The sequence below is a fragment of the Nostoc sp. genome (assembly GCF_036917975.1).
Taxonomy (GTDB): Bacteria; Cyanobacteriota; Cyanobacteriia; order Cyanobacteriales; family Nostocaceae; genus Nostoc.
In genome coordinates, this window is record NZ_JBALEJ010000042.1 from 1 (window position 1) to 57,671 (window position 57,671).

47 protein-coding genes, 1 tRNA gene and 1 pseudogene (1 of these 49 running past the window's edge) are annotated in these 57,671 nt (G+C 41.0%); 15 read left to right on the top strand and 34 right to left on the bottom strand.

The window, feature by feature from the left end:
- The first annotated feature begins 256 nt into the window (after positions 1–256).
- Entirely contained in the window at positions 257–388 is a 132-nt protein-coding gene (locus V7K76_RS18390; RefSeq protein WP_334952728.1) for a hypothetical protein, read from the top strand.
- 39 nt (positions 389–427) lie between these two features.
- On the opposite strand, the gene V7K76_RS18395 is transcribed toward V7K76_RS18390, so the two are convergent.
- Positions 428–754, bottom strand: a complete 327-nt coding sequence (locus V7K76_RS18395) for a CHAT domain-containing protein (protein ID WP_334779959.1) — start codon at positions 752–754, stop codon at positions 428–430.
- Between the two features lie 521 nt (positions 755–1,275).
- Between V7K76_RS18395 and V7K76_RS18400 the strand changes: the two genes are divergently transcribed.
- Genes V7K76_RS18400 through V7K76_RS18410 form a run of 3 tightly spaced genes read left to right on the top strand, consistent with a single transcriptional unit; the run spans position 1,276 to position 9,997 of the window.
- The gene (locus V7K76_RS18400; RefSeq protein ID WP_334779958.1) at positions 1,276–2,976 is read left to right on the top strand and encodes a hypothetical protein; all 1,701 of its coding nucleotides are present in this window, start codon (positions 1,276–1,278) and stop codon (positions 2,974–2,976) included.
- Positions 2,977–2,994: 18 nt separating this feature from the next.
- Positions 2,995–4,326, top strand: a complete 1,332-nt coding sequence (locus V7K76_RS18405) for a hypothetical protein (RefSeq protein WP_334779957.1) — start codon at positions 2,995–2,997, stop codon at positions 4,324–4,326.
- Complete coding sequence (locus V7K76_RS18410; RefSeq protein WP_334779956.1) at positions 4,319–9,997, top strand: DEAD/DEAH box helicase; 5,679 nt, start codon at positions 4,319–4,321, stop codon at positions 9,995–9,997. Before V7K76_RS18405 ends, V7K76_RS18410 begins: the two co-directional genes overlap by 8 nt.
- A 14-nt stretch (positions 9,998–10,011) precedes the next feature.
- Here V7K76_RS18410 and V7K76_RS18415 read toward each other — a convergent pair whose 3' ends face one another.
- From V7K76_RS18415 to V7K76_RS18440, 6 genes are all read right to left on the bottom strand, one after another.
- Complete coding sequence (locus V7K76_RS18415; protein WP_334779955.1) at positions 10,012–11,127, bottom strand: phosphoribosyltransferase-like protein; 1,116 nt, start codon at positions 11,125–11,127, stop codon at positions 10,012–10,014.
- Positions 11,128–11,139: 12 nt separating this feature from the next.
- Positions 11,140–12,408 carry an ATP-binding protein gene (locus V7K76_RS18420; protein WP_334779954.1) on the bottom strand — a complete coding sequence of 423 codons (1,269 nt, stop codon included), beginning with the start codon at positions 12,406–12,408 and terminating at the stop codon, positions 11,140–11,142.
- A 2-nt stretch (positions 12,409–12,410) separates the two neighbouring features.
- On the bottom strand, positions 12,411–13,292 hold the full coding sequence (locus tag V7K76_RS18425) for a hypothetical protein (RefSeq protein ID WP_335029921.1): 882 nt from the start codon (positions 13,290–13,292) through the stop codon (positions 12,411–12,413).
- A gap of 103 nt (positions 13,293–13,395) precedes the next feature.
- Positions 13,396–17,418 (bottom strand): hypothetical protein, encoded by a 4,023-nt coding sequence (locus V7K76_RS18430; protein WP_334779952.1) that lies wholly within the window; start codon positions 17,416–17,418, stop codon positions 13,396–13,398.
- A 42-nt stretch (positions 17,419–17,460) separates the two neighbouring features.
- On the bottom strand, positions 17,461–18,294 hold the full coding sequence (locus tag V7K76_RS18435; protein WP_334779951.1) for a hypothetical protein: 834 nt from the start codon (positions 18,292–18,294) through the stop codon (positions 17,461–17,463).
- Positions 18,291–19,679 carry a GNAT family N-acetyltransferase gene (locus V7K76_RS18440; RefSeq protein ID WP_334779950.1) on the bottom strand — a complete coding sequence of 463 codons (1,389 nt, stop codon included), beginning with the start codon at positions 19,677–19,679 and terminating at the stop codon, positions 18,291–18,293. Before V7K76_RS18440 ends, V7K76_RS18435 begins: the two co-directional genes overlap by 4 nt.
- A gap of 640 nt (positions 19,680–20,319) precedes the next feature.
- Here V7K76_RS18440 and V7K76_RS18445 point away from each other — a divergent pair.
- Together V7K76_RS18445 and V7K76_RS18450 are read left to right on the top strand one after the other, a co-directional pair.
- Positions 20,320–20,613, top strand: a complete 294-nt coding sequence (locus V7K76_RS18445) for a helix-turn-helix domain-containing protein (RefSeq protein WP_334779949.1) — start codon at positions 20,320–20,322, stop codon at positions 20,611–20,613.
- 49 nt (positions 20,614–20,662) lie between these two features.
- A complete protein-coding gene (locus V7K76_RS18450; RefSeq protein ID WP_334779948.1) occupies positions 20,663–21,046 on the top strand; it encodes a hypothetical protein in 384 nt (127 codons plus the stop codon).
- Positions 21,047–21,149: 103 nt separating this feature from the next.
- On the opposite strand, the gene V7K76_RS18455 is transcribed toward V7K76_RS18450, so the two are convergent.
- A complete protein-coding gene (locus V7K76_RS18455; RefSeq protein ID WP_334779947.1) occupies positions 21,150–23,051 on the bottom strand; it encodes a TnsD family transposase in 1,902 nt (633 codons plus the stop codon).
- Positions 23,052–23,330: 279 nt separating this feature from the next.
- On the opposite strand from V7K76_RS18455, the gene V7K76_RS18460 reads away from it, so the two are divergent.
- Both V7K76_RS18460 and V7K76_RS18465 read left to right on the top strand, forming a co-directional pair.
- Positions 23,331–23,561, top strand: a complete 231-nt coding sequence (locus tag V7K76_RS18460; RefSeq protein ID WP_334779946.1) for a hypothetical protein — start codon at positions 23,331–23,333, stop codon at positions 23,559–23,561.
- A 5-nt stretch (positions 23,562–23,566) separates the two neighbouring features.
- A complete protein-coding gene (locus V7K76_RS18465; protein WP_334779945.1) occupies positions 23,567–23,713 on the top strand; it encodes a hypothetical protein in 147 nt (48 codons plus the stop codon).
- A gap of 422 nt (positions 23,714–24,135) precedes the next feature.
- Here the strand turns inward: V7K76_RS18465 and cas5 are convergent, their stop codons facing one another.
- From cas5 to V7K76_RS18520, 11 genes are all read right to left on the bottom strand, one after another.
- On the bottom strand, positions 24,136–24,762 hold the full coding sequence (cas5, locus tag V7K76_RS18470; RefSeq protein WP_334779943.1) for a type I-MYXAN CRISPR-associated protein Cas5/Cmx5/DevS: 627 nt from the start codon (positions 24,760–24,762) through the stop codon (positions 24,136–24,138).
- Position 24,763: 1 nt separating this feature from the next.
- Complete coding sequence (locus tag V7K76_RS18475) at positions 24,764–25,738, bottom strand: DevR family CRISPR-associated autoregulator (RefSeq protein WP_334779942.1); 975 nt, start codon at positions 25,736–25,738, stop codon at positions 24,764–24,766.
- Between the two features lie 55 nt (positions 25,739–25,793).
- A complete protein-coding gene (gene cas8a1 / locus V7K76_RS18480) occupies positions 25,794–27,284 on the bottom strand; it encodes a type I-MYXAN CRISPR-associated Cas8a1/Cmx1 (protein ID WP_334779941.1) in 1,491 nt (496 codons plus the stop codon).
- 103 nt (positions 27,285–27,387) lie between these two features.
- On the bottom strand, positions 27,388–28,089 hold the full coding sequence (gene cas6, locus V7K76_RS18485) for a type I-MYXAN CRISPR-associated protein Cas6/Cmx6 (protein WP_334779940.1): 702 nt from the start codon (positions 28,087–28,089) through the stop codon (positions 27,388–27,390).
- Between the two features lie 172 nt (positions 28,090–28,261).
- Positions 28,262–29,209: a TnsD family Tn7-like transposition protein gene (locus tag V7K76_RS18490; RefSeq protein ID WP_334779939.1), complete on the bottom strand. Its 948-nt coding sequence runs from the start codon at positions 29,207–29,209 to the stop codon at positions 28,262–28,264.
- Complete coding sequence (locus tag V7K76_RS18495; RefSeq protein WP_334779938.1) at positions 29,202–30,890, bottom strand: ATP-binding protein; 1,689 nt, start codon at positions 30,888–30,890, stop codon at positions 29,202–29,204. Before V7K76_RS18495 ends, V7K76_RS18490 begins: the two co-directional genes overlap by 8 nt.
- Positions 30,877–33,114: a Mu transposase C-terminal domain-containing protein gene (locus V7K76_RS18500; protein ID WP_334779937.1), complete on the bottom strand. Its 2,238-nt coding sequence runs from the start codon at positions 33,112–33,114 to the stop codon at positions 30,877–30,879. The genes V7K76_RS18495 and V7K76_RS18500 overlap by 14 nt, the downstream gene beginning before the upstream one ends.
- Before the next feature lie 27 nt (positions 33,115–33,141).
- A complete protein-coding gene (locus V7K76_RS18505) occupies positions 33,142–33,960 on the bottom strand; it encodes a TnsA endonuclease C-terminal domain-containing protein (protein WP_334779936.1) in 819 nt (272 codons plus the stop codon).
- Between the two features lie 133 nt (positions 33,961–34,093).
- Complete coding sequence (glmS, locus tag V7K76_RS18510) at positions 34,094–35,974, bottom strand: glutamine--fructose-6-phosphate transaminase (isomerizing) (RefSeq protein ID WP_334779935.1); 1,881 nt, start codon at positions 35,972–35,974, stop codon at positions 34,094–34,096.
- 411 nt (positions 35,975–36,385) lie between these two features.
- Positions 36,386–36,631, bottom strand: coding sequence for a photosystem I iron-sulfur center protein PsaC (psaC, locus tag V7K76_RS18515; protein WP_015175986.1), 246 nt, complete (start codon positions 36,629–36,631; stop codon positions 36,386–36,388).
- 467 nt (positions 36,632–37,098) lie between these two features.
- Complete coding sequence (locus V7K76_RS18520; RefSeq protein WP_334779934.1) at positions 37,099–38,250, bottom strand: pyridoxal-phosphate-dependent aminotransferase family protein; 1,152 nt, start codon at positions 38,248–38,250, stop codon at positions 37,099–37,101.
- Positions 38,251–38,662: 412 nt separating this feature from the next.
- Between V7K76_RS18520 and V7K76_RS18525 the strand changes: the two genes are divergently transcribed.
- Together V7K76_RS18525 and V7K76_RS18530 are read left to right on the top strand one after the other, a co-directional pair.
- Positions 38,663–38,905, top strand: coding sequence for a hypothetical protein (locus tag V7K76_RS18525; RefSeq protein ID WP_335029923.1), 243 nt, complete (start codon positions 38,663–38,665; stop codon positions 38,903–38,905).
- An 811-nt stretch (positions 38,906–39,716) separates the two neighbouring features.
- Positions 39,717–40,274: a hypothetical protein gene (locus V7K76_RS18530; RefSeq protein WP_334779933.1), complete on the top strand. Its 558-nt coding sequence runs from the start codon at positions 39,717–39,719 to the stop codon at positions 40,272–40,274.
- A 41-nt stretch (positions 40,275–40,315) separates the two neighbouring features.
- Here the strand turns inward: V7K76_RS18530 and V7K76_RS18535 are convergent, their stop codons facing one another.
- Positions 40,316–40,927 carry a DedA family protein gene (locus tag V7K76_RS18535; RefSeq protein WP_334779932.1) on the bottom strand — a complete coding sequence of 204 codons (612 nt, stop codon included), beginning with the start codon at positions 40,925–40,927 and terminating at the stop codon, positions 40,316–40,318.
- A gap of 149 nt (positions 40,928–41,076) precedes the next feature.
- On the opposite strand from V7K76_RS18535, the gene V7K76_RS18540 reads away from it, so the two are divergent.
- Together V7K76_RS18540 and V7K76_RS18545 are read left to right on the top strand one after the other, a co-directional pair.
- On the top strand, positions 41,077–41,859 hold the full coding sequence (locus V7K76_RS18540; protein ID WP_334779931.1) for an ABC transporter permease: 783 nt from the start codon (positions 41,077–41,079) through the stop codon (positions 41,857–41,859).
- 326 nt (positions 41,860–42,185) lie between these two features.
- The gene (locus V7K76_RS18545; RefSeq protein WP_334779930.1) at positions 42,186–42,926 is read left to right on the top strand and encodes a hypothetical protein; all 741 of its coding nucleotides are present in this window, start codon (positions 42,186–42,188) and stop codon (positions 42,924–42,926) included.
- On the opposite strand, the pseudogene V7K76_RS18550 reads toward V7K76_RS18545, so the two are convergent.
- The 14 genes and pseudogenes from V7K76_RS18550 to V7K76_RS18615 all read right to left on the bottom strand — a co-directional run.
- Positions 42,913–43,074, bottom strand: a pseudogene (locus V7K76_RS18550) (ATP-binding cassette domain-containing protein); the annotation flags it as partial. The gene V7K76_RS18545 and the pseudogene V7K76_RS18550 sit on opposite strands and share 14 nt — an antisense overlap.
- A gap of 114 nt (positions 43,075–43,188) precedes the next feature.
- Positions 43,189–43,262, bottom strand: a tRNA-Val gene (locus tag V7K76_RS18555).
- A 437-nt stretch (positions 43,263–43,699) separates the two neighbouring features.
- On the bottom strand, positions 43,700–44,320 hold the full coding sequence (locus V7K76_RS18560; RefSeq protein WP_334779929.1) for a hypothetical protein: 621 nt from the start codon (positions 44,318–44,320) through the stop codon (positions 43,700–43,702).
- Positions 44,321–44,381: 61 nt separating this feature from the next.
- A complete protein-coding gene (locus tag V7K76_RS18565; protein ID WP_334779928.1) occupies positions 44,382–45,482 on the bottom strand; it encodes a DMT family transporter in 1,101 nt (366 codons plus the stop codon).
- 9 nt (positions 45,483–45,491) lie between these two features.
- A complete protein-coding gene (locus V7K76_RS18570) occupies positions 45,492–46,871 on the bottom strand; it encodes an LLM class flavin-dependent oxidoreductase (protein WP_334779927.1) in 1,380 nt (459 codons plus the stop codon).
- Between the two features lie 214 nt (positions 46,872–47,085).
- Positions 47,086–47,679 carry a glutathione S-transferase family protein gene (locus V7K76_RS18575; RefSeq protein WP_334779926.1) on the bottom strand — a complete coding sequence of 198 codons (594 nt, stop codon included), beginning with the start codon at positions 47,677–47,679 and terminating at the stop codon, positions 47,086–47,088.
- A gap of 54 nt (positions 47,680–47,733) precedes the next feature.
- Positions 47,734–48,429 (bottom strand): hypothetical protein, encoded by a 696-nt coding sequence (locus V7K76_RS18580; RefSeq protein ID WP_334779925.1) that lies wholly within the window; start codon positions 48,427–48,429, stop codon positions 47,734–47,736.
- A gap of 296 nt (positions 48,430–48,725) precedes the next feature.
- Positions 48,726–49,640 carry a TauD/TfdA dioxygenase family protein gene (locus V7K76_RS18585; RefSeq protein WP_334779924.1) on the bottom strand — a complete coding sequence of 305 codons (915 nt, stop codon included), beginning with the start codon at positions 49,638–49,640 and terminating at the stop codon, positions 48,726–48,728.
- 98 nt (positions 49,641–49,738) lie between these two features.
- A complete protein-coding gene (locus tag V7K76_RS18590; protein WP_334779922.1) occupies positions 49,739–50,539 on the bottom strand; it encodes an SDR family oxidoreductase in 801 nt (266 codons plus the stop codon).
- A gap of 29 nt (positions 50,540–50,568) precedes the next feature.
- Complete coding sequence (locus V7K76_RS18595) at positions 50,569–50,916, bottom strand: hypothetical protein (RefSeq protein WP_334779921.1); 348 nt, start codon at positions 50,914–50,916, stop codon at positions 50,569–50,571.
- A gap of 15 nt (positions 50,917–50,931) precedes the next feature.
- Positions 50,932–51,879 (bottom strand): zinc-binding dehydrogenase, encoded by a 948-nt coding sequence (locus tag V7K76_RS18600; protein ID WP_334779920.1) that lies wholly within the window; start codon positions 51,877–51,879, stop codon positions 50,932–50,934.
- 373 nt (positions 51,880–52,252) lie between these two features.
- The gene (locus V7K76_RS18605) at positions 52,253–53,707 is read right to left on the bottom strand and encodes a DICT sensory domain-containing protein (RefSeq protein WP_334779919.1); all 1,455 of its coding nucleotides are present in this window, start codon (positions 53,705–53,707) and stop codon (positions 52,253–52,255) included.
- A 206-nt stretch (positions 53,708–53,913) separates the two neighbouring features.
- On the bottom strand, positions 53,914–55,413 hold the full coding sequence (locus V7K76_RS18610; protein WP_334779918.1) for a UDP-N-acetylmuramoyl-L-alanyl-D-glutamate--2,6-diaminopimelate ligase: 1,500 nt from the start codon (positions 55,411–55,413) through the stop codon (positions 53,914–53,916).
- A 144-nt stretch (positions 55,414–55,557) separates the two neighbouring features.
- A complete protein-coding gene (locus V7K76_RS18615; RefSeq protein ID WP_334779917.1) occupies positions 55,558–55,839 on the bottom strand; it encodes a glutaredoxin family protein in 282 nt (93 codons plus the stop codon).
- Positions 55,840–55,911: 72 nt separating this feature from the next.
- Between V7K76_RS18615 and V7K76_RS18620 the strand changes: the two genes are divergently transcribed.
- From V7K76_RS18620 to V7K76_RS18630, 3 genes are all read left to right on the top strand, one after another.
- Positions 55,912–56,100 (top strand): DUF4089 domain-containing protein, encoded by a 189-nt coding sequence (locus V7K76_RS18620; protein WP_334779916.1) that lies wholly within the window; start codon positions 55,912–55,914, stop codon positions 56,098–56,100.
- Positions 56,097–57,482, top strand: coding sequence for an AtzE family amidohydrolase (locus V7K76_RS18625; protein ID WP_334779915.1), 1,386 nt, complete (start codon positions 56,097–56,099; stop codon positions 57,480–57,482). The genes V7K76_RS18620 and V7K76_RS18625 overlap by 4 nt, the downstream gene beginning before the upstream one ends.
- 179 nt (positions 57,483–57,661) lie before the next feature.
- Positions 57,662–57,671: the 5' end (the start) of a CDP-alcohol phosphatidyltransferase family protein gene (locus V7K76_RS18630; protein WP_334779914.1), read on the top strand. Its footprint extends 617 nt past the window's final position; the window shows 10 of its 627 coding nt (coding positions 1–10); it begins with the start codon at positions 57,662–57,664; its stop codon lies off the right edge, out of view.

Genomic DNA, 57,671 nt, shown 5'->3' on the forward strand with positions numbered 1-57,671 from the left:
CCAGTCATACTCTGCGTATTTTTCTACGTCAGCGTTTTGGTATTGATGTCCTCACTTTTGAACAACATCCTGTGGCTTAATTCACATAAGGCGTATAACTATAAAAAAGTTGTACAATTTACGCGCCTACAAGCACTATTCTATCGTTAGCTACTCAGAACTTTTGAAAAAATAAAGTTGTACAATTTCATCATGCTACCATCCAAAAACAAATAAAAAAGTTGTATAATTTTGCAAACGTCTTCCCCGTAAGGATTTGGGAATATTTGCTCCAAGATTTGGTGGCGATGCCTACGGCGGGCTGCGCCTACGCATTCCAAGTACAAAGCTGAATCAACAGCTTGAGTTTCGAGGGATGCGATCGCACTCTATTTCACTTTACCTGTAGCCACTAGCATAGAGCGATCACTTAACTCTAAAAACTGATTCATTTTGTGATTACTGTCCAATAGTAAGAATGTTGATGCTTTTCACCCTCCAACATTTCTAGTTGTGTTTGGCGCAGTACCTCACTTCGTCCCTTATTGTCTAGTAATTTTTTGTAGTAGGCTACCATCAAATATTTGCTATAAATATCTGCCGCTTTGCACAAGATAATCAGCTGACTTTCAGCGTCAGCAATTACCAAAGCGCAACATAAGCCATAAATCCCTTCACCAGCCGAGATATTTCCTAAACCTGTATAACACGTGGATAATAGCAGCAGTTTTGTGCCTACCAGATTCAGAGCAGTTGTTTCTAAAGTAGTGAACATACTGTAGTTCGGCACGGAAGTCTTCACTGCGCGATCAAACTACTCTTTTGAGCCTTTCCTCACACCAGCCTTAGCAAGTATTTGCCAAAAGTATTTCCAGTTAGGATGTATTACGTTCAGTAGACCAAAAACTTTTGCAAGGTGATGAGAGAATGAAGTTTTCAGCCGTCTTTGTTGGGACTTTCCATCATGATCACCAGCGATCACTCTGAAGTCTACCCAGAAAAAAAGTGATTGAAACGCATATTACAAGCTCATTTCGGCTCCATGTATTCCCAAGTGTAAATGAAGGACTGGTACGCTTCTGGAAAACTTGTTGGTCTATGACATTTTCTTACCGTAAATAGTGAAGTTTGGTATAAAAGCGACAACCATACCTCGCCTTTTAAGTATAATAATTGTATAATTTATTGTAACAGTGAAGGTATGAAAGATTGTACTGACCAAAGCATGAGTGTATCTAATAGATCGTCTATAAAAGCATAAATACACACAATAAGATCAAAGTACTTAGAATTGCAATGGCAAATTACAGAGAGTGGAATCAAGCGCTTATATTTTATTTTACCACTGGCTTGCCACGGGGTAAAAGAGTTTATCTAAGTGTTGACAATGAAATCTTAGAGCAAATTGGTCAGAAATTCAACCAAAAAATTGAAGATAGCAATTGGAGTGATGACTTCCGTAGAGCCGTAAGAGAAGAAGTTGTCGCACAAGGACGAGTTAATTTGGCTAAATTGCAGGGACGTAATTTAGACGGCTTACCGCAAGGAGTTGCTTTTTTAGGTGCAATGGTTCTAGCAGCCAATGAAATGGTAGATGAAGAGGAAATCTCAGAAGAGAACTATTTTAAGCGTCTAAAAGCAGTATTAGGTTTGCCAACATCAGAAAATGGTCGTCCGCCAGGTATGAAGTTTGGTAAACAAGGAGAAGAACCCTTATGGAAAGACTGGAATCTTTGGTTGATGATAAATGGATTTATGCCTTCAGCACATCGAGGTTGCGGAGGAAAAATCTATATTAATTATTCAATTTCTCAATCTCTACTTCGTCGTACAGATAAAAACCGACTTGTACAACTGTTTAATGAGAAACAATGGACAGCGCAGTGGGATGCCATGACTCTGTTTGCTGGTGTGAGACGAGAAGCGCACCGACTCTCTACACATCTCAAACAATTGCTAACTGATAACAGGGAACGCTATGAAGCAGTAGCCGAATCTATTCACGAAATTTACCAGCAGTGGCAAGCAGAAGGACGGCCAGCAGTAGTAAGACCAGAAGTACGTAATTGGAGTCGTAACATATTTGCTGGTTTATATCGCACAGAAGACCCGTTTTTTGGTGACGTTAATTACTATCCTTACCCAAAAAAAGTGCGGGGATGGGAGTTAAACACTATAAAAATTCAGTATGTTAAGAGAGATCAACGGTTAATAGATGAACGCCCTGGCTGGTATTTACCCTTAGAATTTCCTCTAAGTTTAAGTGAATTGGAACGCGGTGCTAAATACCCAATTATTCTGCAATCTGACCTTGATTCTCTGGTTTTACCTTCTCGTGATTTTTGGATGTTAATTCCCGATCCAGATGATACAGATACAGGAGTCTATGCTACTTGGGGTCAACCATCACTCGGCACTAAATTTATCCTGCTATGTAAAAAAGAACTACTTCCAGATATCAATCGCTTGCGAGATGAGCGGCTAATAGAATGGAGTGGTGAACCTCAGCCTGTATTTAATGATTCAAACTGGGTAGAGCTTCACCAGTGCATGGTTATTTCCCTAGCTTGGAATGGAGTATTTATTAGCAATCAAGAATTTAAGGATGCTTTGCAGCCCAATGTTTGTTTATCTATTAGCTTTTCAGGGGGGTTACGTGTTCCGCAGCAGAGCGCATGGTTGGAGGGTCATAGTCCTCAAGTTACCATCTTTGGTTTTTATCCCACTGTGACGTTACAAATAACTCGATTATTGGATAATTTATCAATAATTGAGCGATCGCAAAGTACAAATACGCCAATTTCGGTAAATTTCCCAAGTTCAGGAGACTATGTTGTAAAGGCAACTTGTGCAGGAGAATCCACAGAACGTTTGGTCAAAATCGTCGATTGGAGTTGGCTTGGTATAGAAAAACCACAACGTTATGAAATAATGCCTATTAGTTCTGGGAATTATATATGTGGCAGCGTCATTCAGACAGTTTCTGCAAAAGAGTAAAAGCAAATCAGGTGCATAATGCCACAAATCCAGCGCTGGTATAAAGGTTTTTCTTATAGGGGAAATCCACAAGAACTTATTGAGCAAATTTCCAAGCAAGTTCAACGTCACAATCTGGGAAATTTCGTTCCGCTTTTACGAGTGGAAAAAGGGGTAAAATCACGCAAACCGTTTTACTTTTTTCTGGCGCTTGAAAGTTTACAAAAAGGTGACATACCAACCGAAGTTCAATCAACTCTGCTTAAACTACCTTTTTTTAAATCTACTATTCCAGGTAATCCCAGCTTTAGTTATGAACAAATAAAACCTATGGTTGGGGTCGCTCATGATGTTTATGAGTATACTAACAATATTCCCTATCAGCCCGTACAGGAATTAACCTGTGATAATCCATTTGACTTAATAGAGTCAGTATCTATCAATAATTCATTCATTGATATTGATATATCCCGTCGATACGAGCAACTTCTTTACTGGCTATCCGCTCTTGGTGGTGGGACTTGGGAATCTTTTAAGAAAGGGTGTGAGGTCTTACAACTTCAAGAACCTAAACGCATCTTACGCCGACTTAGGTTGCTCGGTCATATTGAATCTTCATTAGATGGTAAACGATGGTCTGCTGCTCCTGCGACTCTTGTGAAAATTAACTCTCAGTTAAACTCACAAGAATTTATTTTATGCGGTCAGCGTTGCATCAGTTGGCTCACCCAGTTAGAAAAATATGCAGAGATAATACCTCTTTCCCAACCCACAGGAAATGCACCACCTTGTATTCGTCTGAAAGTAAACGAACGTAATAGAATTACAGAGCAGTTTCCTATTATTGACACGGGTGATATATCGAGCCGACTGGCTGACATCTTACCGGATATGACAATTTGGCAGCAGAGTCTTAGAAGCGTACCGGGTATAGTGCCATCTCTTTACGAATGGATGCGATTTGACGGCAATGATTTTGTTGAGCGCACTTTCCAGAACGAAACTGGAATGTACCAAATGTGGAATAGAGAAGGCAGCGATTTTTCCCGTATGACCCTTTTTTATGAAGCAGAAACCGATACTTGGCTACAAGGAGATTGGTATGGGTTAAGATTTCTCGCTCTGCACTACAGCGATCGCTTGCTTATCGCCCATTACGATTCTACAACCGCACGTTTAGCAATTCCGTTTTCTCAACGATGGCCTGAATTATACGAACGTGCTTTAGTGCTAGCTTCTGGATTTGTGCCAATCTATCACAAAACCGAACAGAATCTATGGCTTATTTATGAAAATATTGCTCCAAATTTAGCAGAAAAATTGACAAAAAAACTTTATATAAACTGCGACGAGGGTTTTAGCTGTGCATGACCTACTAGGAGCTTATCAAAGGCTCGACCGCCTGTATCGACTTTACATCAAAAGTGCTTTTCCTTTGCGATCGCAAGTTTTAGGCGAAGAACGCTTTCGGGTTCTCAATCAAACCGGAGTTTTAAGTCAACCGCCCTTAATTGAAACCGTACCCATCTATCCCTCTTCCGGTCTGAATCTAGCGGCTGCAACAAAGCGGCTACCATCAGAATATAGTGGTTTGTCATCATTAGGGCAAAAGCTCTTTCCCTCCAATATCGAACTGTATCGACACCAAAGGCAAAGTCTAGATGAAGTTTTAGTTAACCGTAAAGATATTGTCGTCACCACTGGCACAGGTTCGGGAAAAACTGAGTGTTTCTTGCTGCCACTTTTTGCCCAACTCGCACGAGAGTCGTTAACTTGGACTACTTCAGGCTCACCATCTGCTAACCGCCAGTGGTGGAATAATTCTAAAGATGATGATAACGATATCAGAGTTTCGCAGTGGGCGCACACAACTCGTCCCCACGCTTTGAGAGCGATTATTCTTTATCCTCTGAATGCTTTAGTAGAAGACCAACTGCGACGACTGCGAATAGCATTAGATGACAATGACGTTCACAGGTGGTTGGAACAACAGCGTCAAGGGAATTATATCACTTTTGGTCGCTATACTGGCTTAACTCCAGTTTCCGGCAGAGAAACAAAACAAAGTCGCGATCGCCTCCGTAAAATTTTGCAAAAGATACAGGAAGAACGTCAAGAGGTTTTGGATGCACTGAATAACGATCCCAACTGCGATCGCAATCTGCAATACTACTTTCCCAGACTGGATGGCGGTGAAATGTGGTCGCGGTGGGATATGCAAGAAACCCCACCAGATATCTTAATTACCAACTACTCAATGCTCAACATTATGATGATGCGGAGCATTGAGAACGATGTTTTTGAGCAGACGAAGGAATGGTTAGCAGAACCCGGACATCCAGAGCGAGAATTTTTCCTGATCGTTGACGAACTTCACTCTTACCGGGGAACTCCTGGTACAGAGGTGGCTTATATTATCCGGTTACTTTTGTATCGGCTCGGTTTAACCCCAGATTCTCCTCAACTTCGCATTCTGACGACTACAGCTAGTTTGACAGATGATAGTTCAGGGCGGAAGTTTTTGCAGGAATTTTTTGGCAGAGATAGATTTGAATTTATCAAAAGTCAGCAAACCGAACCAGAGCGAGGGGCGCGAACATTTTTATTACCTTATCAAAGTGCTTTTGCAGACTTTGCTAATAACATTCAAGGCGATCCTTTGGCTGGCGTTCCCGAAATCGGTCGGTTTGATCGGGAATTAAATCAATTAACCGAGCGTTTGGCATACCCTCGTAAAGATGGAAAGGGAGCGGAAGCTCTAGGAGAAGCTCTCGAAAACATTAAAGCTGCTGATGCCTTGCGAGATGCTTGTCAAATTGTTGCCGTTGATCGCACAGTGCGTCCGGCGCGAGTGGAAAATTTAGATCGGGTATTGTTTCCAGGGGCGACCATTTCCCCAAATGCGATCGCCTCTGATGCTATGAGGGGTTTGCTACTAGCCTTGGGAATGTCCAAACTCACAAAAACAGGACGTTCGCCACAACCGATGCGTGGGCATTTGTTCTTCCACAACTTGCAAAATCTTTGGGCGTGTTGCAATCCCGACTGCGACGATAAGGCGGTTAATCGCCAAGCTCGCGCTGCCGCTACTTCAGAACTTCCTACAGTTGGAGCTATTCACACCAAGCATCGAATTGCCTGCTCTTGCGGTTCTCGCGTTTTGGATTTAATTGTTTGTGAAGTGTGCGGTGATGTATTTCTCGGCGGTTATAAACGGCCTTTCGGTAAAGGTAATTTCATTCTTACTTCTGACAGACCCGATCTTGAAAATATGCCTGACCGTGTTAACCTCAAGCAACAACATGGGCAATATGTCGTATTTTGGCCACTTCCCTACGATCAGCCCGCATGGTCAGTAGAACCGCAAGATTTGGAATGGGATCTTGACAAAATTACTCGAAAATGGGTTAAGGCTAAGTTAGATAAAACAACAGGTTTGCTTTCCCTAACAATTAGACCGCTCGACTTAGACAAAGAAATTCCGGGATGGCTATACCATATTGTCGGACAAAAAGCAGCAACAGAACCTTCCATGCCGAGCAAATGTCCTCGGTGCGATGCTGACTACGGAAAGCGCAAAAAGTTCAGAACACCTTTAAGAAGTCATCGGACAGGGTTTCAAAAAGCCTGTCAAGTTTTGGCTGGAGCTTTATTCCGAGAAATGACCGATGAAGCGATAGGAGCATCTTCATCCCGAAAACTTGTGATTTTTTCTGACAGTCGCCAAGATGCAGCAAAACTGGCTGCGGGAATGGAACGAGATCATTACCGAGATATGGTACGCCTCGCTATGATTCAATCGTTTCGGCAATATTGGGGTGATTTGGTTTCCTACCTACGGATAATATTTACCTTTAATCGAGCTAATCTTCCGCAGTTACAAACGTTAAATTCGCTTCTTTATGCTGAAGTTACAAAACCCTCGCAACCAGAAGATGCGATCGCACAGAAAAGATTTGCTGCTGCCAATGCACATCTGATGAATGAAGCACTGATGTGGTTCATGGGAGCGCCACCTAATAATCAGCAAGCTCGTGCAGACTGGGTAAAGTTATTAGAATGTTATCCAGGGCGAATTCCCTTAGCAAATTTACGCGGCACAATTCGCGATCAATTACTAGAAATAGGCATCTGTCACGGTGGCTCGGAATTCAAAGCCAAGCGATACAAAACAGCAGATAAATTCTGGGATTTTTGGTTTAATTGTTACGACTGGAGTAATGTTGTTCCCTTGCCTTTAGTCAACGCTGATGCAGAACAAGGACAGCATATTGCTCGGTTGGACGCTCTGTTGATGGCAGAGCTAATGTATGCTTTATTCCCCCATATTGCCAGGACGCTGGAAGCCTTGGGTCAAGGTTGGGTGAGTTACCAAACTGACAAAAATGCTTCACTAGCTTTAATTAATGCCACAGAAGCCGTTATCCGTCAGTTGGGCGTTAGGAGTTTGTACAAATATTGCTCTTGGATTTATCAAGGCACAGAAAACCACTTTCGGCGTTACTCGCTCGATTATCTTGCAGGAATACGAAATTGGGGCGTGACTGACGTTGAAGTGCAACAGCAATTGTTACAGTCAGGGGCAGGAATTTCCTCGTCTAATGGACTGATTTTAAACCCAGATAAATTAACTTTAGTCCCTCCAGAACTGAGTCAGGGAGTCTACAGGTGTCCGCAAACCAATGCGTTTTATCTGCATGATGTGGTCATCGATCCTGAATCTTTGCAACCTGTTGCACCAAAAAAGTTAACATCGGATTTTGATTATTACACTGAATTAACAGATAGACCGGATGCCAAGCTGTTTCGCATGAATTGCGAAGAATTGACCGGGCAAACCGATAAAGCAGAAAGACCGAAAAGACAGCGTTGGTTTCAGGAAGTTTTCATTGCTAATGAACTTGCCAAAAAGAAGATTTACGGGGTCGATTTGTTAAGCGTGACAACCACTATGGAAGCAGGGGTTGATATCGGCGCTCTCAATGCGGTAATGATGGCAAATATGCCGCCGCGACGCTTTAATTACCAGCAGCGAGTCGGGCGGGCTGGTCGTCGCGCTAGTGGGGTTTCTCTGGCGGTGACATTTTGCCGGGGGAGAAGCCACGATGATTTTTACTACCAACGTCCTGAAAGCATGACAGGTGATCCGCCCCCGCCTCCCTATGTGGATATGAGAAGCCAAACAATCTACAAACGGGTGTTAATTAAAGAGGTATTGCGCCAAGCTTTTGCTGATACGCCAGTTTTGAGTCAAGGCAGTCAAACTGATAATGTACATGGGGAATTTGGCACGGCTGAAGAATGGGAAACTTATGAGCCGGAAATTCGAGAGTGGCTGCAAGATGCTAGGAATGAAGAGACTATCAATTCCATCATGGAATCTCTTAGTATTGAAACCCCTTGGGCGGGTGTGGCAGGTGAGAAATTTCAAGAGGAAATGCGAAGCTATTTGCGCGATCGCCTGGTTGAGGAAATCAGAGAGATTGCTAGCAATGAATCTTACTCCCAAGATGCTTTGAGCGAACGCCTCGCCAATGCCGGTTTGCTGCCAATGTTTGGTTTCCCGACTCGCACGCGAGTGCTTTACACGCGCTGGCCTCGCCAATCTTTCCCCTGGCCCCCAGAAGATGGTCTTATTGATCGTAATTTGGATATTGCCCTGAGTCAATTTGCACCGGGTTCGGAAACAGTTAAGGATAAGGCAGTCCACACGGCAGCTGGTGTGGTGGTGCTGAGGCCAGCAGGGAAGGTTGTCAGTTCAGAAAATGGTTTTTATCCGCCTTTGCCCCAAGGAAACACCAACCCCATCGGAGTGTGCGAACATTGTCAGGCAGTTGTGTCCCTGCCTGCCATGCCACAACCCGCATTAGGAAAACGGGAACCTGAAAAGCAAACCTGTCCAGTTTGTCAATACCCCGAACCCTCTCTCATACCTCTGGATGTCCGCGAACCGAAGGGCTTTTTTAGCGATCTGGAACCGCAAGATTTTGACGGACAGTTCGAGTGGCAACCGCGATCGACTCGTCCTTCTTTGAGTGTGGATGCCAGAGGAGTTGCCTCTGCCAGTGTGGGCAACTGTTCGGTGGTGGCGCTAACTGACGAAATTCTCTCAGTGAATGATGATGAAGGTAAGGGAGGATTTGATTTCCAAGCCGCCAAAATTTACGGGGAATTGAAGAATGGGGCTTATGCTGTTGGCGAGGAGGGTTATGTTTCCGTCTCTGGTGCTGCTTACCGTGTGGCGTTGATCTCGCGGCGGGTAACAGATATTTTGCTGGTGAATATTGAACGGTGGCCTTCTGGGGTGTTTGCCGATCCCACGACGGTTGAGGGGCGTGCCGGTTGGTATTCTTTTGCGTTTTGGCTGAGAATTGCGGCGGGTGCGCTGTTGGATGTGGATGCCTTGGAGTTGGAAGCGGGGTTGCGTGTTTTGCCAGATGAAGTGACGGGACAACCTATCGGTCAAGCATTTTTATGTGACAAGCTAGAAAATGGTGCAGGATATTGCCAGTTTTTTAATGATGCTACCCAGTTGAGCAGATTGATGGCGATGGCAGAACCAATGCATACCGATAGTATCGCCGCAAAGTGGATGTCTCCAGAGCATGAAAGCGAGTGCGATACCTCTTGCAATTTGTGCCTGCGAGATTTTTACAATTTGTCCTATCATGGTCTTTTAGACTGGCGGTTAGCGTTGGATATGGCGCGGATAGCGTCATCAAGTGCGAGTGCGATCGACCTTGAATCATCTTGGAATGGCTGTCCCAATCCTTGGAGGAATCTAATTCTAGGAGCAAAAGCACTAATCCCTGCTACCTTGGCACGTCTGGGGTACACTTCACATATACAGTTTGGCAGTTTACGTGGTTACGTTCGCAGTGGGCGTTTAGCAAAGGTCTTAATTTTGCGGCATCCATTGTGGACTGATGAGCATCCTGAGTGGATAGCGGCAGAGGAAATGGCAAGGCAACAATATGCGGGTTATGATATAATATCTGCCAATCCGTTTAAGGTTTTACGTCGCCCTGCGGATTATGCGTAGTTTTTTCTCGAAATTCACCTTGTTTTATAGCGAGTTGCACTGGGAGTTTGACTATTTCTAAATAGCGGCTCCCAGTTGTTATTGGGTTTATGGAAAAAAGGTAATGTATTGTTGGGACAACTATAGTGATGACAGGTTAAAGTACCAGAGTCTCGATATCCCGCATCACTCTTTCCAGAAGCACGCAGGCAATATTTTTCTATGAAATCATCATATTCTGATTCAGATATTTGGTGAATGGTGAGAATATCCATAATTTCTTTGCTTTTATAGCCAAGCATCGGTTCATAATAGATAGTCTCGCTGTTCTCAGGAGCAAATTCTATACTAGCTAAGTTGAATGATGCAGCCTGAACTACATACATAAAAATAAACAATGACTGTTTATATGCAGGATATTCTTCGAGTAATTTATTGATTTCCCGAATACATTTAGCGAGTTGATTACCAGAACCGTTAGTATAGTCCATAAACACAAAAACTGATATTTCATAGTCTCCTGTACCTCCTTGAAAATACTCGCTCAGAGGTCTGATTTTTTTGCCATCAGGAACGCTAGTTGCCGTCAAAGCCGACCTTTCATAAATTCCCCAAAGGCCGTATTGACTTTCTACTGATGTATTCGGTGGTGAAGGTAATGCAGCATATCTAATAATTTTATTTCTCAACCATTTTTTAAATTCAGATGTATCGTCTTTTAAAGCAACTTTAGGATCATCACGAAAAGCTTCCCAAAAACTCTCTTCTTTCAGAAGTAAGTCAAGTAACTTTTGCTGTAGACTTCGAGTAGCTGATTCAATCTCAGGTTTGGATAAAAACTGAAACTTACTCAGGAGTAAATAGGCTATGTTTTTCTCTAGAATTGTTTCAAACTGATTAATCCAATCGCGAACTGTTTTCTTTGACAAAGAACCTTTCCAACTAGAAAACCTATCATAGCAAGCCTCAATCTCTATATCGTCAAATAATAAAGTATTTTCTACCTGTCTTTCCTCTGGTAAAATAGAAGAAATCGGTTTTTGGTATGGTTGCACGATTTCCTGTAATTTCCTTTGTAGTTGCTTGATTTCCTCAGCAATAATCTTAGGCTTAATGGATGGAGAATTACTATCCAGGTTTTCTGCTGACATAAAGCGTTTATTTTATAGTCTTTCCCGAAATTTGAAGATATCTTTATATACTAAGTTTGTAAGAGTATACATATAAGGTCTTTGACCAAAAACTTCGATATATTGCTCAAAACCTAGCTTATTTTTGAGTTCAGAACTCGCTTTGTTTAACCTATACCTGGCTTGTTGTTCACTTAGTCTATAAAAATAAGAAATTGAACAAGAGTCATACAGAATCAAAAGGTCTTGTATTGACTGTCTTCTTCCACCACTAAAAAATAGAAGATTTAAAAATGCCTCTGTTTCTTCAGATAACTCATTACTAATTCGTAACTCTGAAAAATATGCCTCGGCATAGACTCGATAACTATTACTGAAAATTCTTCGAGCCGTTTCAAGACTAACTGATGTTTGGGATGGTTCCGCTTCAGCCCAAAGCAACTGGCATATCGTTTCTACAAATCTGGGAACACCTCCAGAAACTACTGCCACAAAGTCAATAACTTCGCCTTCAAAAGGATAAAGCTTATTATCATTCTTCAAAGTTACAGAACTATTTTTGGTTTCTATATACTCTTTTACTTCTTGTGGATTCAAAGGCTTGAGGATTTTAAAATTAAACCGTGCTTCTTGTAGCTGGCGAGCTTCTGAAATAATTTGACTATAGTATTCTTCGGTCACACTTACACACAATGCCCAACCTGGTCTTAGTGAAAATTTTTCGGACAAACTGTGCAAGAAACTCATAAAATATGAAATTTCTATACTGAGGTTAGAAAATAGTGCCTCAACTTCATCAAAAGCAATTAGCACGTAATATTTTTGAGTCCGCTTAAGTAATTCAAAAAAAATCTCAAATAAATTGATCAACTCTGTTTCTTCAAATAATACTTTATCTGACTTGGTTAAAAGACCTTCGTGAAGCAAGACATTGTACAACTTTAGCAGAATTGCTCCCAAAAGACTTTCAAAGTGCTTATCTGGCTGGCTTGATGCTGCAATCGGTGTCACGATTTCTTGAAACTTAATGGGAACGCACACCCCGCCATTATCATTAAATTCTTTAGCTATCAAATTGAGTAAAGTTGTTTTCCCATATCCATACTCTCCTACAAAAAATAACTTGATAGGTCTTCTGATTTTAATGGATTGTTTAACTTCATCCAGAAGGTTATTAATAAATTTTGTACGAACCAGTTTTGAGGTGTCGTCCTGAGATACTACTGATGCAGCAGAGCCAGAAACAACATAAGGATTTTGGGCAGGTGCTATAGATTTTGCATTAACGTCTTGATAGGGCATAGTCAAACAGCAATAGCAGGTTCTAAAATCTTAATAAATCCATACTTAACTCCTCGAATGTCAATTAAATCAATTCCCATATTACGGGCAAGTTGAGATTTAGTTGTTCTTAATTCGATACGGTGAGTCAATTGCAACTGAATCAAATGTTTTTTAAGGTCTTCTTCCGTATAATCTGATACTTGCTTCACAACTCTATCACGAATCTGAGCAACTGGAACTAAACCCAGACTTTTCTGGGCAATATCGCGGTAATTATTTAAAATGAAGTCTAAGAGGTTTAAGTAATTGTCAATTTGGATTTTGTCTCTATAAAACAAATCCAGATAACCCACCCCTGGATTACCAACATAGCTGTAGCCACAGTGTTGTATTAATAATTTTTGAAGTAGTGCTGCTTCTGGATTTTCAGATAATTGATGTTTTTCATGAAGTTGAAACCTAGCGTTAGTGTAATCTTTAACAAGTTGCGAGTACTGAGAACAAATCTGAGTTAAATTTTCATTAAAAACTTCAATGGAGGGCAAATTATGTGAAATATCTTGTAAAGAATTAATAACTTTGATTGTTGATTGAACAGAAATCGATGCTGTGGTCTTTTTAGTGTTTGTCTCTGAGTATATATATCCATCTGCTTTATACAGATCGAGAACATAAAAACCCGCTAAATAGTTTTTTATAGTTGTAGCAGACATAGGCGTACCTGCTGGTTTTCCTTTATTTACTTTGTGAGTAACTAGCTTACCTTCTAGCCAATACAAAGCATTCTTTAAGGTCTGACCGTTATTAACTACAAGACCTTTTGCAAGTATGCTCATATCCTCTGGATACTCCTTAGGTAAGTAAAAAATTGGAATTATCTTGGACATAGTACCTTTAAGCATGTAAGTAGAAAGTTTATTCTATTTTATTGCTTATCACTTAATCAGAGTGCTACGGTAGTCTGGCTATTTTTATTCAAAAATACCCTTGCTTTCAAAGTAAAAATTAATCTCGTTGACGGAGCGTAATCTCTAAGTATCCCTTTTTGTGTAAAGTCTTTAAAAGTTCCCATACATCCTGATTATCTGGTAAACTTTGACAAACCTGGTTAATTGTAAGACCAGTTTCTACCGTGCCAATGACATTTAAAAACTGTCTTTCTTCTTCTAGAATATTTTCATCCTTTGGAAGCTGAATTTTGCTCAATTCCTCGCGCAAACCCAGACATTTATCAAAAATAGATTTGATTTCGTTAACCTGGGCTTCAAGGTTTTCAAAGTCTGTGAGTGCTTCCTTACACAAGTCTATTTTTGATAGTAACTGTGTTTTAAAATTGCTGACTTGATTCAAAATGTCAGTTACATTTTGTTCGCGGTTTCGGGCAATAAAGTATAAATCTCTTTCTAGTTGCTCCCAGTCGAAAATCGAATTTTTGCACTGCTGGAGTAGTTTTTCCCAAAAAACTTGTCTTAGGGCTTCATAAGAGCCTTCATGGTCTTCATCATCAAATTTGCATCTGTCTTTCAAATAATGTTCATTAGGAGCAATTAGACACAATAAATCTTCGTATTGAGTTAGTCTTTGCTCGAAAGTATATCGACGCGATCGCCTCTCACCCTTAATAATAACTTCAATTTCAGCCAAGGGTTTTTGCAGCAGATCGTATTCTCTAAAACTTTTTACCCCATGACGGCTAAAATGCTCTACTACTCGGTCAACAAACTCATCGTTATACCGCACTAGATGTTCTGAATCGTTACTCAAACTGTTTCGTAAATTCTCAGCACCTGTCAAAATAATTCGCCACTGTTCGAGACCAGCTACTAAATCAATAAGTTTTTTTTGAGTGCTTTCGTTAGTTTGCAAAAACTGCTTACAGTGATTGAGTTGATGATGCAATTTCAGAATGTCTGCTTCTTCTAATGCAACCGAACTGGCTATATTCTGGCAATCTTGATCTAGCTCTAAAAATTGTTTTTCTAAAGTATTTCGATGGTCATTAAGACAATCTTCTAAACCACTCATAGTAACAATTGCCTGACAAACTTTAGAAGTCTTCAATTCGAGTGTTAAATCTTCTAATTTTCGCGTAATTTCACCTAGTTCTTTTTGCAGAGTAAGACGTTTATCCCGGCGAAATATTTCCAGGCGACCGCTTAGCTTTTGTATTGTTCTATCAACTCCATCAAGAATCACATCATCATTGTAGTGCGTGAGATTCTGTGCAGTCTTTACGCCATCAAAGTCTTCTAAGAAAGTTAGTTGTATATCTTCAGTTGTCTTAAACCCCTCTGGTGAAGTTGCTACTGAATAAAGAGTTGTTTCTGCTTCATTGAGGTCGCTAAGAACCTCCTCTAAAAGCTTCTCATCAAAAATTTCTAGTAAGGAAGAAACATGAGTGCGAAGTTCATTTAACTGACCCTTCAAATCATTAAGGTCTAGTTCTGCCACAGAAGTGCGAATGATTCCCCTTGGTCGCTCCCACTCTACATAGCGACGGCGTTGCAACCATTCCAGTGCTTCCTCGAACTCTTCTTGAAGATAGCCAAGTTTTTTGACCTCTTTCCATATCTCTAAACAATTTAGTTCTTGGAAAATTTCCTGACCCTGTACATTTTCAACTGCCTCTTTTGATTTCAGTTTGTTTTGAATAAAGGATTCCAGAGGATGAACAGCAAATTGAACTTGAGAATTTTCTGTTTTCTTACTAGCAATTTTGGATTCACTAATCAAACCATGCTGTTTCAAAATTGCCAAAAGGCTAGGCAGACCAGAACCCGCAATTTCAAATAACTTTTCAAAGTCTTCCTTTGAGGCTTGATAAAACTGACGACCCCGACGAACAGACAACGAAATTTTCTCAAGCGCTACCTTATACTTGAGAAGTGCTGGACGCAGATTTGTGTAGAAAGATTGATAGTTCGGAAATAGAGTTTTACACTTTTGATAAAACACAGATTCTATCAGTTTTGTTTCCGTACCATTGACTGCCTCTAGACCGAGAATTTTCCAGGTTTCTGATGCAATTGATGGGAATAGCAGCCGCAGAGCTAAGGCGTGGCACTCCTGACGATGGTGTTCTAATCTATCTTTATCTGCTTTGCTGACTTCAGGACGACTTGAGAGCCAGTTTTGAATATGATCGGATAAATTAAGCAACGTACAAGCTGAACACTGTTCGGCAACCATGATTTTGCGGAGTAAGCCGAAAGCTGCGGGATATTCGCTTTCGCTTCGACCAAGCTGAAGGTGGAAATCTACTTGACCTGTCCCTGCGATCGCAGTTAATCTTTGTCGAATATTAGCTGCATTCTGGTCATAGCTCAAGTAAAATCGCCAGTCTAAGTGAGTTTCTTCTGGCGGAGTAAATCTCATCAAGTCAGAGTCTTCACCACCAACACTAATGACGACAGAACGGTTGGGAAACTCTAAATTATATCTCTCAGGAGAGCCGGTCAAAAAATTATAAAATCCAAATCTATCCTCTTGCCATTCACCTTTATAGCGCCAATTCCAATTGGCTTTCTGACCAGAGCGAGAAACTGGGAAAAGTAAGGGGAGAATTTCCTGGCAGAAAATCGTTGTTGCTATCTTTTCTTTTTGAGCATCATTCCACTCTCCAAACCAGCTACGACGAAATGACCCAAGAATTTTATCAATGACTGTAGGAGGAGTTGTTTGAAGAAGAGCAACTAAGGCAAAGCTACGTTCGGTTGGTTGTACAATGTACGAACCATAAAAATCGTCGTCTTCTGCCAGCTTTTTTAAACTCTTTAACAGTCCGAAGCTCTCAGCGATACTTGCGTTCACACCCGATGGAAAACTAGCAAGAAGCTTAATTACTTCTCGTCCTTTTGGATGTTTTTTAAAGGAAATCACTGACTCTACTTTGTTAATAGCATCACTAATTTTGTGCTGCTGCGTACCGTATAACTGCACTCGTCCCTCAAGATAATCCTCAATTAAATCCAGAGGAGTATACGGGTTCCCTTCTTCTTGAGCAGGCTTCCCTTTTTCTTGAGCAAAAGTAACTATGCGTTTAAAGACTTCGATGACGGTGCGAGGGCCGTTTCCTAGGTCTTTGCGTTCGCACAACTGTCCCAAACTTTCAAGCGTTGCTAAATCTACTAACTGGGATCTCTGGAACTTATCCTCTGGCAAAAACTTCTCACACAAAAAATCCCAAAGCTTACTCGGAAAATCAGATTTATAAGCGTCAGTTAATCGCAGCGATACTTTCTGCTCCTGCATCCGGTGGATAATATCACCAGCCTGTTCTTCAATCGCTGATTCAGTGGGCGTGGTAGGCATTCCGAGAATGAGTGCGACAGGCGTAGAACCTAAAGCCCGCATTCCTTTGACTAAATCGCTCAAAATCTGGATACGAACGCTAGATCCCTCTTCAGTCCGCAGGAATTCTTGACATTCGTCAGCAAATATTGCTAAACCCTTAAAACCTGCTTCCCGCAGTATAGAAACGCTTTCCTGCCAAAAATTCAGAACACTATCAGTATTGGTGGTGTCAGTTTTTAATTCTTGAACAATTTTGAGCGCTTTATCTTCAGAGACTCTGTACTTGCGGGCTATTTCTGCGGCTTGTTCTTGTTGAGACTTTAGACCGTACTGAGAATATAGTGCCTCAATTTTAGGAACAAGACTAGGGGAGGATTTTTCTAAACTTGCCTTAATCCAGGCATAAGTGGCAACCATTAAGTTGCTCAATTCTTTAAATTTGAACGGTGGCACAGCTACAATTTTATTCTGCCTGCACTCAGACCAAAAATAAATGAGGGTTGCTGTTTTACCATAGCCATAGTCAGCACTTAGGTAGCCATTGACAGGCTTTCCCTTACCAATTTCATCAATTAAACGGTCTCGAAGTGTTTTAACCTGTTCCAGGGGGTCGTAGCTGGTAGCATATAATTCATAATTATGGGCTATGCTTTCAAGTTCGCTTTCAATCTGAGATGGACTAACGGTATCTACAATTGCTTGAATTGATTCTAGTTGCTCTAATAATTTCTTCATAAATAGTCGTTTAATGTATAGGTTTGAAGAGAATATAAAATTTTAAATTAATTGACTCCAGTCTGGGGATTTAGTTAACATAATCCACTGTCCATAACCCCCTTCATACCCACAGTCAAAGAACCCTCCTTGGTCATAATCATAGGTGCATTTTGCATTATCTAGAGTGCCGTCTAACCCACTCGGATCTAGCAAAAGCATTTGACAAATAGCGTCTTTAATGTCTTCGCGCAAGAAAATCTTAGTTCCATAGGTTCGTTGCCGTTGTTTGTAAATCGCGTCTACCGCCATTAGAAAAATAGGAGCAGCGCAGAAGTAGCGACGACTGAAGTATTCGGATTTTCCTTCTGATTTAATTACACAGGGTGATAGAGAATGTAACCAGTTCAAGACACCAGTGATGCTGCTATCACTGAATGCTATTTCACTGGTAGGAAGTTCAAAGTTCACAGCAGCTTTTTCAATCACTTCTCCCACTATGGACTTTTTTTCAGCAGGTGATAAAATAACTTCTTTTCGTAACCACAGTTGTTGTACGACAGTTGCATAAGCCCAGGAGAACCTTTTATCAGGGTCGAAAAGATGTAGGTGATAAATTACCAAGTGTAAAAAATCGCCTAGTAAAGCTGGGTTTGATTGTTGAATATCAGCCGCTACTTTCCCTAGTGGAGTTAAACCAGATGGATTCTTTTTGTCGAGAATAGAAAGGTTACGCAGAAAGGGAAAAACATTTTTTTGTAAAACAGTAGCTCCAAGTTGACAGAGAGCCGCGAACTGGTCAATATCTGTTTGTTGAATAGAAAAATTTTCCAGAATAACCGCCACTCTTGACAAAGTGGTGTTTTGCTGTAGGTGGAGAGTCAATCTTTTGTTCATAAATCACGCTCCAATGTATCCAACCAAGCGACTAGGTTGTGCATAATTCGATGATTTCGGCTAGTTCTTAATTGCTCAATACTTTCACAAAAATAACAGGAGTGGTGAGTATCTCTTTTGAGCTTTTCTACACCCGCTTTCGTGGTTTCAAAACTACGTCTCACTGTAATTTGAATTTGAGATTTATTAGGGAAAAAGATACTGCCAAAGCCTCCAGCTTTCCACCAAGTTGTGCTATCGAGAGTATCGGGAATTAAGTTATGTCTGCGGAGACGATTATAGCTGTTTGGCCCGCCAATCCCAAAACAGTGAACGAGCATTCCATGTTCTCTAGCAATATCACAGACTTTTTTAAATAATGCCAAGCTCTCAAAAGATATCATATTGACACTTCCGTTAGGGCCTGATGTTCCCCAAGAACCAAAGCCAATTCTGCGAATGCCAAGCCTTGCATAGGTTTCGATACAACGATTGATTTGCTTGATAGTACGTCCCTGTACGGGAGCGATCGCACGCTCTTGTACATAACTAGGCATTTTGCTATAAAATGCCTCACAATGGTAGAGTGTGTCACGGACTTTGTACTCTACAATCTCATCATCATCTGTGCTTAAAGGTACAATGTCAGGTAATACATACCCATCTGCCCATTGGTTTTCTTTATAAAATTTATCTAAAAAGGCAAGAAGTTCATCATAAGTTCGTTTACCTTGCTGCACTTGATAAGCACCACAATCTAACCAGACACTTTTAATGTTTTCTACATCTTTTTGTTGCTGCAAAAATTTGGTAGTAGATGGTGGGCAAGCAATAGGTGAATAAATAACATAAGCAAAGGGATTACGTTCCAAATCACCGCCTGATTTCCATAGTTCAAAAAGGCGCTGCAATTGGGAACCACCCGCACTAAAAGATGCAACAAATTGAGAACTTAATGGTGTTGTAGGCACTAATTTTTTGTGCCACACAACTAAACTGCGTTTTACTCCTGGTTCAATATTGACTCGACTAAAGCCCATTCGGTAATAAAAACCATTAGCTTCCAAATCTAATGGACATTTGAGGCGTAAAGTTTTTATACCGGATGTTCTGCTATATTCTTCCCATGCTCTAATTAGTTTAAGACCTACACCTTGCCGACGGTGAGATGGGGAAACAGAAAGATGGTATAAAGTGGATATCTTGTCACGCCTGTGATGAAAATGCAAGAAGCCATGAGACGTACATAAAATTTCCTTATGAGCTATTGCCTCAGCCAAAGTAGCTCTATTAACAAAACCTATCTCATGGCGATGGGCATCTGCGAGAGCCTTGACAAAAGGTAAGTCTTTTTCTGTTGCAAATGTCACTGTAGTTTCTAAGGATTTAATCTGCACGTACTCCATCCAAGAACCTTTTTTAACTCCATATATCAATAAAGCTTTTATAACTTAACATCTTTACATAACCACTTTGCCAAATTAGCCTGCTTTACTATAGGACTCATGTTTGATTTTTGAAATATACGCAGGGTGTGAAAGCGTTGCGTTACGCACCGTCCGAAAGTTTTGGTGCATTACGGACTCCTACGTAGCGCACCCTACTTATACTTAGATTTTTTTAAATCGAATGGATTGTAATATTACAATATACTTTGAGTAATTTCAACCAAGTACCCAGGACTTTTGTTCAAATCATATCTCACCTAAACTACGAGCCAATTGTCGTATCAGAAAGGCTACTTGCAAGTGTTTCGTATTGAAAGCATCTGGAAAAACATGATCAACTCTAACTGGATTTTCCCTGGTTCTCACAGTTGAGTTATCCTTAAGCCTAATAATCGGACTAGAACTCTTAAAATCTCGCTGATGTACGCGAGTTATTCCAAGAAGGCTTTCTAATATCGAAATTATTGCCAAGGAGAACAGTAAGGGACTCCAGAAATTAAATCTATCCTGATGCGATCGCTTTCATCTTAATCTCCTCATTGTTTGTAAACTGTAGTAGCCCAAAATTCTGATGCTTGTTTACTGCTGTAGCTATTATATGAGTGATAAGGGTAAAAAAGAAACGAAAATGTATATTTATGTTGCAGATGTTGTATTCGTTGCTTGGAATAACGAGAGGGGTGAGCTTTTAAAGCGATTGCGCGGTAAAAAATCGCGGCAGAAACTAGCTGATGAAATTGCAGCCACAGGAGGGGAATGCTCCCATCAGAACATCAAAAAACTAGAGTACGGTGAGTCTGAAAGTGTTTCTATTAAAGTATTAGAGGCTATTTGTGCAGCATTGGATATTTCTCTAAGCGACTTCCTTAGCACTCTTGAAGTGACTAATTAAAGTTTTAGATATTTCTTGCTTTTTAGCTACTAAAGTAACTAATATATTGATGAAAGCAAAAAGGCGATCGCCCCTCCGGGAAGAGAAATGCGATCGCCTTTTGTTAAACCCCATCAATGAGGTTACTCAGATGATTGTACAAGATGAGTTTGACAACCAAGCCTCCGCTCAAGCAGAGTTTGAGGAATATGTTGACCATTTAGCTGACGCAGTATCACCAGAAATTGAAATTGACTCAGTGCCAGATGATTTGGGAGAACTGTATCGAGTTTGGAACGGTTCTCAACTTCTGGGAACTTTTTACCATAATATTGAAGGCAAATGGATAGCGCAACCCTGTAATAGCGATAAAAGACATTGCTGTGACACTTCTGATTCAGCGCTGCTTTTGATTATCGCTGTCAACGGCTTACTGGTCGCGGATGTAGCTTAGAACTCAATATTTATCTCATCACTTAGAGACGTGTTAAATCCACGTCTCTTTCTTGTTTGAAGCTTTTGATCAATAGAACTATGATCTAGAAAGTGTTATTAACTTAATTCGGTTGCTTGTAAAGCTCATTTTCTAGAGCCGCTTGTACTCTCTCAGAGCAATTTTCTCGTAGCGCAGCCAGTCTAATCACCTTCCAAGGCTGAATTTCTTCTCCGCAATCATCAAGCCGCTTAATTGCCCACTTAATACGCCGAATCTGAAAATCCTCTACAGTTTCTGTGACCGATTCTAAATAAACCTTAGTCAGTGGCATTTCTGCCAAATGTTTTTCGAGTAGTGCCAGTAAGCCAATACTTTTCCCTATCCTACAAATAGTGATTCTCGCGGGTTTTTCTGCACTCAGAAATGTTAGCACAGCATTTTTTACCTTTTCAAGAACTTGCTTGTCTCTTTCTGCCCAGTCAACTTTACCGGAGCAAGGGACAGGCACTTTTAAAGAAGGCGAATTTTTGTTGAGCCACTCTTTGTCGTTTCTGTATAGCCAAATATAGGTTCCCTTAGCTAATCCCCTCAAAGTAGTTTTTGACGCTTCTGGGTACTGCTGTTGTAAAGCTTTCCAAACTTCCCTGTATTTGATTTTGTGATCATTGGCTAAATTTAGATTAGAGTCTAAAACTTCCTGTGAGTCTACTAGCTGATTTTTCTCTGAAGATTTCCAAAAAGTTTTTAGCTTAAGTATGGCAGTATAGCGTTTTACTGTTCTGGAATCGACCTTGAGTTGTCTTGCTGTCTCTCGTAGACCTAATTTTTGGATTTCTACCAGTTCTTTTAGTTTTTGCTCCCAGAATTGACCGTATGTCAAGACTTTGCCAATTCGCTGCTTATCTTCATCAGTTTTATCAGGGCCAGTTCTGCAATAAACCATCCCACAGGAACAAGAAAAAGTACCTAACGGCTTTTTATTATCCAAACAGTGAGTGACAACAAGATTAGTTATTACTGGCTTGAGATAATGGTCTACGGCAGCATTTAGACACAGCCAAGACCCTTCACCAAAAGGTTTATACTCGTAATCCGTGTTGAAAAATTCCTCGATAGAATTCGTCAGAAATCTAATTACAAGTAGATGTCTGATGGGATGAAATGACTTTCTATGCTTCCTGACAATGCTGAATAGCCAGTTTTTCTCATTTTCGTAATTCACCATTGAGTTAACAGCCTCAAGCACTTCAGTACCATAAAAGAACAAGAAATTATCTAGTAGTCTCTTCTGGTTTACTCGCCCGGTTGCCGTTGCAAAATCTTTTTCAATCAATAAAGCTATATATTTTCTTTGAAACCACTCTAGTTCTTTAGAGAAAAGATTACTATTTATCAACCATAAAATATCTTGAGCCAGCAGTAGCAACTTCTTTAAAGTCTCTTGACTGTAAGTCTGTTGTATCGGTACAACAGGACAGTTTTCTAGGCTGACAGCATAGTATTCATGCCTGTTAAAACCTTGCATGGGAATTGTGCTATCTTTCAAAGTCACACCATGAACTGGGCAAACCAAAACCCCTGGTGTTTGGTGTAGTCTATGCCAGTAGGACTCTCCGTAGTTTTGTAAATCTTCTTCCAAACATTTTGGGCAAAATCGCAGATACCTCTGCATTTTCAACGAACTTGCCATAATTCCGGTTCTGGTATGAATATCTCCTCCGAAATCTGCTTTCATAGACTCCATCACCTGACTGGCTCTTTTCGGTGGTAGAAAAACACTGTAGAAAGGATAGAGGGTATATTTATATATCAAATCTTCTACTTGATAATTCGAGATAAATTGTAGATTTTGAGTCAATGAATTAAGGTTAGAAGGTAAGTCAACAGTAGCTATTACATCTTGAGAATTAAATAGCTCCCTTAGAGTTATTTTTGGACTTGTGTTACCACTCCTAATGTGGTAACGAGCTAAGACACTGTATAAAATTTCATCTGGATAAGGGGCTGGAAAAAAGCCAAGCATAGATTCTTTCTCATGTTGAAACCTGAAAAGAATTATTTTTGTAAATTTCAGGGTGTTTCAAGTTTGTGGCGATCGCCTTCCACACCTTTCTCTCCACAGCAAACAAAATTATGAGAATTTTTGTCCTCTATCATCAAAATTTTAGGTATTACACAATGCCTATATTATCAATAATTCAGGTATTACACAATAACTAAATATCTTTGAGCAATTTATAGAATCTACTCGTAGTCCTTGCTGTTGACTATGATTTAGGAGGTGTGTAATAGCTGGGTACTAATGGGAAAGAAAGGGCAGAAAGGACAAAAAGACGTACCAGAGATGTACGACGAGGTGAAGAAAAGGGTCAACCTAGCCCTTACTCCCACTGGTATTGAAGGATTAGATGCGATCGCCTCCAATTTTGATATAAGCAGGTCGGAGCTTGTGGAGAGAATTGGCAGACGACTGATTTGCCTAGATATAAATTCTTTCACTGAGGAGGAAATGGAAGCCATAAAAAAGCACTGACCGAATTGATTGCTATTTACAGCGATCAGTTGAATGGTCAGGGTTTGTTTAGTAGTCTTGGTGCAGTTGAGGGCGATCGCAAATTGCAACTACAGAAGCAGATTCAGCAATGGGAACTAATCCGTGCAAAAATTTTGCATGAGGAGGGTTGAGGGAGTTTTTTGAACTATAAGCTATAGCAACGAGCAGCAGAATCTTACTTAACGTCTGACGACATCTAATGTTAAAGAACGAGCCACTACTTTTTCTATAAAAGTCGCATACTGCTGCTCAACGTCTGACGACATCTAATGTTAAAGAACGGCGATGGCTAAACATATTAATCCATCAGGTCTTCTAGATAATTTTACAAGCACCTGTCATTAGGAGGTACTAAATTTGCAAAATTTAATAGGCTAGGCTAATTTAGCAACGCGCAGAAGGCTTATTGTTGGAACTTTCTGAGGAATTGCAAGCACCCTTAATCATAATGAAAAGGCTGAATTGCTGATTCAGTAAAGAATACCGACTTTTTATCTCTTTATGTCGGCTCAACAAGCAGATATCCTTGTGAAAATCTAAATATTCTCCTTTTTTAACTAGTTTGAATTGTAGTCCATGATAAATCCGGTGGTTGCCATGCTTGGGACTCTTGAAGCTCATAACACTGCCAGCGCGTTCTCTTAGACGCAACATGGTCAACCCAGTAGGGTAGGGTTAGCGAACCATCTTCATCTGTAACTAACCACCACAGCAACTCACCATGATACTTTTCAGGTAAAAGGGTAACAGTATTGATTAGATCCCGACTTTCACCTAAACACAGCCCACCAAATCGATTGACAGAAGCCGGGTTCACAAATGCCTGCTGCAAACGTTCTGGTAAAGTAGACTTTGCTTTGTCTGTTTTCACCCAAACTACAAACTCAACGTTCGTGAGCAACTCTTGGTAATCAGGTTTAGCATTCTTAGGGTGGTGGATATCTTTCATTTTAAACCTGCGAAAAGTCCGAATTACAATAGATTTTTCTGGTTTAGACAAGAGCGCGATCGCTAATTGAGTTCCACAATGCTTATAACGATCTGTCTCACCAATCAGAGAAAGTAACATCCCATACACCGTAGAAGGTGGTGGCACTGGATACGTTTCAGCGTATTCTCTAGCACGGGATTGACGAAAGCAAGCAATAGGTACTTCAACTTTCAAAGCAATTGCCGTCATCTTAATCGCTCCCCGATGACAACTGCAAATCTTCGGCAATGACCTGTTTTAATGCTTTGACTGCCGACTTCACTCCAGGAAACACATTTGCTCCCAAATCTTCTAAACCCTGAGAAATTAAGCCTCCAATCCATAATTCTTTGGGATCAATATCTCCTACCTCTACCTGTCGCACTAAGTTGGATACTGACAAATTTCCCAGTTCGTCTTGCTCAAAGCAATATAAAAAACGAGGTGAAAAATCATGTGTCCACCGCAGTACAATGCTTTCAGGGGAAAAATCATACAAAAAACGAGCATGATTTCCCGCCACTTCACCAATCGAAATCAAACCATCTAGAACAGCATGGATGCGAGATTTATCTTTGAGGCTATCAGGTGTCAATGCAAAACCATATTGATAACGAGTAGCATGAATCTCTGTACCATAAAGAGAATTTCGTCCTTTGGCTCCACTGACAGCATTAAAGGTAATGTTTCCCGTAAAGGGTATCATTGATACTGCACGAGTAACTTCTAATACACCCCTCCTAGCAGTTATTTTCCCTTTAGGCTTTTGCTTGCCTTTACGTGGAGAAGTTTGCTTATCCTTACTTTTAGAGCTTTTTTTGTTCTCATCTTGAGATGCTCCTTCGGACTCGCCTTCAGACTCATCTGACGCTTCCAATTTTGCTGCTTCTGCCTGCATAAATCCCAAAACATCATCATCAATGAAGCGAATGTCATCAAAGTTGGGGTCTTGCCAAACATGATCCGCTACTGGTTGAGCATTCTCATCCCAACGTCGGTTCACCGGATAGCCAACATTTTGCCAGTAGTACCTTAATGCCCAACGAATCGCCTCAGATGAAATGGTAGTATGAACTTCACCTTTCCAAATTAATTTTTGTAAGGGAGTTATATTACCTTCATTTTCCCCACGATTATTAGCTGCGGTTCCATAGCTAGTCAAAATATTACCGAATAAATGAAACATTTAAAATTGCCTATTGAATTCATATTTTGTGTTTTATTAAACAAAAAATGTGTAATTATTCACTATTAGAATCAGGCATTTTCAATATTTTTTCCTCAACTATATTGCTTTTTGGATAACTAGCAATAGCAATAAAAGTTAAATCCCTGGCAACTTTCCAATTCATTATGCCAGAAGTTAATGGCAGTAATTCTTCCCAGTGTTTTTCTAGAATCGAAAGATGTCCTGCTCTTCCCCAAAACTCCGCAATGAATTTCCGGAAGTTTTCAGCATTTGTACAACGTCCTAGTTGCGATAGAATACGTATGTTTTCTCGTTCAATTTGAACATATTCACCTTCATTTGTTCGCCCATAAATTTTAGCGTATATTTTCTTCAATGCCTCATGACAAGCTTTAATAAATAGTTTTTGGCTTTCTAGATTCCATTCAGAGTTTTGAATCATCTTATAAACTCCATCATTATTAATGAGTTTCAATAAACTTTTCTTTTGAAAGATTGTATATAAATTAGCCCACCAAGGAAAGCCCTTTACTAAGTTATCGGCAATTGTTCCCGTAAACACATCGCTAATGATAAGATTTTTATTTTTATATTTAATAATTTTGCACTCTGGAAAACAAAGACGACTAAGCTTATAGATAAAATCTATTATTTCAGTCGCTTCTACCACTGCTATTTCTATGCGAGTTCTTTGCTGCTTTGACCAAATTACCGTTCCAAATAACATGACCTGGCATCGTTTTACTTGATCGGGTGTAGCCAGTTCTATAATTGTTTCACAAGTAAGGAATCTTAATGCAGCATCTCCTAAGCTAGATACATGGAAATCCTTGTAATCTAAGTTTCCCAATTTCCAGTATTCCTGGGCATAAATTTCTAAGTCAACAACTTCAGGTATAACTAGGGCATATTGTGTATCTTCCAGTTTAGTATGCGATCGCAAAACAAAGTAGTGGCAAGCAATAGGAGCATATAAAAGAGCAAAAGCCAGTTGTGGTTTCTCTTCAAACTTAGTTTTTTCTGTAAAAGCAACATGACGAACTACAGATCCTGGATACAGCCAACCTACTACCCCAATTGACTGCTGTAATAATTGACCTTGTTTATTGCAGAGTTTTTTAGCAAAATGTTGATGAGCATAGGAAACTGCTTTCTTATACTCGACATCAATTTCTATACCATCAACTATTAATGACCAGGATTTACAGCCTTCAAATTTAAAAACCTGGTTATGTTGGAGAAACGTTCCTGTTATTCCCAAGTGAATATTAATTTGAGTTTCAATATTTATTGAATGCGTATTTAAGCCTGTCAACGAAATTAGACCTTCTTCATTAATCTGAAAAGATTGCTTTAACAGCCAGTCTAAAACTACGAAATCCTGCCCTTGCCATTCAAGGCTAATACTACGAGGAGTCAGCAACCAAGTTAAATTACCAGGTCGTTCCGCAGGTATTGGGTATAGTTTTTCTAGTTGCTTAAGCGTCATCCAGAGTCCTGCTATGCCAACACGATGTATCCAAGTTATGCTTGGATCGCCCAAATTTAACTGAATTTTGGGGTTGACAACACTAGCTACTACGGACATCTTATTTATTTCTGGGAAATACTCTCAAACTTATATTGGGTAGTAGTCAAAACCAGCTTTAACTTGCGTTTCCCTTTTTCTTCACTGGCACAAAAACGCCACAGCCCATCTTACGCTTTCCCCCAATGCCATATCTCAGCAATGTTAGCGAATCTTCATTGCTGAGATTAATGATTTCTAACCCAAAACCCACAACCGTAAAGCGCTTGATTTTGATACTTCTACGTTTTGGGCTACCATCAGTATTTTTGGTAATAAAGGCTTTCCCCTGGATACCCAGTTGTTCTAACTGACGCTGTGCTGCCGCTAAAAACGACTCCGCTTCTTGATAACCCTGGATAATCACTATACGCGATCGCAGTCTCTCAGCAGGCTCAAGCAAATAAATTTCAGGAATCCCCAAGCGAATTGTATGCTTGCCAATTTTCAGGGACTTACCTGCTAACGGATAAACCAAACGCACTTGATCTACTGGTAGCCGAATCCGAAGCCTAGAATTTTTAGTTAGCTGAATTACACCTTCCTTCGGAATACCTGCAATAGTATGAATTCCAACTGTATTTAACTTATGAAGTTCAGATTCAAAGTGGGCGATCGCAGAAAATAACTCATACCCGTGATCGAGAGGTACTGTCTCACCAATCAGGTTAAAAATTAAATCTATGTATGGTAACTGAGGTGTTAAAACCTCCGTTGGCTTTGTTAGATTTAAAGGTGACTCTGAGAGAATCTGTGTAGGTAAGCTGCAATCAACAACCATCTTTACCACCCTATCTTTAAGCAGATATACGATAGAGACAACTAATTATTATTTAGACTACCTTAGTGATTAATGTGAGAGTACTTTAAAACACCAAGCAAATATAATACTTTTTAGTAAGTTATTGTTGCTTTATATTAATGTTTGTAACAATCTTTTGATGGAAATCTTATTACTGAAAAAATGCTTCTATAGAATTTGCTAAAAATTTTACCATTAAGATATGAGTAATGCGGTCAACTGCTGGATTTAAGTCACATCCAAGCAAGCAATGAGAAAAATACTTACCTTGATGTTGGGTTAACTTTGGATTAAGGGCTTCTAAGGATTCTTGACCATAAAAATCAAATATAAGCTTTGAAAAAGCATACTCATCAAACTTAAACTTTCCACCAGGAAAGATTTGCAACAGTCCTTTATTAACTAAGTAACGCTGGTACTGAGTGCGAAGCCAAACCAAACCTTTAAAGGCAAAATTACTATGAATTAGCAAATTAATGTCATTTGTCAGTGTTAAGAGCGTTTTTAAAGCCTGATTTGTAAAACTTTTGACATCTGTGATTACTAAACAATTATCTAGGCTCGCAGCATAATAATGTATGCCTTTCGACTCAACTGCTACACAACTATCACAAAGAACTACACCATGAATTGGACAAACTAAAATTCCTGGTACTTGATGTGTTCTGTGCCAGTAAGACTCACCATATTGCTGAGTATCTTCTTCTAAACATTTAGGGCAAAATTTTAAAAAATTTTTTGACTCACCACTAGAACCAGTAGCCACCTTAGCAACCTCTAAAATAGACCCACTAAGTTTTTTACTCATTGAGTCTTTTAACAACCAAGCTTCCTGTGGCATTAAGAAAGTTGCGTAAAAAGGATATAAAGTATGATTTTGCAGTAAATTATCAACTGTCTGCTGAGAACGTAAAGGGAAGTTTTTAACTAAGTAATTTAGGTTATTAGTTAAAGTAACTTTGCATACTTGTTGAGAACTATAACCGAATAGCTCTAAGTCAGTTTGTTTGAAACTTTTATTACCACTCCTAATATGGTATCGAGCTAAAGTACTATACAAAAGCTCATCAGGATACAGAGTTGGGAAAAAACTAAGCATCAAAAAGGTAAATATTTATAAAATCTTCGACTGGATTTTTGATTATACCAACTAATTTCAAATCATCGTATGGAGATTTTTTCTCCTTCTTGGCATTTTCAACAATTCGTCGAATGTCATTTTCTTGGTACTTTGGCTTTAATTTAGTCTTGCTTGTATTTGCCTTAACAAGACTCTCATTTACTTGTCCTCCTTGCAAAGCAAGAGTATATGCTTTTTTTGTTAACAATGTAATGTCTGCATCTTCATCACTAGAAACTATTACTTGTTCAGCATATTCCTTTGCTTTAGCAGGTTCTACTTCCAACTTCAAAAGCTCAAGAATTACATAATTTAGCTTCGGTGATACTTTCTGATAAGTCTGTTGCTTTCTAGCTAATCTCCGAATCTCTTGCAAATCTTTAGATTCAAGCTCAGATAAACATTTATTTTGATATTCTGTAGTATCGAGAGGAGCAATATCTTTATACTTAATCATCCACTCTTTATCGCCTGACCTAATAGCATCAAGCATTGGCTTGACTAAATATAGTCCGTCTTTAGCTGCTTGACGAATTATATCAATAGTAATAATTTCTTTCCCACCTATTGAAATAGCTCTCCATTGAACCATTTTGTAAAGCTTGACAGCAATATCAATAATTCCCTGACTTTCATCATAAAAAACTTCGTTTATTTCATCAGAGAAAGGAACATGGATTTTTGTCCACTGGTATTCCCACATTCCTTCCATGAAGAAATACCATTCATCATCCTTTACCATTCTATCCCAAATTACACTTCCTTCTCCTGTTCCTCTCCTAGCATTTCTAAAATTTCCTTGAAGAATAGGAAAAGCCTCATTTGTTCCCACTCGGATTACTGGAATTCCTACAGTATTGTCCATTTTTACTAAAAAGTTCAACATATCTGAGCTACTTCTTCTTGCTGTAACAAGATTTTGCATCTCATCTATAACTAGAGCGCCTAAATGATGGGTATGGGCAATTTGGGCAACTTGAGCAAGCATGTAATCTTCTGAGTTGCGCGATGAACCAAATTTTTTAAAATAATTAGTACCTAATAGTTTGTCAACACCAAGAAAAATATCAGTACACAGACCCTTCAAAGAACCAGCATGAGGGCAGTCAACCATCAACCAAACTATTTGGTAAACACTATACTCAGGATGAAGAATTATTTGAGGGTAAAGATTAAGAATATTTTGAAAATTCGTAGACTTACCCATCCCTGATGGGCCAATTAGGGTTAAACCGGAAGCAGATGTAGGAAGATTAACATAGTTTTCTAAGTTTTTACCTCCTCCATCTTTTATTGCATTATAAATTTGCCTAGAGCGACTCGCATATTCAGGTTTCAGAATATTCCGAGCTAAATAGCCCGTCATAATTAGTACACAAATGACCTTCTGTAATTCAACAGTTTTATTTTGAGGATCAAAATATCGAGATAGCCTCTCAATGCAATGAAATCTATAATGCGCTTCTAGCTGCCTCTCTTGCTCATCAAAGTCTGGTGTTCTCGTTACTTTATCTATAAATTCTTCCGATGAAAGGATAGGAGGTAGTGCCTGAATCAATGGATTGGCGTTGTATTCTGGAAGTTTTTGGTCTATATATCTGGCAACAATCGCTGATTTTCCATTAGGAATTATAACAAGTTCGCCCTCAATCTTCTCCACGTTTTCGCTCCTGTCTTTTTCGTCTGAGTAAATCCATGTGGTCAGGCTTCAATAATTTGGATGACTCTGAATCTTCAGATTGAGTGTTCACTTTATTATTCGTAGCCTCGGTACTATTAGTAATTTCTTCTTTTGCTAGTTCAAAACCTTCATTTTTACGTCGTTTGTCTTTTTCAAAGGCTCTATTCTCTCGTATTCCTGCAACCTTTTGTCTATTACTTGTATTATCGTCTAAAACTGCTTCAGTATCTTCTTTAGCCTTACTAACTATACTTTCTATATTTGCTATCAAATCGACTTTTTCTTGTAGTCGTTTACCTTGGTTTTTTTGCCTTTTCAATTCTTCATATGCAAATAAATATTCAATATCATATAAATTTTTATCTAAATATCTTTGTTCAGACTCTAAAAGAAAACACTTTTCAAAATCTCTACCATTTGGAGAGCGCAAATAAATAAACTTTGATTGTCGGATATCATATGATATATCCAATGATTTTTCGGATTTGGAAAGTAAACTACTTCTAGATTTTTCAAACCAGAATTCTTTCCTTGCTTTCTCGCAGGTGTAATACATTCCCTTAAATTTAATACCACGAGCGGTAATTGTTGCTTTTCCAGTTGGCATTAAATTCAGCTTGACAATATCTTCTTCACAAGTTCTCAGCTTACCGGAACGATTGGCAATTCCCCATTGCCATAACTCTCTAGGTATAGGATTAACATCATCAGTGATCATCATTTCATCTCTAGCATATTTAGTTAAATAATCATGATTGTTGTGCTGGAGAATCAAAAAGATAACTATTTTAGTAAATTCATCTATGTTAAGCCTACCATCGAGGCGATAATCATGACCTCCTCTCTGTCTAAAGTCAGTATCTATATAACCGGGAACAAATGGTTTTACATACCCATGAATAGTCCGAAATTGTCTTTCAACTAATCCTTTCCAATCTGCTCGATAAGGAGCAGCATTTTCAATGCGAACGTTTAAATTAGGGATTAATGTTTCTACCTTCATCCCTGCTAATTCACCTCGATCGCCCAAAATAGCATCAGGAATATGTCTGCATGGCCACTCATCTTCAGAAATATCTATACCATATTCTTGGCAAAACTTTACTTTATCTGTGGCTGAATTGGCTAAAGCCATCATTGCCCCTGCCCAAGATGGCCCTTCTAATCCAACATAAACTCCCGTTATCATACGGCTAAAAACATCAATAATCACATAGATAACAGGTCTACCAATAATCCAGTTGCGATTGTACATTGATATTAAATATACATCGGCAATTGTGGCATCAATCTGATATCTAGATCCAGGGCCAATAGTTTCCATTTGGGAAGTTCCCGTAATGGCTCGATGTTCTAAAGCGTATTTTGTCGAACCCTTACGAGATATGATGGTTTTTCTAATATCCGATTGTTCTACTTCGTACCAGTATTTAAATTGAGTAAATGTAGGCCGTTTATCTGGAGGAATCAAAATACTTTTTTTGACTTCATTTTCATCGTAATAAAAATCTTCGGAGTAATATTTTTTTATCATTAAATCATAGGCAGTTGTTAAAAAATTTTCTTTGGAGTTATTGTAAAACTTCGTAATTGCAAATCTAAATATTTTTTTATCTTCCTCGGTGACATTTATTCCAACACCAATTTCTTGATCGTGTGCATATTTTCTTGGTCTTCCTCTCTTCTTTTCTCCAGATGCTTTAGGCTTTCCTTTACCGCCAGAATTTACATAATCAGGCAAAAGAGCATTTTTATTTTTACCTCTTTGCCAAAATCTTCTTAAATATTTATAAACACTTATTTCTACTAATTTACCTTTACTTCTGCCTGCATTATATTTTTCAATAGTCTGCTGAACTAAAGTACCTCTATAATCCCGATAATATATCGAGGGTTCTTGAATAACAATAAATGAAATTATTTGCCAAGCTCTATCTCTAAGTTCTTTTTCTTTCTCAGACAAATCTTCTTCTGTCACTATTCTTGCCCACGGGTCTGATTTAAGTTTCAATGCACTACCATCAGAAAGAGCTTCTATAATCTCCGAAACTTTTTTAGGCTCTGGAAATCCTGTTTTAGTATTTATATTAAAAACAAAGGCTATAATATAGCCTTCATCAATCCAGAGAACTCGTTCTATGAAGCTATTACCTGATTCATCAATCCATTCAATCAGATCATTGACAAATAAATCATTACTCATATAATATAATGCACCAAATATTATTGTCTAAAAAATAATTTTTTTAATTTCTCTAGAAGAAGGACAACTAGATATTTTTGTGACTAACATATCCATAATGATTTCCTTCTTAGCAATAAGATGCCTAAAAAGATAGAGAGATGTACCAGACTCTATATTCATGTTTTTATCTAAATCTGTTGTTATTCGATTGATACTTGCATCACTTTCCTGAAGTCTGGATTTTAAAATATTGGCGATGTTACGTAGTTCTTCGAGCTTTATATCTGCATTTTCTTCTAGTTTATAAGCAGTATGAATCCACTCAACATTTTCCGCTAATAGCTTAGGGACTTCTTTCTCTGTGATTATTCCCCAATCAATACCTTTGGCAGCATAGTAACGCTTTTCTAACTCAAATTTTTCAGCTACAGACTTACTTCCTAAATCCTTAGTTAGCTTAAATGTTCGTGCTTGCTGGACTATCGTTTTGCCTTGCTTGACAGAAAGCATAAAATCCGTTGTTAAAACACGGGGAGTATTGCTTTGCGGATCTTTAGGATAGTTAATACCTATTTCCTCTGCAATACTTATTGCTAAGTCAAGGTCAATTAGAGGAAACTGCTCTCTTATATCTACAATAGTATCTGACCACTCAAAGACGTAAAACAGCCGCTTCTCGTTATCAGAAAGCAGATGATGTTCTCGGTTTGTTTTCCAACCCGGAGGTCTAGAAACACGACCCTTTGAGGGAAAATCCTGAATCTTTATCCAAGGTTGATAGCCTTTCCCACTACCCTGACCACGGCCTTCCTTCAAGTAACGCTCAAACTTGGCTTGCGTCCAATCTTGCTTGCTTCTAGCCATAAAAACTCCTGTAGATGCTCACATACGCACCTACAGGATAAATTGTACAACTTTTTTATGAATTGTATAACTTTTTTATTTGTTATACGACTTTTTTATTGTTGTACAACATTAATTTATGTATAAAATTATACTATTCCACAGTGACACTTTTAGCCAGATTACGAGGTTGATCGACATCCAAACCGCGACGGGCGGCGATGTGATAAGCCAATAGTTGTAAAGGAACTACTGTGAGAATTGGAGAAAGTAATTCTTCCACATGAGCGACGGGAAGAAGATCGTTAAAGATTTCCGCAGCTTCGCCATCGTTGACGGGAGTCACGCCAATTAAGCGAGAATCTCTAGCTTTGGCTTCTTGGGCATTAGAAATAACTTTTTCGTAAACACTACCAGGAATTGCGATCGCCACCACCGGTACTTTCGCATCTAAAAGTGCAATGGGCCCATGTTTCATTTCTCCAGCCGGATACCCTTCGGCGTGAATGTAGCTGATTTCTTTTAATTTCAACGCCCCTTCTAAAGCAATGGGGAAGTTAATTCCTCTTCCTATAAAAATGAAATCTTGGGTTTCAGCGAATTCGTGGGCTAGCTGTTCGGTTAAACGTTCCTGACTTTCCAAAGTTGCCTCAATTTCTTTGGGAATCTGCCACAACCCACTAATAATTTGATCTAATGTATCTTTTGAAACTGTCTGACGACGAGCTGCTAAATCCAATGCCAAAGCATAAAATGCCATCAGTTGGGCGGTAAAAGTTTTTGTCGCCGCTACGCCAATTTCAATTCCCGCTAGTGTACTGATGATATGCGGCACGAGATGACCGAGGCTGCTTTCGGGGCGATTGGTAATACCTAGTAGTCGCGCTTGATATTTAAGTTCTTTCCCTTGGCGACGTTCTTTTTCCATCGTCAAAGCTGCTAAGGTATCGGCTGTTTCACCTGATTGGGTAACGCCAATGATTAACGTGTTAGCTGTCACCGGTGATGGTGCATAACGATACTCAGAAGCGTAATGTACTTGAGTGGAAATTCCTGCTAGTTGTTCGAGTAAATATTTTCCGATTAATGCTGCGTGCCAACTAGTACCACAGGCGAGAATCTGAATTTGTTCTAAATCGTTGTATAAATCTCCAGGTAAACTAAGGTTGATTGGTGATTCGCTAGATTCGCCTGGATTAAAGTAAGCGTCTAAACTAGCTCTTACTACCCCTGGTTGCTCATGGATTTCTTTGAGCATGAAGTGTTTGAATCCCTGCTTTTCTACCAATGCTGGATTGAAGTTGAGCAGTCGGGGTTGTTTTTTCAACCTATCGCCAGCAAAATTATAAATCTCAACGCCCAAAGGTGTCAGGCGGGCAATTTCGCCATTTTCCAGAGGTAGCACCGCACGGGTGTAGGCAACGATCGCTGGCGTGTCAGAGGCACAAAAGAACTCCCCTTGGCCAAAACCAATTACCAAAGGCGCTTGCTGGCGAACAACAATCAATTCATCGGGGTAGTCAGCAGAAATAACTGCGATCGCAAATGCCCCACGTAAGTTGTTAACGGCTTGGCGAATTGCCTCTAGGAAGGGAGATGAGGAAGATAAGGGGGGAAGATTCTTTAAAAATTCGGCTATCAGATGGGGAATAACTTCGGTATCGGTTTCAGAAAGAAATATGTGTCCTTTAGCTTTGAGTTCCTCGCGTAACTCGCGGTAGTTTTCAATAATGCCATTTTGCACTACCGCCACTCGCTTTGCCGTATCCAAATGGGGATGGGCGTTGTACTCTTCTGGTTTACCATGAGTTGCCCAGCGTGTATGACCAATACCAATTTGGGCAGGGGTTTCTATTTGTTCGAGTTTAGAACGCAGGTTATGGAGTTTGCCTTTTGCCCGTACACAATTTACCTCACCTTCCCAAATTGTGGCAATTCCAGCCGAATCATAGCCCCTGTACTCTAGTTTTTCCAGCCCTGCCAGTAAAATCTCTGTCGCCGCTTGAGTGCCTATATATCCAACAATTCCGCACATTGTTCACACCACTTTTTTTCTGGATGATTAAATCCAGTATAGTGTCTAGCACAAATTCGACGTTTTGCAAAGAAAAAAGGGAGTAATTTACTCCCTCTACCACTAGATATTTTTATGGATTTCAGGGTTTTACAACGGATTCCCCGTCAGCTTTTGACTTGATGGTACAAATGCGGCTTCTAGGATTTAGATACCCAGAGATTGTATCCCCAATCTAAAATTACGATTTCGTAAAGCGGGCAGTGTCAACTTTATGAAGCTAAAAGTGCTTCCTAATTGAGACACTTAAAAGTCTTGAGTGCTGAGTTCCAAGTTCCGAGTTCCGAGTGAAGAATCAAAAAATTGTATTTGTGATTTACTTCTTTTTATCTCAGCACTCAGCACTCAGCACTCCGATCAGCACTCAGCTTGTTAGTAAGCTAGACCCATACTGCGAGTTGTTTCAGCGCCCAGGTAAACCCGGATGCTCAAAAAGTCGGTGGGACAAGCGGTTTCGCAACGCTTACAGCCAACGCAGTCTTCTGTACGGGGTGAGGAGGCAATTTGAGCAGCTTTACAGCCATCCCAAGGAACCATCTCAAGTACATCAGTGGGGCAAGCGCGGACACATTGGGTGCAGCCAATGCAGGTATCGTAGATTTTTACGGAATGAGACATTGAATAAACGGCTCCTTTCGAGTGTTCTTCTCTGCGAAAGAATCATAATCAACGCATAGTCTACCGCAGTGGTTGATAGGCCGTAATCAAAAGGCTACATAACTTCAAACAATGTAATAAGCACCCAAGATATTTGTTTTTACGAGATTGTCCCTATTGACTTATTAATCAGTAACATCATCAGAACGTATTTACACTATTGCTTTACCATAATGTGGGAAAAAGGTAAAGATATATGAAATAAAAGTCAACTTAACGCGAAACGGGCGGTTAGAAACCGCGTCTACACAAACAAAAGCTACCGATCCTGGGTTTCAAAACCTTGATTTGACCTTTGAGATTCAAGACAGTCGCTACAATTTTTCACAAAGCCAAGTCTATTAATTTATATACAAATTAAAAGAGCAAGTTAATAATTTAACTCACTCTTTTGACTAGGTTCTTTGCAAATGACCAATGACCAATGACTATTTTGTAAACACTCTAAGTGCTGCTGCTACACCAGAACCAGGGGTAAAATCTTCGTAGCCAAGTTCTGAGAGGGTAACTTCTAAAGATGCTATACAGCTAAGGATATCGCGATCGCTCACAAAACCCAAGTGACCAATACGGAAAATTTTATTACTCAAGTGGTCTTGACCACCAGCTAAGGCAATATCAAAGCGTTTTTTGATAAATGACCGAATCTTATCCGGTTCAATTCCCTGTGGTGCTACAGCCGTAATCGCCGGACTAGCATAACTATCTGCTGCAAACAAGGGTAAATTTAACCCTTGAATGGCGGCGCGGGTAGCATTCTTCAGCCGTTCGTGTCGAGCAAATATTGATTCTAAGCCTTCCTCTTTCATAATTCGCAGCGTGGTGTGTAACGCTACAATCAAGTTCACAGGGGGAGTAAATGGAGTTGTATTTTTGGCTGTGGCTTTGCGATATTTGCCTAAGTCCAAGTAATATTTCGGTAGCTTCGCAGTTTTGTAAGCCTCCCAAGCTTTGGGACTGACTGAAACAAAACCCAACCCTGGCGGTATCATATAACCTTTTTGGGAACCGGAAGCGACGATATCCAAACCCCAAGCATCCACGGGTAAATTGAACGCACCTAAGCTAGTGACGGCATCAACGATAATTAAAGCTTCACCGTGTTCTTTGACGTGGCGGTTGATGGTTTCTAGGTCATTCAACACACCCGTTGAGGTTTCGCTGTGGGTAATGATTACAGCTTTGATTTGCTTTTGGGTATCTGCTTGGAGTTTTTCGGCAAATACTGCGGGGTCTAAGGGTTTTCCCCATTCCACCTTAACTTCTTCTACATTCAAACCGTAGGCTTGACCAACTTCTACCCAGCGTTCACCAAATTTACCATTAGAGCCAACTAAAATGCGATCGCCTGGAGAGAGAAAATTAATTATTGCCGCTTCTACAGCACCCGTACCACTGACATTCAGCGTCAGCACATCATTTTGAGTTTGGTGCAGCCATTTCAGGTTTTCTGTCACCTCTGCCAATATATTGCTAAATTCACTAGTACGGTGTCCAATTGGATGCTTGGCTAATGCCAGTAAGGCAGCTTCGGGCACCGGGGTAGGGCCTGGAATCATCAGCATCAGCTTATCGTTCATGTGTCTATCCTAAAAGTTAAATAAAAGTCAAAATTGTGGGAAGTTGGTTAAGTCTGATCGCAAATCTTAGATATTCATCTACAAATTACACTCAGTTACCAGTCTTGTTGTATATTTTCCAAATTAATAGGAAAAGTATCGTGGGAGTTAACGATCGGTAAGCTTGACCTTTGCAATTTATACCAGACTCTAACTCCGATAAAACTTCTGTTCTAGGCAATTTTACCACACACCTAGACGCCAGGTTAAAGTGTCTGCTCGTAGGGGTGCTGCATTGCTCATACGTGTCAACTTAAGCTGGAAATAGCTTATCTGTTGGCTTCCATGCCCACCCGGAAATAAATTTTCGGGCTAATAGCTTAAGTCTACTGAAGTAGACTGGAGATTTTTGGCGATATTTAGTCATCTTCAGATGACTTTCGCTATTATACGGGAATTTCAATTCCCGGCGGACAAGCGGTTTCACGTTAAGTTGACACCAATGTGCATTGCTTATGCCCTTACTGTGTGTTGCAACCAAAAGAGAACTGCTATAGAAACACGCAAAATCGTTTTGAATATCGCGGAAATCGTCGGTGAGAAACCTATGTTTTGCTTCCACGAAGGAAGTAACCGCCTACACTATGCGGAATATTTGGATGTCACCATTTGCTAAGAGATAGAAGATACCCAACCCTAACTTTTCAATCTACTTGGGTCTGAGATTTTTTCTTTGGTTGCCATTCTCTAAAGAATACCTCCATATATAAAAGGAGGTGATGATTTATTTCAGTCAAAATGGCTTCTATGCTAATATTCAAGACTTCTTTGGTTGACTCGATGGCGATTCATTTGCCGCCGAAGTTGAGATATTTATGCTACCAACTGCTGCACATTTTAATACAGCACTGAGCGGTCGGCGATGCCTGAGGTTGGGCTACATCTACGCGAATAAACTATAAGTTTTTATACTATACTTACAAAATTGCTACAATTATGCTTGGTCTTTTTAGTTACTATTCATGGTGAGTCGTTTTTAACTAGTGTTCAGTTTATAAACTGTCACTCACTAGATCCCCGGTATTCTTGCAAAAGAGATATTCTTAGTTAGTGCAAGGAGTGATACCATTTCACCAAATGTTTGTCACAAGTTATCCCCGTAATACTCCCTCCTCAGGGAGCGTTGCAGATTTCAAATGTTGCATCAAACAAGTGAGTTGGTATAAGCTTTTACGAGAAAGCGCTTGAGTGAGCAAAACCTCAAGCGCTTTTTCGTGTATAAATAAAATAGTATAACTCTCTGGACGCTGATACAGCTATTTTTAAATACACAGATACCAGGGAAGGAAACTACTAGTATAATATTTACTGCAATACATATTTCATAGCTTGAGTATTAGTGCGATCGCTTCATCTGTTAAATACGTAATTTGATACTCCAAATGGGTATTACAAATAAGTACTTCAGATGAAATAGGTTTTCAAAGATGATTTTCAGCTTCAGAAATACTAGTGCTGTGTGTGCCGTATTTTTATTAGTCAGCGTTAACAGTTTGCACGAGTCAGCCATAGCTACTATCAACAAGCAGTCCCAACTGATAGCACAGCAGAGTAAAACCCAGTCACACTCGATTTTTAAAACTATTCTGCCTAAATTAAAGCAAAAGACTCAAATTAAGATATTATTACCGAAGTTTATTCCTGAGTCGGATGGAGAAAATCCAATTTACGCAATTATAGAAGCTGCTACGAAAAATAATTATGATATTCTATTGGGTTTCAGTCCCGACTGTAGTGGTGGAACTGCTTGCCGTTTGGGGGTGCTTTCGGCTGAAGCTGTAACCCGCAAAACACCCCGACTGACTGGTAAACCTGTATCTCTAGCTAAGGGTATCACTGGCTATTTTGTAGATTTTGCTTGTGGTGCTAATTGCTCAGATGCTACCTTGACTTGGAGACAACAGGGTGTGCAATATATTGTTGGGTTGAAAGCAGGCGATCGCACTTCTCTAATAAAAATGGCTAATTCTGCGATTAATCCCTAGCTAACATCAGAGTAAGATTGTACTTCCCAGCGAAACAGCCGTTAACCTTTATTTGCTCGACTTTCTTGTATCAGATGAAAAATAGATGGCACTAAAGAAATAACTATAATTAATCCAATAATCGGTAACAAATACTTATCTACCTGTTCAGCTGGCAGAGATTTTCCTAAGAAAAACCCTAAAAAGGTGATGCCGAATGTCCACAATAATCCGCCGATTAAGTTGTAAGACATAAATGTTCGGTAATGCATCGAACCCAGTCCAGCCACAATCGGCGCAAAAGTGCGAATAATTGGTGTAAACCTCGCCAATACCAGCGTTTTCTTGCCATGCTTCTCATAAAAATCCTGGGTTTTTACCAAGTGTTTTTTATGAAAAAACCATGAATCTTCTTTCTGAAATAATTTTCTGCCAAATCTGTGTCCTGTAGCGTAGCCAACATTATCACCAAGGACTGCACAAACAAAAGCACCAAAAACCAAAACCCAAATGTTAAACCCTGATATCGGAGAAGATGCGAGAAATCCAGCAGTAAATAGCAAACTATCTCCCGGCAGAAAAAAACCAATTAGCAAGCCAGATTCGGCAAAGATAATCGCCCACACCCCAAAGTAGCCAATTTTTGTAATTAGGTCTTGTAAATCTAAATGCATAAAATCTTTTACCGTTAAACAATAAGCCTAAAATATCTTAACGTTTAGCAATTTTCCTGAATAAAAAGTAATATTAAATTTACATAAACTTATTGTGTGAACTTGGAAAATATAATAATAAATTACATGTTTTATGGTAAGGGTGCAAAATGCCAAGATATTTGAAAGTATTAAGACTATTTTGGGGTACTGCGATCGCCGCAGAATTGGAATATCGAATTAATTTTTTTATAGCTACCCTCAGCAGCTTGGGAAATCTTGTCGGCAGCCTCTTTGGGCTATTTTTATTTTACCGGACTGGCTACACTTTTAGTGGCTGGACATGGGAAGCAGCTTTAGTGGTTTTAGGAATTTTTACCTTACTCCAAGGATTTTCTGCTACTTTTCTGTCGTCGAACTTAAATCGTATTGTCCGCCATGTGCAGGAAGGCACTTTAGACTTTATTTTATTAAAGCCTATTCGCAGTCAGTTTTGGCTTTCCACTCATACCCTTTCACCTTGGGGACTGCCGGATCTAATTTTTGGTAGTATTATCATTGGCTATGCAGGTAAACGCCTCGGTGTAGGAATAGACGGCTATCTACTTGGTTTGTTGCCGTTATTGTTCAGCTTAGTAATTTTGTACAACCTGTGGTTTATGCTGGGAGCAACAAGTATTTGGTTCGTAAAGATATACAACGCTACCGAAGTACTGCGTGGTTTGTTGGAAGCTGGGCGATATCCTATTGCTGCATATCCCACTGCTTACCGCTTTTTTTTCACCTTTGTGATGCCAGTAGCTTTTTTAACTACTGTACCAGCCGAAGTGCTGTTGGGTCGGAGTGAAATTAGCTGGTTGATAGGTGCGGCAATATTAGCAATATTGTTGTTTTTCGCTTCTACTTGGTTTTGGCAGTTTGCGTTGCGGTTTTATACTAGTGCTTCGAGTTGAAAAAGGGATTGGGGACTGGGGATTAGGGAGTGGGGACTGGGGACTGGGGACTGGGAACTGGGGACTGGGGACTGGGAAAATTGTTCGGGGATTCAGACCACTACCCAAGTTTTGTTCGCGCAGCATTCGCACGAGAAGAAAACTCTTTCCGTGTCCCCAGTTCCAAGTATTGAATCCCGAAGCGCCATTCCTGCCCGACAAGAGGCGCTGAAGTCGTCTTTTTCCTGGCGCGACCCGTTAAAATAATTCGTAATTAATCATGACACTCATAAGTAATTAAGCAGATATCATATAGGAATCCGATTTCAGCCTCGGTGAAATGTTCTATGGCATCTCAAATAGACGTAAATGTTTCTAATAGAGTTTTACAAAGCTTGCAAAATGTGAAAGATTTTGTAGGCAGAAGTGTTAACTCTCTAAGTAACTCAGCACAACAAGTTGGGGAGTCTTTGAAGGCAACAGCAACTACAACTACTGATAGAGCAATTAATACAGTTACAACAAGTTTAGAGCAAACTTGGCAAACTGCTGATAAATTTAAAAGTACAACATCGGGAGCAGTTAAAGATGTAATGGCGTCTTCTGTAAGTGATTGGCTGATACAACACCCGATATTTTTTAGGTTAGTTCAAATACTAGGTTGGGCGACTAATCACCCAATTATTAGTATAGTGGTTTTGCTGTTTGCGATCGCTCTCATCGGGAGCATCATCAAAGCAATTGTCCGCTTGATTGAAACAGCTAGTTGGTCAATACTGCAAGTTCCGTTAAAATTGCTTCAGGCTTTGATTAAAGTTAGCTTTCTATCATTGGCTAAAGTTGGCAGTTTTACTTTTCAACAAATCACAGGTGCTAAACAAGCTGATAACATACCAGCTTTGCCACCTGAAAGTTTTCAACCGAATAAACAACAACGATTAGTAGAAATTTCTCAGCGATTGGAAGCAATTCAAAAGGAACAGAATGAGCTTTTACAAGAAGCTGCCGACTTGATTACTTCTGACACTATTGATATAGAAATATCAAATATTAAACAGCTAAGAAGCGTTGAATCACATCTTGGCTGAGTTCATCCAAGACGAGTAATTGAGGTTCTCCCATTAAAGCACGTGCGATCGCTAATTGTTGCTGCTGTCTCCCACTCAAATCACCACCCATCCCCGAAAGTATGGTTTTTAACACTGGGAATAAGCTAAAAACTTCCTCTGGAATTTCTGCAAAAAAGTTCATGTGTCCGTTGTCCACGGGGTATTACAAGCATAAGCTGTCTTTTTTGGACAACAAATGCTTGTTCTCGCACGACAATAAAAATTAGTCACTGTACAACAATGGACGTAACTGGATTCGAACCAGTGACCTCTACGATGTCAACGTAGCGCTCTAACCAACTGAGCTATACGTCCTTAACCACACAATTATCAATATTAGCATATACTTCTCTGATAATGCAAGATAAATGTTCAAATCAGATTAACTCTATAAGCCAATACGGTTCAGTTAAGGATAATCGTAGGTTGGGTGGAACGAAGTGAAACCCAACAAACCCGCGAAAATGTTGGGTTTCGTTCCTCCACCCAACCTACGCATCTGAGGGGTTTTTGGCGCTAACTGAACCGTATTGCTCTATAAGCTTAATCAACACTAACTTTTCATGGAATGAAACAAACAAGTCAAATCCTCTTCCCTCCTGACTTGAAAGTGCTGAGTGCTGAGTGCTGAGTGCTGAGTGCTGAGTAAAAATACTAGCTCCCAGTCCCCAGTTATTCTTTCATTCAAAGCTGTGCAACTTGTTTCATCAGGACTGCCTCCAGCAAGACTACTTGATTTCCTGAAAGTGCCTTTAAATTTCTCGAATCCAAAATGCCAAGCCTCCTCCCCGACCACGAGCCGCAATAAAATCTTCTGTGACTAAAAAAAAGGCAAAGAAGGGTAGTTTAGCTATAGACTGGTTGTGAAAATCTTCTGTTTGAACTTTACCAGAACCGATTGCTCTGTTATAAACAACACCACCAAACAGACTAATAATCATCTGGTTAAAGTCAAACGCCAATAAATTTTTCTTACCTAAATATTGCACTGGGCCTGTGAGCTTCAATAAAAATCTGCTAAATTCAACCTGATTAGCAATTTCGCCTCTGCCTGAATCCTGTTCCAAAGCTGAATTAAAGGAAATATAGATTGCTATAAACTTGGGTACATATAAACCCTTGCCTAATACAATTCCCCCACGCTGTCTGATTTTCTTAGTGCCAGTGGCAAAGCAAAGTTGCCATTTACCTAAAAGAGACTCAAACGGATAAGTCAATCGTTGCCGTTTGGCAGCTTTTTCTGCTTGTAGCAAAGCATTTACTAATATTTCAGTGCTAGGGCGTGTACTTCTCTGTCCTCGATATGCAGCCGTAGCCTCGGATAGCACGGTAACAAAGTCAAATGTCGCTGTAGATGTCAAATCAGCTGTCATGTAGGCACTCTAGATTTAACTATTTCTTTGACTTTTATCATAGATTGTAGCGTTGATCTGTTCAACTTCTAATTTTGAGCGATTTCACAAAGCCTTCGGCACTAAGTAACGCGATGCCCAATGTGACAACACCAATCCCTACACTCTGAATCACGTTTAAAGTTTCGTTAATGCTTATCCATGCAACTAGCGCTGTCAATGCTGGACTGCTAGAGCCGATTATGGAGGCGGTAGATGCGCCAACCATCCGAATTCCCACATTGTTTAAAGTGTGTCCGAGAAAGCTGACAAGACCCGAAAATATGCTACCAATCCATAGGGGTGTCCAATCAAGTTGGGCGTTTTTACCTGGCCAGAACAGTAAACTAATACCAGAGAGTAGTAGAGTGCAGGCAAAACTGATCCAGGTAAAGGGAATTGGATGGAATTTTTCTAAACATTTTTGAGCAATGATGCAATAAAAGGCGTAAACAATCCCAGCAGCAAAACTAGCGAAAATGCCGATCGCAATGGTATGACTGCTATAGGTAGCAGAAGATTGGGGAATGGTGAGAGCGCTTCCCACCAGAATAATAGCCATTACCAGCCAACGGAACAATGTGGGGCGTTGTCCAAAAAACCTCCATGACAGCAGCGCTGTAAATACGGGATAAGTGAAGAAGAGGGTCAAGGCAATGCCTGTGGGAATCAAGCCAATAGCAATGTAGAGTGAGGCAATATATACAAACATCAGCACTCCACAGCCAAGAGCTTGGATTAGAACATCCCTGCGCTTGCGGGTGAACAAGTCTTGGAGTTCTGTCCAAGCAGATGGATATAGCTTGAATGATAGAGATGCCATGAGTGGAACCACCAGCAGCATTCGCATGAACATCAGCAAGAAGGAATTCTGCAAATCCGGTTTAACGTATCCACCGATTAAAAATAAACCTAGTACGAGATGTTCTGAAAACAAAACTCGGACTGTAACGTTGTGAAACGTCAAAACAAAGGAGGATAGTAGAACCGTTAAGATGCCCAACACGATAAAAAGTTTCCTTAGAGACGACTTGATTGTATTGTTAAAACCACTGGAATAACAAACCAGATGAAGTTTGAGTAAATCAAAGCCGTCGCTTAAAGAGACGCGATAAATCGCCGTCTCTACAAGGAATTTATCCATCAATTATTACTATGCCAAGGAACCGACGCTCACAGGTTCAGGAGCAGTTTTTGTGGTGAATTGGTTCACTGGACGAGGCAAACCAAGATTTTCACGTAAGGTACTACCTTCATACTCAGTACGAAATATTCCTCGGCGTTGCAGTTCGGGAATTACCAAGTCTACGAATTCCTCTAAACCTCCAGGTAGCCAGGGCGGCATGATGTTAAATCCATCAGCCCCACCATTAACAAACCAATCTTCTAACTGATCGGCAATGTGTTCTGGTGTTCCGAGAATTGTTCGATGTCCTCGCGCTCCTGCAATCCACAAATACAGTTGTCGGATTGTTAAATTCTCTCTGCGGGCAAGATCGGTGATCAACTGCAAGCGGCTTTTGCCACCGTTGGTATCTGGCAGATCCGGCAGCGGCCCATCTAGGGGATATTTGGACAAATCATGGCCACCCACTAGACCAGAAAGCAGCCCTAATCCGACCAGGGGATGGATCAACTCCTGAAGTTGCTCATATTTATCCTTAGCTTCCTGCTCAGTCTTACCAATTACCGGGAATACCCCTGGCATAATTTTGAGATGGTCAGGGGAACGTCCGTATTTAGCCAATCTCCCCTTGACGCTGGCATAAAAGGCTTGAGCTTCTGCCAATGTCTGTTGTGCAGTGAAAATCGCCTCTGCTGTTTGGGCAGCTAAATCCTGTCCAGCCTCGGAAGATCCAGCTTGTACAATTACTGGATATCCCTGCGGTGGACGCGCCACATTGAGCGGGCCGCGTACCGAGAAATATTTGCCTTTGTGGTGGGGAATATGCAGCTTTTCTGCATCGAAGTAAATACCTGACTCCTTATTGTGGAGAAAAGCATCGTCTTCCCAACTGTCCCAAAGTTTGGTGACAACATCCACAAATTCCCTCGCCCGTTCATAGCGTAGCGAGTGTTCTAGGTGGTTTTCTTGGCTGAAATTCTGCGCTGCGGCTTCAGCAGCAGAGGTGACAAGATTCCATCCGGCACGACCACCACTGAGATAATCTAGTGATGCAAACTTGCGGGCGAGATGAAAAGGTTCATCATAAGTCGTTGATGATGTCGCCACCAATCCAATATTTTCTGTCACCGTAGACAGAGCCGACAATAAGGTTAAAGGTTCAAAGTGGACACTGAATTGTCCCGAACGGCTAAATGCCTCAGTCCCTTGCCCTCGATCCCAGACAGCTAAACCATCTGCGAGGAAAAGCATATCAAATTTACCCCGTTCAGCCGTTTGTGCCAGCTGCTTGTAATGTTGGAAGTTTAGACCTCCATCAGCCGGGGTATTGGGATGTCGCCATGCTGCGACGTGATGACCACTACCGGGTAAAAATGCTCCGAGTTTAAGTTGTTTTTTTGTACTCATGTTTGTATTTGCGAGGGTGTACTTATACTTTTTTCGTTCTCTTGTTTGGAACGAGAAAATGTTAGTTATTAGGCAATACGGTTCAGTTAAGGCTAAAACTCTTTGTCAAATAAAATTTTTTTTAACGAACCGCCAAGGACGCCTTCGCGCAGCGTCTCGTCAGAGAAGGACGCAAAGAGAAGAAAGAAATGCTTAACTGAACTGTATTGAGTTATTAGGACTCTGGTCTTGTTGCTTGGATGGAGGGTAGTTTAGAGAATTCATCGTACCAATGAGCAAGTTTTGGATATTTTTGCCGCCATTGGAGATCGGGAAGACGGATTTCTAATCCAAGTGCAGAGGCGAGGGTTATATGAGCAAGTTTAGGAGTTTGGTCGAGTTTATCTGATATCTTCTCGAAGTAGTCCAAAATTCTCAACGCCCGCTCACGCTCAAACTCAATCATCCCAGGAGACTGTTCGCTGTGAGGACGCCTTAACTCCCGCACCCAGACAGCAATGCCATCTATGAACCCACCAGTCGTACCTTCAAGTTGCTGTAAAAAGCCATTAGAAATCTCAGCAACTAGTTTGATCTCAGGATTTAAGTGATTCAGATAGACGCAAATTATACGTGTTTCACTCAAGATAAATCCGTCGTCAGTCGCTAGTGTTGGTACTTTACCTGTAGGGTTGTAATTCAATAGGTCGCTGTTTGGATCTCGTGCAATGACTTTTTGCGTTTCGATCTGATTGCTGAGATTCAATTCTATTATTGCCACCCGTGCAATGCGTGCATAGGGTGAGTTAGGTGTATAGAAGAGTTTCATAAAAAAGCGCGATCGTCATTAGATACTGGGTTCAAACGTCTATCGTTTTAACAATTACGAATTAGGATGATTTGCTCTCAAGAAGAGAATCGGTTCTGCCAAGTTATTGTTTTTCAATAAAGCATCGGCATACTGCACAGGATTAGATTCTGCAAAGTAGATTCGTTGTGCAGCATGATATCGCTGACGATATAGACGAACTGCGTTTTCCCAAGACCCAAGCCGTGCTGCATCCCTATTTACCCCGCGCTGCTCGGCCACCTCAAAATCTGTATCTATATAGATACGATAATCAAAGTAAGAGACAATCTCTGATCGTAGCAGGAAACTGGCAGCAAAAAGAAAAATATCTCCAGGATTGGCTTTATTAAGTGCCTCTTCCACTGGAGCATCTGTTTCCAAATCGAACCCACGTGCCTGGTAGATTAAATTACCTCCAGGCGCGAGTGGTTCAAGCACAAGCTTTTTGAGGAGCGGATAGTTGTAGGCATCAAAATAGTAGCCTTCAGCCGAATCACGACCTCGGCGATGGCGCAGATCGCGTGGATTATGGAAATCATCCACTGCAATGTGAACAGAACTTCTTCCACGTCTGGTTAATATCTGCGCTAGCTCCTGTGCCAAAGTGGATTTGCCACTAGCAGTAATGCCTGTCACCGCTACTTGCAGAACACGAGAAGGCAGAGCTTCAGCACGCTCGATTAAAGTATCCGCTATTGTTTTCAAAACAGTAGCGCGTGTATCACCCATGCATCGCTCCTCTGCCCAGTATGGAACTTGCTTTACTACCGAATGGCACTAAGTTAAGATACAGCCCTTGCCCTGACTGGTTCCCAGCCTGGAGGCTGGGAACCCATTCTGGGAGGCTCCGCCTCATCTTTCTTGACCACAGGCGGAGCCTCTCGGAATACATTCCCAGCCTGGAGGCTGGGAACGAGGCTACACAGGCTTTTGGGCTTTTCTTAGTGCCATTCGCTTTACTACCAATGAAACTTCTACTTCACAGAGATTGTCTAGCTGGTATTTTATTTTTACGCGAGTCCCTATTACGCAGTCACTGCCTCACGTCGATTGTATTCAGAAGCATCTCCCTTGATCGCCTCACTTTGTTTACCATCGATGCCCACTGGGAGATCGCCGACAATTGTCACTCGTTGAACGTGGCGGGGCTGGTCGCCGTAATCTGCGATCGCATAATGTTGAGTAGCCCGATTATCCCAAAAGGCTACGTCACCAACTTGCCAACGCCACCGCACTGTGTTCTCAGGACGTGTAATATATGCTTGCAACAGCCGCAGAATGTCATCTGATTCAGTTGTTGATAAGCCACGGAACTGGCGCACAAATCCGCCGATGAATAGCCCACGCTCCCCAGATTCGGGATGGACGCGTACAACTGGGTGCAGAGTCTCGTATACAGTGGAGGTGAAGACAGCCCGGTAAGCCTTGGCATCTTCAGGTAGATCAAATGCAGTGGCATAGTCGTATTTGTTGCTATGTACTGCCCAAAGTTGGTCTGCAAGATTACGTAGATGAATAGGTAAATCTTCGTATGCAGTCACGGAGTTTGCCCAGATTGTATCGCCACCAGTTGGGGGAATGTCAAGCGCTCGTAAGATAGAGCCGAGAGGAGGACGATCTACAAATGTTACATCTGTATGCCAGCTATTGGCGCGGGAAGTGGTACGGCCATAATTCAGGTCTAAGACTTCTGGATTTTCTGGCAGTGATGGTACAGTAGGGTGGGCTGTAGTGACTTCACCAAAGCGACGAGCGAAGGCAACCTGTCCATCAGCATCGAGTTGTTGCTGACCACGGAAAAAGATCACTTTGTATTTGACTAGAGTCTTGCGAATATCACTGATGATATCATCGCTGAGGTTAGAACTCAGATTAACACCAATAATTTCAGCACCAATACGTCCTGCAACTGGTTTGATGTCAAAGTATTGAGAACCCATTTTTTTATCTCCAAGAAGTTTATGTTTTTACGGTGTTGCTGAATTCATGTAGAGACGTTGCAATGCAACGTCTCTACAAAGGTTTTGAAATCACGCTGTTAAACACCAGGGGTAGATCCGCCATCAACGATAATCTCTGTTCCTGTAATCGATGCAGCAAGATCGGACACCAAAAATAGTGCCAGCGCAGCAATTTCTTCTGGCTGGGCGATTCTTTTTAAAGGAATACTTTGGATGCTTTGTTCCTTCACTTGCTCGACGGTGATGCCTTGCGCTTGGGCATTTTGTCGCGCTAAAGTCTCAGCACGATCGGTAGCTGTAGCACCAGGAGAGATAGCGTTAATGCGAATCTTGTACTCGGCTAGCTCTTTAGAAATGCCCTTTGTGAAGTTCAGCAAAGCAGCATTGCTTGTACCACCAGCGAGGAAGTTCGGACGAGGTGTCCGTCCTGCACCGCCGATTATATTGACAATCCGGCCATCACCGCGACTTTTTTGATGGGGAACGACGGCTCTAACTAAGCGGATATAGCCCAATAATTTTAAGTTCCAAGCATCCAAAAATAAATCATCAGTGGATTCTAGGAAAGACCCAGCACGGGCTGATCCGGCATTGTTAATCAAGATATCAATTTGATTAAACTGGGCTAATGTGGTTGAGACAACTTTCTCAATATCTTCTGCTTTCGTTAAATCAGCGCTGATGGCAATAACTTTCGCGCCAGGAGTTGGTAAAGACTGGATTTCAGCTACAGCCCGATCTAAGCGTTCTTGATTGCGGGCTGCGATCGCCACATTCACACCCTCACTATAAAGTGCTTTGGCGGTGGCTAAACCAATTCCCGCACTTCCTCCAGTAACGATCGCTGTTTTACCTGATAGTTTTAGTTCTAAGCTCATACAAACTTACCCTCGAAAATGTAATTAATTTATTTGCGAACCAATAATATTGTTGATTGAGAGCCTATATTCTGGATGTCTAAGATGGCTTGATTTTCCTCAGAAGTGCAGCCCAGAAGTATTTTGATTTCTGCATCCCGTTTTTCCAAGTCAACACTACAAATGATGGCGGTAACTTTTTTGCTAGACAAACTACCTATCCAGACATCAATATCGGCTCCATCTCCAGAGCGAGTATTTTCCAAATATCCATAGTCCAACGGATAAACAAAGGATGGATAACGTGGATGTGATGTCCCTTTTGGGCGATCTATCTTGACATTACTAATGGCTACAAGCTGATCTAGTTTGAACCAAAAGTCAGTACTATCACTCATACCATCTGCGATCGCTCAATTTGAAATGTGCAATACAGCTTTGCCAGGAAAACGTCTATCGAGTAGTTGTTGGGCCACGTCAGCTATTTCTGTCCAAGAAGCTTCTAAATCAATGTGAGGATGCAACTCACCTGCTTCTACTAGACTTAAAAGCCGTTTTAAACCGACTGCTGCTGATTCAAATCTCAATTCATCGAACAGACGTAAACCATACAGGCTGACGCTACCAGTCCCAAAAAATTGAGCCGCGTTGAATGTCACTTCAGATCCCCCAGATACTCCATACAGCACAGTTTTTCCATCCTGTGCCAGTAAGCCAAGGGCTACCCCCAAAGTCTTGCCACCTACTGACTCTACAATTAGATCGTAGGGGCCGTACTCGCTGGCGGGTGAAAGGTCTTCGCCAATCACCACCGATTGCGCCCCCGCTTCTCTAACTAGAGTTTCATAGCCAGCTTGACGAATATGTGCCACAACTTGCGCTCCTGATAGTTGCGCCAATTGAATAGCGAAGTAACCTACGCCTCCTGATGCGCCTGTAACCAGAACTGTCCGACCCAAAAGTGAACCACCTTTTAACACTGCATGGTATGCAGTTAAACCCGCTACAGGCAGTGTGGCAGCTTGAGCAAAAGATACCGATGGCGGCACTTCTGCTAAGGCGTTGGTGGGAACAGATACGAGTTCTGCCCAAGCACCAGCGCGGCGCAAGCCTACTACACGCGCCCCTTGGGGAGGCCCCGATCCATCGGCGGCGGGGATTTCTACTACACCTGCTAAGTCCCAACCAGGCTGCCAACCAGCTTCAGCAGTGGTTGAACGTTTCACCTCTCCCCGATTCAGGGAAATTGCTGCTACCCGCACTAGAGCTTCATCTGGGGCTGGCTTTGGTGCAGTCACTTCGCTCAGTGCCAAACGCCCCGGCACATTGGGATCAACAATCACAGCACGTATTTTGCTCATAAGGTTGCCCTGGCTTAGAGATTAATTTCTAGTTTGTTGGTTCGCAATGTATTGTCTGTATAGTGTGTAATAGATAAATTCGCTATTGATTCTTAACTGCAAATTCCTGCAACTAGGTTAACTAAATCCATAAACTACGGTATTTCGATAAACTTGCAGTATTTTACAGAAGTAAAAAGTAAGTTATCACAGGCAGCTAGAAGAATCAAGCATTTTGTGAAAAGATTTGTTTCATCAATGGTTGGGGAGTGGGGACTGGGGACTGGGGATTAGGGACTGGGGGGAGAATAATAACTCATTACTCAGCACTCTCAAGACGCGATAAATCGCCGTCTCTACAAGTGTTTTGTTGCTCATTCTGAACTGTATTGGGTTATAAATCATTTTCTGTAGCGATCGCTTTTGGGATATTGCCAACACTTGCCAATTGCACCGTAAAGGTAGAACCTTCATATAATTTACTTTTCACAGAAATAGATCCGCCACAGCGCAGCAGCAATTGCTGTACAATTGTCAAACCCAACCCAGCACCACCATAATCTTCTGTTGCTGCTGTACGCACACGATAAAACCGATCAAAGATTTTAGGAATTTCGTTTTCGGCAATCCCGATACCTGTATCCCGGAATTCTAATTGGACATAATTGCCTTGAGTACGGGCACGCACCCATACTTCTCCTCCATGAGAAGTAAACTTGATGCTGTTGTGCAGTAAATTAATCACAATTTGCCTCAGCCCACCACTCACACACCAAACAGACGGGAGTTCAGTAGGTATGGTGTAGGCTAACATAATCCCTTTTTCTTGGGCTAGAGGTTGGTAGGTACTGACTACTCCAGGTACAATCTCTGAGAGACGCACCGACTCCAAAGTAGTCCCTTCTAAGTTGTGTTCTAACTGCACCAATTCCAACAAACCAGTAATCAGGGAATTTTGCTGATCGCACTGGGTATTTAACATCTGTAAATAACGTTGTCGCTGGGGGGGCTTGAGATTGGGGGAATTTAATAACGAAAGTGCTGTTTTCATGTGGGTGAGGGGTGTACGCAATTCCTGACACACATTTTTCAAGTATTCATCTTTGAGTTGCTCTTTGTTGTACAGTTCTTGATTTTGTAACTGCAATTTAGTAGCGCGTACTTTAACGATTTGACGATTAATCTCATCTTGCCGCAGGAGTTGTTTTGCGAACAATTGATTCATGAGTAAGGCTTGGGGGACAGCTGGGCAAATAAAACTAGCAGGTAAAATTGGGGATGATTCTGGCGTAATTGCTTGTTGGATACCATCAAATACTTGCTGAATTACTCTCCCCTCAACAGTATTTATAATCAGCAACGGCTGGTTTTTATTAGTTTTTACCTTCCCCGATGTCCGGCTTTTGGTTTTTTTAAGTGGCCGATGAGCCAAAATTAAACTACAAAACTGGGGCGATAGCACCATCAGAAAGTTTTCCCGTCGCAGTTGGCTATCGGGTGGTAGATAAACGGGGACGTGATTGCGGGATGAGGGAGATGAGGGGGTATTTACTCTTCCTTCTCCCTCATGTTCCCCATCTCCTCCTACTCTTTCCTGAATCTGGCAAGTATAGATGAAACTAGAGGCACCTACCGAAGATTGATAACGCGCTAATTCTGATTGCCAAATTTTTTCTGGTGGTAGCTTCACCCATAAAGTAGCTGCAATTTGCTCCTCAATTAGTAAATCAATTTGCGCTCTCACTAGTGATAGCAGAGTAGCAGGACTGAGGGACAATGGTTTAGGAGGCGCTTGCACTCCCATCACCAGTTGATAAACAGACAGATCCTTAGCTAGATAAACATTCATGAGTCAAGCACAAAAAGGATGAAGCAAGAAATAATTCTGTCTTCGATTTTCACCTTTATGTGTGCATTTTTTACAAAATCCCCACGGAAATAAATATTAACTATGGAAAATTGGGGATTGGGGACTGGGGACTGGGGACTGGGGATTGGGGACTGGGGATTTGGGAAGAGTTAGCAATGCCCAATGCCCCATGCCCAATGCCCAAATTAATGTATTTTCAATCTTTCGTGTAAAGCATTGCGTGCGTGTTCTCGGTCGTCAAAATGGATTTTTTCGGTGCCGAGAATTTGATAATCTTCGTGACCTTTACCGGCAAGCAATACTCCATCACCGGGTTGTGCTTGTAAAATAGCGGTACGAATTGCGATCGCTCGATCGCAAATTACAGTTGGCTGCACTGTGTCAGCTATTCCCGCTAAAATATCTTGCAAAATCCTTTCTGGGTCTTCAGTCCGGGGATTATCTGATGTCACTACTGCCACATCAGCTAACTCAGCAGCTATCTTACCCATTTTTGGGCGCTTAGTGCGATCGCGATCGCCTCCACAACCAAATACACAAATCACTTTGCCCGGTATAAATGGACGTGCGGCTTTCAGTAAGTTTTCTAGGCTATCCGGTGTGTGGGCATAATCCACAATCACGCTAATATCTTGCTCGGTATTAATTTGTACCCGTTCCATACGTCCAGGAACTCCGGGAAACTCAGGTATTACAGATGCCACTAACTGTAAATCTAGCCCTAAGTGTAAAACTGTTCCTACGGCTGCGAGAAGATTTTCTAAATTATATTGTCCGACTAGGGGCGATCGAAAAGCCACATCACCTTTTGGTGTATGTAATGTCCCACTAACACCATTGGGCTGGTAATTTAAATCACTCATCCATAAATCAGCGCTGTTGTCGTTGACGCTGTAACTCCAAACTCGTTGGGAATCTAACGAAGCAATTAACCGTTTGCCATAAGCATCATCAGCATTAATTATTGCCCGTCCCTTGAGATAATTCGGGCTAAACAACAAGGCTTTGGCAGCAAAATAATCTTCCATGTCGCTGTGATAGTCGAGATGGTCTTGGGTAAGATTACTAAACACCGCTACTTCAAATTCACAGCCCAATACTCTACCTTGGGCCAAGGCGTGTGAACTGACTTCCATCACCCCGAACTCACTACCAGCATTTACGGCCTCTGCTAACTGCTGTTGCAATTCCACTGCAAAGGGTGTAGTGTGGGCAGCAGTTTGCTCAAAACCTGCCCAACGAGTGTAGAGAGTTCCCATCAAAGCTGTCGCTAAATTCGCTTTGATGAGCAAAAATTCGATTAGATGAGTAGTTGTAGTTTTACCATTTGTACCAGTCACGCCCACCAGCTTGAGTTTGCGTCCTGGATAACCGTAAAAAGCACTGGCTATCTGGGCGCAAGCTTGAGTTATGTTACTGGCACTGATAACTACAGCCTCATTTGTGGGAGGATTTTTTTGTGCCGCTTCAGGAGAGACGATCGCAGCAACAGCACCAGATGCGATCGCACTTTGCCAAAATTCTCCACCATCAACCCGCGTTCCTGGCATCCCAATAAATAAATCTCCCACACGACACGCATGGGAATTCGTCTTTAAACCCCTAACTTCCACATCCTCTAAAGTCGGATGGCTAGGTAATTGCTCAACACTGTCTACCGCTGTTAGTAATTCCCGTAATTTCATTTTGTGAACCTCGTCACGTCGCTTCGTTCCGAATTAAAAATTCAAAATTCAAAATTAACAAACCCATCAATAAACTTAGTTGCTCTGTATCCCTTTCTTTTTCGGTAAGACGCTTGTCTTGCGCTTATTCTGCATTATTTTTTTCTAATTGTCTAAATATTTACGCAACATTTGCTCTAACTGCTGCACACTAGCACGAGGAGAAGGACGTGGCAATAATTTCTCACTCCCCTCCGCGTCCTCTGCGCCTCTGCGGTTCGATAAATAAAGTATCGGCACTTCATACTCATACGCAGCAAACCAATCTTCACGAGTTGTAATATCTCTAACTGCCAACTCGAAACTGAGATTTTGGATTTGTTCTAGCTTTTCTTGCAAGCCTTCACATAAATGACAGCCGGGTTTACTGTATAAGATTAATCGCATTTCAGTTGTGGTAAGAAGTTATTAGTTTAGAATAACGAACCGCAGAGGCACAGAGGACGCAGAGGAGGAGAGATGAGAAGAGAAGGGTTTGATGTGGGTGAATATGTTGATCAAATGGGGTTGTTGTTGGATTTAGAGATCGCAGATGAGTATCGTGATGGGGTGGTGGCAAATTTTGAGAGAATTAGAGCGATCGCTCATGTTGTAAATTCTTTCCCTTTACCAGAGGATGTTGAAGTTGCACCAGTTTTTCAACCATGAATGATGCTGTATCAATAGCTGCTGCTGTGCGTGAAGGCAAAGTTAGTGCAGTGGAAGTTACTCAGGCGGCGTTAGCACGAATCGCAGCAGGGGATAATCAACTCAATTGTTTTACGGCTGTGACTGCTGAAACAGCTTTAACAGATGCAGCCCGCATTGACAGGGAAATTGCCCAAGGTAATCATCCGGGAATCCTTGCTGGTGTGCCTTTTGCGGTGAAAAATCTCTTTGATATTGCTGGGTTAACGACTCTGGCGGGATCGAAAATCAATGCAGAAAATCCAGCAGCAAGCCTTGACGCAACCGCAGTAGCCAAGCTGAAACAAGCGGGTGCAATACTAATTGGCGCTTTGAATATGGATGAGTACGCCTATGGGTTTGTCACGGAAAATTCTCATTACGGTGCTACTCACAACCCCCATGATTTACAGCGAGTTGCTGGTGGTTCATCGGGTGGTTCGGCGGCGGCGGTTGCGGCTGGATTAGTACCATTGACATTGGGTTCTGATACTAATGGTTCAATTCGGGTTCCGGCGGCGTTGTGTGGTGTTTTTGGTTTTAAGCCGACTTATGGAAGGTTGTCTCGTGCTGGGGTAGCTTTGTTTTCTAGCAGTTTTGACCACATTGGCCCTTTTGCGCGTTCGGTGCAAGATATCGCTACGGTGTTTGATGTGCTTCAGGGAGAAGACGATCGCGATCCAGTTTGTACTAAGCGTCCGCCTGTAGAGACGTTACATGTAACGTCTCTACATCAAGATATCTCTAATATCAGAATTGCCATTGCTGCCGATTACTTTGTTAAAGGTGCAGAACCCCAAGCTTTAGCAGCAGTGCAAAAAGTAGCTGATGCTTTAAACGTCACTGAATACGTAACTATACCAGAAACGCACCGCGCCCGTGCAGCAGCCTTTGTGATTACAGCCAGCGAGGGCGCAAATCTGCATTTGCATCAGTTGCAAAGTCGTCCTGAAGATTTTGATCCAGCAACACGCGATCGCTTTTTGGCTGGGGCGTTAATTCCAAGTAGCTGGTATCTCCAAGCACAACGATTTAGACAATGGTATCGCGATCGCGTGCGGGAAGTTTTTCAAAATGTCGATGTCATTCTTGCGCCAACCACACCAATTTCAGCACCGCTAATTGGTCAAGAAACCATGATTTTGGATGGCGAAGAAATTCTTGTCCGTCCTCATTTAGGGTTATTTACTCAACCATTATCTTTCATTGGTTTACCTGTTTTATCAGTACCAATTAAGCGCCAAAATGCTTTACCTTTAGGTGTGCAATTGATTGCAGCACCATATAATGAAGCATTAATTTTACGGGTTGCAGCTGCGTTAGAGGCGAAAAGTGTAGTTTCAGCAAATATACCAGGCGATTAGAAATCGCGGCTACACAAACCAAATCCGCCTACGCGGACTCAAAGAAGTTGAAACCCACGGAGGTGGGTTTTGTTTGTATAGCCGCGAATTCCATTCGCCAGGGCAGGCTCCTACGGTGTGTTGCATCCAAATGAGAACCGCTATGATATTTCAAGACCAGATCAAATCTAAGTTTATCTATGACCACAA

Coding starts and splice junctions, on each gene's coding strand:
- V7K76_RS18395 (WP_334779959.1), bottom strand. CDS start 754: ATGTTCACTACTTTAGAAACAACTGCTCTGAATCTGGTAGGCACAAAA.
- V7K76_RS18400 (WP_334779958.1), top strand. CDS start 1,276: ATGGCAAATTACAGAGAGTGGAATCAAGCGCTTATATTTTATTTTACC.
- V7K76_RS18405 (WP_334779957.1), top strand. CDS start 2,995: ATGCCACAAATCCAGCGCTGGTATAAAGGTTTTTCTTATAGGGGAAAT.
- V7K76_RS18415 (WP_334779955.1), bottom strand. CDS start 11,127: ATGTCAGCAGAAAACCTGGATAGTAATTCTCCATCCATTAAGCCTAAG.
- V7K76_RS18420 (WP_334779954.1), bottom strand. CDS start 12,408: ATGCCCTATCAAGACGTTAATGCAAAATCTATAGCACCTGCCCAAAAT.
- V7K76_RS18425 (WP_335029921.1), bottom strand. CDS start 13,292: ATGCTTAAAGGTACTATGTCCAAGATAATTCCAATTTTTTACTTACCT.
- V7K76_RS18430 (WP_334779952.1), bottom strand. CDS start 17,418: ATGAAGAAATTATTAGAGCAACTAGAATCAATTCAAGCAATTGTAGAT.
- V7K76_RS18435 (WP_334779951.1), bottom strand. CDS start 18,294: ATGAACAAAAGATTGACTCTCCACCTACAGCAAAACACCACTTTGTCA.
- V7K76_RS18440 (WP_334779950.1), bottom strand. CDS start 19,679: ATGGAGTACGTGCAGATTAAATCCTTAGAAACTACAGTGACATTTGCA.
- V7K76_RS18445 (WP_334779949.1), top strand. CDS start 20,320: ATGAGTGATAAGGGTAAAAAAGAAACGAAAATGTATATTTATGTTGCA.
- V7K76_RS18450 (WP_334779948.1), top strand. CDS start 20,663: ATGAAAGCAAAAAGGCGATCGCCCCTCCGGGAAGAGAAATGCGATCGC.
- V7K76_RS18455 (WP_334779947.1), bottom strand. CDS start 23,051: ATGCTTGGCTTTTTTCCAGCCCCTTATCCAGATGAAATTTTATACAGT.
- V7K76_RS18460 (WP_334779946.1), top strand. CDS start 23,331: ATGGGAAAGAAAGGGCAGAAAGGACAAAAAGACGTACCAGAGATGTAC.
- cas5 (WP_334779943.1), bottom strand. CDS start 24,762: ATGACGGCAATTGCTTTGAAAGTTGAAGTACCTATTGCTTGCTTTCGT.
- V7K76_RS18475 (WP_334779942.1), bottom strand. CDS start 25,738: ATGTTTCATTTATTCGGTAATATTTTGACTAGCTATGGAACCGCAGCT.
- cas6 (WP_334779940.1), bottom strand. CDS start 28,089: ATGGTTGTTGATTGCAGCTTACCTACACAGATTCTCTCAGAGTCACCT.
- V7K76_RS18490 (WP_334779939.1), bottom strand. CDS start 29,209: ATGCTTAGTTTTTTCCCAACTCTGTATCCTGATGAGCTTTTGTATAGT.
- V7K76_RS18500 (WP_334779937.1), bottom strand. CDS start 33,114: ATGAGTAATGATTTATTTGTCAATGATCTGATTGAATGGATTGATGAA.
- V7K76_RS18505 (WP_334779936.1), bottom strand. CDS start 33,960: ATGGCTAGAAGCAAGCAAGATTGGACGCAAGCCAAGTTTGAGCGTTAC.
- glmS (WP_334779935.1), bottom strand. CDS start 35,974: ATGTGCGGAATTGTTGGATATATAGGCACTCAAGCGGCGACAGAGATT.
- psaC (WP_015175986.1), bottom strand. CDS start 36,631: ATGTCTCATTCCGTAAAAATCTACGATACCTGCATTGGCTGCACCCAA.
- V7K76_RS18520 (WP_334779934.1), bottom strand. CDS start 38,250: ATGAACGATAAGCTGATGCTGATGATTCCAGGCCCTACCCCGGTGCCC.
- V7K76_RS18525 (WP_335029923.1), top strand. CDS start 38,663: ATGACTTTCGCTATTATACGGGAATTTCAATTCCCGGCGGACAAGCGG.
- V7K76_RS18530 (WP_334779933.1), top strand. CDS start 39,717: ATGATTTTCAGCTTCAGAAATACTAGTGCTGTGTGTGCCGTATTTTTA.
- V7K76_RS18535 (WP_334779932.1), bottom strand. CDS start 40,927: ATGCATTTAGATTTACAAGACCTAATTACAAAAATTGGCTACTTTGGG.
- V7K76_RS18540 (WP_334779931.1), top strand. CDS start 41,077: ATGCCAAGATATTTGAAAGTATTAAGACTATTTTGGGGTACTGCGATC.
- V7K76_RS18545 (WP_334779930.1), top strand. CDS start 42,186: ATGGCATCTCAAATAGACGTAAATGTTTCTAATAGAGTTTTACAAAGC.
- V7K76_RS18560 (WP_334779929.1), bottom strand. CDS start 44,320: ATGACAGCTGATTTGACATCTACAGCGACATTTGACTTTGTTACCGTG.
- V7K76_RS18565 (WP_334779928.1), bottom strand. CDS start 45,482: ATGGATAAATTCCTTGTAGAGACGGCGATTTATCGCGTCTCTTTAAGC.
- V7K76_RS18570 (WP_334779927.1), bottom strand. CDS start 46,871: ATGAGTACAAAAAAACAACTTAAACTCGGAGCATTTTTACCCGGTAGT.
- V7K76_RS18575 (WP_334779926.1), bottom strand. CDS start 47,679: ATGAAACTCTTCTATACACCTAACTCACCCTATGCACGCATTGCACGG.
- V7K76_RS18580 (WP_334779925.1), bottom strand. CDS start 48,429: ATGGGTGATACACGCGCTACTGTTTTGAAAACAATAGCGGATACTTTA.
- V7K76_RS18585 (WP_334779924.1), bottom strand. CDS start 49,640: ATGGGTTCTCAATACTTTGACATCAAACCAGTTGCAGGACGTATTGGT.
- V7K76_RS18590 (WP_334779922.1), bottom strand. CDS start 50,539: ATGAGCTTAGAACTAAAACTATCAGGTAAAACAGCGATCGTTACTGGA.
- V7K76_RS18595 (WP_334779921.1), bottom strand. CDS start 50,916: ATGAGTGATAGTACTGACTTTTGGTTCAAACTAGATCAGCTTGTAGCC.
- V7K76_RS18600 (WP_334779920.1), bottom strand. CDS start 51,879: ATGAGCAAAATACGTGCTGTGATTGTTGATCCCAATGTGCCGGGGCGT.
- V7K76_RS18605 (WP_334779919.1), bottom strand. CDS start 53,707: ATGAATGTTTATCTAGCTAAGGATCTGTCTGTTTATCAACTGGTGATG.
- V7K76_RS18610 (WP_334779918.1), bottom strand. CDS start 55,413: ATGAAATTACGGGAATTACTAACAGCGGTAGACAGTGTTGAGCAATTA.
- V7K76_RS18615 (WP_334779917.1), bottom strand. CDS start 55,839: ATGCGATTAATCTTATACAGTAAACCCGGCTGTCATTTATGTGAAGGC.
- V7K76_RS18620 (WP_334779916.1), top strand. CDS start 55,912: ATGAGAAGAGAAGGGTTTGATGTGGGTGAATATGTTGATCAAATGGGG.
- V7K76_RS18625 (WP_334779915.1), top strand. CDS start 56,097: ATGAATGATGCTGTATCAATAGCTGCTGCTGTGCGTGAAGGCAAAGTT.